Annotated in this window: 46 protein-coding genes and 5 pseudogenes (1 of these 51 only partly in view); 24 read left to right on the top strand and 27 right to left on the bottom strand. The window is 72.7% G+C overall.

Going from position 1 to position 56,430, the window contains the following annotated elements:
• Window positions 1-57: 57 nt before the first annotated feature.
• From ABZV31_RS07170 to ABZV31_RS07160, 3 genes are read right to left on the bottom strand one after another with little or no spacing between them, the layout of a single operon-like run.
• On the bottom strand, window positions 58-984 hold the full coding sequence (locus tag ABZV31_RS07170; RefSeq protein ID WP_355889308.1) for a carbohydrate ABC transporter permease: 927 nt from the start codon (window positions 982-984) through the stop codon (window positions 58-60).
• On the bottom strand, window positions 981-1,895 hold the full coding sequence (locus ABZV31_RS07165; RefSeq protein ID WP_355889305.1) for a sugar ABC transporter permease: 915 nt from the start codon (window positions 1,893-1,895) through the stop codon (window positions 981-983). Before ABZV31_RS07165 ends, ABZV31_RS07170 begins: the two co-directional genes overlap by 4 nt.
• A 19-nt stretch (window positions 1,896-1,914) precedes the next feature.
• The gene (locus ABZV31_RS07160) at window positions 1,915-3,183 is read right to left on the bottom strand and encodes an ABC transporter substrate-binding protein (protein ID WP_355889302.1); all 1,269 of its coding nucleotides are present in this window, start codon (window positions 3,181-3,183) and stop codon (window positions 1,915-1,917) included.
• Between the two features lie 267 nt (window positions 3,184-3,450).
• Between ABZV31_RS07160 and ABZV31_RS07155 the strand changes: the two genes are divergently transcribed.
• Complete coding sequence (locus tag ABZV31_RS07155) at window positions 3,451-5,484, top strand: NPCBM/NEW2 domain-containing protein (protein WP_355889299.1); 2,034 nt, start codon at window positions 3,451-3,453, stop codon at window positions 5,482-5,484.
• A gap of 40 nt (window positions 5,485-5,524) precedes the next feature.
• On the opposite strand, the gene ABZV31_RS07150 is transcribed toward ABZV31_RS07155, so the two are convergent.
• Window positions 5,525-6,478 carry an ROK family protein gene (locus ABZV31_RS07150; protein WP_355889296.1) on the bottom strand — a complete coding sequence of 318 codons (954 nt, stop codon included), beginning with the start codon at window positions 6,476-6,478 and terminating at the stop codon, window positions 5,525-5,527.
• Between the two features lie 159 nt (window positions 6,479-6,637).
• Between ABZV31_RS07150 and ABZV31_RS07145 the strand changes: the two genes are divergently transcribed.
• Together ABZV31_RS07145 and ABZV31_RS07140 are read left to right on the top strand one after the other, a co-directional pair.
• Entirely contained in the window at window positions 6,638-7,732 is a 1,095-nt protein-coding gene (locus tag ABZV31_RS07145; protein WP_355889294.1) for a LacI family DNA-binding transcriptional regulator, read from the top strand.
• A gap of 242 nt (window positions 7,733-7,974) precedes the next feature.
• Window positions 7,975-8,517, top strand: coding sequence for a hypothetical protein (locus tag ABZV31_RS07140; RefSeq protein WP_355889292.1), 543 nt, complete (start codon window positions 7,975-7,977; stop codon window positions 8,515-8,517).
• Between the two features lie 89 nt (window positions 8,518-8,606).
• Here ABZV31_RS07140 and ABZV31_RS07135 read toward each other — a convergent pair whose 3' ends face one another.
• A complete protein-coding gene (locus tag ABZV31_RS07135; protein WP_355889289.1) occupies window positions 8,607-9,911 on the bottom strand; it encodes an aldolase/citrate lyase family protein in 1,305 nt (434 codons plus the stop codon).
• A gap of 204 nt (window positions 9,912-10,115) precedes the next feature.
• Between ABZV31_RS07135 and ABZV31_RS07130 the strand changes: the two genes are divergently transcribed.
• Window positions 10,116-11,009: an endonuclease/exonuclease/phosphatase family protein gene (locus tag ABZV31_RS07130; protein WP_355889287.1), complete on the top strand. Its 894-nt coding sequence runs from the start codon at window positions 10,116-10,118 to the stop codon at window positions 11,007-11,009.
• A gap of 63 nt (window positions 11,010-11,072) precedes the next feature.
• On the opposite strand, the gene ABZV31_RS07125 is transcribed toward ABZV31_RS07130, so the two are convergent.
• The 4 genes from ABZV31_RS07125 to ABZV31_RS07110 form a co-directional block, all read right to left on the bottom strand.
• The gene (locus tag ABZV31_RS07125; protein ID WP_355889285.1) at window positions 11,073-12,035 is read right to left on the bottom strand and encodes an electron transfer flavoprotein subunit alpha/FixB family protein; all 963 of its coding nucleotides are present in this window, start codon (window positions 12,033-12,035) and stop codon (window positions 11,073-11,075) included.
• A 76-nt stretch (window positions 12,036-12,111) separates the two neighbouring features.
• Window positions 12,112-12,900 (bottom strand): electron transfer flavoprotein subunit beta/FixA family protein, encoded by a 789-nt coding sequence (locus tag ABZV31_RS07120; RefSeq protein ID WP_355889282.1) that lies wholly within the window; start codon window positions 12,898-12,900, stop codon window positions 12,112-12,114.
• 253 nt (window positions 12,901-13,153) lie between these two features.
• Complete coding sequence (locus ABZV31_RS07115; protein WP_355889279.1) at window positions 13,154-13,663, bottom strand: flavin reductase family protein; 510 nt, start codon at window positions 13,661-13,663, stop codon at window positions 13,154-13,156.
• A gap of 217 nt (window positions 13,664-13,880) precedes the next feature.
• On the bottom strand, window positions 13,881-14,294 hold the full coding sequence (locus ABZV31_RS07110) for a thioredoxin family protein (protein WP_355889276.1): 414 nt from the start codon (window positions 14,292-14,294) through the stop codon (window positions 13,881-13,883).
• Between the two features lie 76 nt (window positions 14,295-14,370).
• On the opposite strand from ABZV31_RS07110, the gene ABZV31_RS07105 reads away from it, so the two are divergent.
• A complete protein-coding gene (locus ABZV31_RS07105) occupies window positions 14,371-14,787 on the top strand; it encodes a DUF4395 domain-containing protein (RefSeq protein WP_355889273.1) in 417 nt (138 codons plus the stop codon).
• A gap of 190 nt (window positions 14,788-14,977) precedes the next feature.
• The gene (locus ABZV31_RS07100; RefSeq protein ID WP_355889270.1) at window positions 14,978-15,706 is read left to right on the top strand and encodes a lysophospholipid acyltransferase family protein; all 729 of its coding nucleotides are present in this window, start codon (window positions 14,978-14,980) and stop codon (window positions 15,704-15,706) included.
• Between the two features lie 216 nt (window positions 15,707-15,922).
• On the opposite strand, the gene ABZV31_RS07095 is transcribed toward ABZV31_RS07100, so the two are convergent.
• From ABZV31_RS07095 to ABZV31_RS07075, 5 genes are all read right to left on the bottom strand, one after another.
• Window positions 15,923-16,618: a phenylalanine--tRNA ligase beta subunit-related protein gene (locus tag ABZV31_RS07095; protein ID WP_355889267.1), complete on the bottom strand. Its 696-nt coding sequence runs from the start codon at window positions 16,616-16,618 to the stop codon at window positions 15,923-15,925.
• A gap of 10 nt (window positions 16,619-16,628) precedes the next feature.
• Entirely contained in the window at window positions 16,629-17,222 is a 594-nt protein-coding gene (locus ABZV31_RS07090; protein ID WP_355889264.1) for a transglutaminase family protein, read from the bottom strand.
• A 75-nt stretch (window positions 17,223-17,297) separates the two neighbouring features.
• Window positions 17,298-18,368 (bottom strand): low specificity L-threonine aldolase, encoded by a 1,071-nt coding sequence (locus ABZV31_RS07085; RefSeq protein WP_355889261.1) that lies wholly within the window; start codon window positions 18,366-18,368, stop codon window positions 17,298-17,300.
• Window positions 18,365-19,117, bottom strand: coding sequence for an SDR family NAD(P)-dependent oxidoreductase (locus tag ABZV31_RS07080; protein WP_355890053.1), 753 nt, complete (start codon window positions 19,115-19,117; stop codon window positions 18,365-18,367). The genes ABZV31_RS07085 and ABZV31_RS07080 overlap by 4 nt, the downstream gene beginning before the upstream one ends.
• A gap of 35 nt (window positions 19,118-19,152) precedes the next feature.
• Window positions 19,153-20,550 carry a DUF6421 family protein gene (locus tag ABZV31_RS07075; protein ID WP_355889258.1) on the bottom strand — a complete coding sequence of 466 codons (1,398 nt, stop codon included), beginning with the start codon at window positions 20,548-20,550 and terminating at the stop codon, window positions 19,153-19,155.
• Between the two features lie 439 nt (window positions 20,551-20,989).
• On the opposite strand from ABZV31_RS07075, the gene ABZV31_RS07070 reads away from it, so the two are divergent.
• Window positions 20,990-21,673: a glycerophosphodiester phosphodiesterase family protein gene (locus ABZV31_RS07070; protein ID WP_355889255.1), complete on the top strand. Its 684-nt coding sequence runs from the start codon at window positions 20,990-20,992 to the stop codon at window positions 21,671-21,673.
• Window positions 21,674-21,679: 6 nt separating this feature from the next.
• Here ABZV31_RS07070 and ABZV31_RS07065 read toward each other — a convergent pair whose 3' ends face one another.
• Window positions 21,680-22,234: a GNAT family N-acetyltransferase gene (locus tag ABZV31_RS07065; protein WP_355889252.1), complete on the bottom strand. Its 555-nt coding sequence runs from the start codon at window positions 22,232-22,234 to the stop codon at window positions 21,680-21,682.
• A gap of 73 nt (window positions 22,235-22,307) precedes the next feature.
• Here ABZV31_RS07065 and ABZV31_RS07060 point away from each other — a divergent pair, with 73 nt between their 5' ends.
• Window positions 22,308-22,736: a VOC family protein gene (locus tag ABZV31_RS07060; protein WP_355889249.1), complete on the top strand. Its 429-nt coding sequence runs from the start codon at window positions 22,308-22,310 to the stop codon at window positions 22,734-22,736.
• A gap of 92 nt (window positions 22,737-22,828) precedes the next feature.
• Complete coding sequence (locus ABZV31_RS07055) at window positions 22,829-23,593, top strand: VOC family protein (protein ID WP_355889247.1); 765 nt, start codon at window positions 22,829-22,831, stop codon at window positions 23,591-23,593.
• 124 nt (window positions 23,594-23,717) lie between these two features.
• Here the strand turns inward: ABZV31_RS07055 and ABZV31_RS07050 are convergent, their stop codons facing one another.
• Window positions 23,718-24,302: a MarR family transcriptional regulator gene (locus ABZV31_RS07050; protein ID WP_355889244.1), complete on the bottom strand. Its 585-nt coding sequence runs from the start codon at window positions 24,300-24,302 to the stop codon at window positions 23,718-23,720.
• Window positions 24,303-24,628: 326 nt separating this feature from the next.
• Window positions 24,629-26,308, bottom strand: coding sequence for an FUSC family protein (locus tag ABZV31_RS07045; protein WP_355889241.1), 1,680 nt, complete (start codon window positions 26,306-26,308; stop codon window positions 24,629-24,631).
• Between the two features lie 185 nt (window positions 26,309-26,493).
• Here ABZV31_RS07045 and ABZV31_RS07040 point away from each other — a divergent pair, with 185 nt between their 5' ends.
• The 6 genes and pseudogenes from ABZV31_RS07040 (at window position 26,494) to ABZV31_RS07015 (ending at window position 32,197) form a co-directional block, all read left to right on the top strand.
• A complete protein-coding gene (locus ABZV31_RS07040) occupies window positions 26,494-27,045 on the top strand; it encodes a DUF5134 domain-containing protein (protein WP_355889238.1) in 552 nt (183 codons plus the stop codon).
• A gap of 91 nt (window positions 27,046-27,136) precedes the next feature.
• Window positions 27,137-28,072 (top strand): M56 family metallopeptidase, encoded by a 936-nt coding sequence (locus ABZV31_RS07035; protein ID WP_355889235.1) that lies wholly within the window; start codon window positions 27,137-27,139, stop codon window positions 28,070-28,072.
• A gap of 166 nt (window positions 28,073-28,238) precedes the next feature.
• Window positions 28,239-28,911, top strand: a pseudogene (locus ABZV31_RS07030) (phosphatase PAP2 family protein).
• A 36-nt stretch (window positions 28,912-28,947) separates the two neighbouring features.
• A pseudogene (locus ABZV31_RS07025) lies at window positions 28,948-29,628 on the top strand (HAD-IA family hydrolase); the annotation flags it as partial.
• A 349-nt stretch (window positions 29,629-29,977) separates the two neighbouring features.
• Window positions 29,978-30,652, top strand: a complete 675-nt coding sequence (locus ABZV31_RS07020; protein ID WP_355889232.1) for a helix-turn-helix domain-containing protein — start codon at window positions 29,978-29,980, stop codon at window positions 30,650-30,652.
• A gap of 198 nt (window positions 30,653-30,850) precedes the next feature.
• Window positions 30,851-32,197 (top strand): FAD-dependent oxidoreductase, encoded by a 1,347-nt coding sequence (locus ABZV31_RS07015; RefSeq protein ID WP_355889229.1) that lies wholly within the window; start codon window positions 30,851-30,853, stop codon window positions 32,195-32,197.
• 147 nt (window positions 32,198-32,344) lie between these two features.
• On the opposite strand, the gene ABZV31_RS07010 is transcribed toward ABZV31_RS07015, so the two are convergent.
• The 3 genes and pseudogenes from ABZV31_RS07010 to ABZV31_RS07000 all read right to left on the bottom strand — a co-directional run.
• Complete coding sequence (locus ABZV31_RS07010; RefSeq protein ID WP_355889226.1) at window positions 32,345-36,652, bottom strand: cation-translocating P-type ATPase; 4,308 nt, start codon at window positions 36,650-36,652, stop codon at window positions 32,345-32,347.
• Between the two features lie 8 nt (window positions 36,653-36,660).
• Window positions 36,661-37,221 (bottom strand): hypothetical protein, encoded by a 561-nt coding sequence (locus ABZV31_RS07005; RefSeq protein ID WP_355889224.1) that lies wholly within the window; start codon window positions 37,219-37,221, stop codon window positions 36,661-36,663.
• 147 nt (window positions 37,222-37,368) lie between these two features.
• Window positions 37,369-38,071: pseudogene (locus ABZV31_RS07000) on the bottom strand (hypothetical protein); the annotation flags it as partial.
• Between ABZV31_RS07000 and ABZV31_RS06995 the strand changes: the two are divergent.
• Window positions 38,067-38,261, top strand: a pseudogene (locus ABZV31_RS06995) (pectate lyase); the annotation flags it as partial. The pseudogenes ABZV31_RS07000 and ABZV31_RS06995 sit on opposite strands and share 5 nt — an antisense overlap.
• Window positions 38,262-38,414: 153 nt before the next feature.
• On the opposite strand, the gene ABZV31_RS06990 reads toward ABZV31_RS06995, so the two are convergent.
• Entirely contained in the window at window positions 38,415-39,164 is a 750-nt protein-coding gene (locus ABZV31_RS06990) for a PaaX family transcriptional regulator C-terminal domain-containing protein (RefSeq protein WP_355889221.1), read from the bottom strand.
• Window positions 39,165-39,236: 72 nt separating this feature from the next.
• Here ABZV31_RS06990 and ABZV31_RS06985 point away from each other — a divergent pair, with 72 nt between their 5' ends.
• Window positions 39,237-40,925, top strand: a complete 1,689-nt coding sequence (locus tag ABZV31_RS06985; protein WP_355889219.1) for an acyl-CoA dehydrogenase family protein — start codon at window positions 39,237-39,239, stop codon at window positions 40,923-40,925.
• Between the two features lie 203 nt (window positions 40,926-41,128).
• Here ABZV31_RS06985 and ABZV31_RS06980 read toward each other — a convergent pair whose 3' ends face one another.
• Complete coding sequence (locus ABZV31_RS06980; protein ID WP_355889217.1) at window positions 41,129-41,782, bottom strand: hypothetical protein; 654 nt, start codon at window positions 41,780-41,782, stop codon at window positions 41,129-41,131.
• Window positions 41,783-42,008: 226 nt separating this feature from the next.
• Here ABZV31_RS06980 and ABZV31_RS06975 point away from each other — a divergent pair, with 226 nt between their 5' ends.
• The 4 genes from ABZV31_RS06975 to ABZV31_RS06960 all read left to right on the top strand — a co-directional run bounded on the left by ABZV31_RS06975 (window position 42,009) and on the right by ABZV31_RS06960 (window position 46,213).
• Window positions 42,009-43,166: an exo-alpha-sialidase gene (locus ABZV31_RS06975; protein WP_355889214.1), complete on the top strand. Its 1,158-nt coding sequence runs from the start codon at window positions 42,009-42,011 to the stop codon at window positions 43,164-43,166.
• Between the two features lie 118 nt (window positions 43,167-43,284).
• A complete protein-coding gene (locus tag ABZV31_RS06970; protein WP_355889211.1) occupies window positions 43,285-43,962 on the top strand; it encodes a uracil-DNA glycosylase in 678 nt (225 codons plus the stop codon).
• A 143-nt stretch (window positions 43,963-44,105) separates the two neighbouring features.
• Window positions 44,106-45,104, top strand: coding sequence for a BadF/BadG/BcrA/BcrD ATPase family protein (locus ABZV31_RS06965; protein WP_355890050.1), 999 nt, complete (start codon window positions 44,106-44,108; stop codon window positions 45,102-45,104).
• A gap of 185 nt (window positions 45,105-45,289) precedes the next feature.
• Window positions 45,290-46,213: a hypothetical protein gene (locus ABZV31_RS06960; protein WP_355889208.1), complete on the top strand. Its 924-nt coding sequence runs from the start codon at window positions 45,290-45,292 to the stop codon at window positions 46,211-46,213.
• Window positions 46,214-46,306: 93 nt separating this feature from the next.
• Here ABZV31_RS06960 and ABZV31_RS06955 read toward each other — a convergent pair whose 3' ends face one another.
• Complete coding sequence (locus ABZV31_RS06955) at window positions 46,307-47,344, bottom strand: lactonase family protein (protein ID WP_355889205.1); 1,038 nt, start codon at window positions 47,342-47,344, stop codon at window positions 46,307-46,309.
• Window positions 47,345-47,441: 97 nt separating this feature from the next.
• Window positions 47,442-48,938 (bottom strand): FUSC family protein, encoded by a 1,497-nt coding sequence (locus ABZV31_RS06950; protein WP_355889202.1) that lies wholly within the window; start codon window positions 48,936-48,938, stop codon window positions 47,442-47,444.
• Window positions 48,939-49,211: 273 nt separating this feature from the next.
• Between ABZV31_RS06950 and ABZV31_RS06945 the strand changes: the two genes are divergently transcribed.
• Entirely contained in the window at window positions 49,212-49,688 is a 477-nt protein-coding gene (locus tag ABZV31_RS06945; protein ID WP_355889199.1) for an Lrp/AsnC family transcriptional regulator, read from the top strand.
• A gap of 71 nt (window positions 49,689-49,759) precedes the next feature.
• Here ABZV31_RS06945 and ABZV31_RS06940 read toward each other — a convergent pair whose 3' ends face one another.
• Together ABZV31_RS06940 and ABZV31_RS06935 are read right to left on the bottom strand one after the other, a co-directional pair.
• On the bottom strand, window positions 49,760-51,412 hold the full coding sequence (locus tag ABZV31_RS06940) for an AMP-binding protein (RefSeq protein ID WP_355889197.1): 1,653 nt from the start codon (window positions 51,410-51,412) through the stop codon (window positions 49,760-49,762).
• A gap of 7 nt (window positions 51,413-51,419) precedes the next feature.
• A complete protein-coding gene (locus ABZV31_RS06935) occupies window positions 51,420-52,052 on the bottom strand; it encodes a TetR/AcrR family transcriptional regulator (RefSeq protein ID WP_355889194.1) in 633 nt (210 codons plus the stop codon).
• Between the two features lie 77 nt (window positions 52,053-52,129).
• Between ABZV31_RS06935 and ABZV31_RS06930 the strand changes: the two genes are divergently transcribed.
• Both ABZV31_RS06930 and ABZV31_RS06925 read left to right on the top strand, forming a co-directional pair.
• Complete coding sequence (locus ABZV31_RS06930) at window positions 52,130-55,279, top strand: carboxyl transferase domain-containing protein (protein WP_355889191.1); 3,150 nt, start codon at window positions 52,130-52,132, stop codon at window positions 55,277-55,279.
• A gap of 146 nt (window positions 55,280-55,425) precedes the next feature.
• Window positions 55,426-55,614: pseudogene (locus ABZV31_RS06925) on the top strand (alpha/beta hydrolase); the annotation flags it as partial.
• A gap of 361 nt (window positions 55,615-55,975) precedes the next feature.
• On the opposite strand, the gene ABZV31_RS06920 reads toward ABZV31_RS06925, so the two are convergent.
• Window positions 55,976-56,430 carry the 3' portion of a LysR family substrate-binding domain-containing protein gene (locus tag ABZV31_RS06920; protein ID WP_355889188.1) on the bottom strand. The gene runs 325 nt beyond the window's last position, so the window shows 455 of its 780 coding nt (coding positions 326-780); its start codon lies off the right edge, out of view; the stop codon is at window positions 55,976-55,978.

Here is a 56,430-nt window from a genome sequence, read left to right as displayed (position 1 = left end):
CCCCACCCCTTCCCGCATGAGTCGGAGAACGCTACAGCACGCCGGAGATGTCCGTCATCACCCCTTCGTCGAACCCAGTGTCAGCCCCGCGATGAAGTGCCGTTGCAGCAGCAGGAACACCAGGATCGTCGGGAGGGCCACCAGGACCGAGCCTGCCGCGAGCAGGTTGTAGTCGGTGAAGAACTGGCCCCTGAGGTTGTTCAGCGAGGAGGTGATGGGGAGTTTGTCGGGGTTGGAGATGAAGATCAGGGCCCAGAGGAAGTCGTTGTAGACCCAGGTGAACTCGAGGGTGGCCAGGGCCGCCAGGGCCGGGCGGCACAGCGGGAGGGTGATGCGCCAGAACTGGGTCCACACCCCGGCGCCGTCGACGATCGCCGCCTCCAGGATCTCCTGGGGCAGCGTGCGCATGAAGTTGGCCAGCACGAAGACGCAGAAGCCCAGCTGGAAGCCGATGTTGACGATGATGACGGCCCAGTAGGAGTCGTACATGGTCAGCGAGTCGGACATCCACCACGGCAGCGGAATCCTGTTGAAGAGCACGTACAGCGGGGTGACGATCACCTGTTGCGGCAGCAGGTTGCCCGCGGTGAAGAACATCAGCAGCACGATCCCGCCGCGCAGCTTAAGTCGCGACACCGCGAACGCCACGAACGACGCCAGGAACAGCGTGACGATCACCGCGGGCACCGCGATGATCAAGGTGTTGGTGAAGTACTTGCCCATGCCGGACTCGGTGTAGGCCCGGCGGTAGTACTCGAAGGACAGGTGCCTGGGCCAGGAGAAGTAGCCGTTCTGCGCCGTCTCCTGGTACGGCCTCAGCGACGCGTAGACGGCCAGCAGCAGGGGGGCCAGGAACGCCAGCGAGACCGCCGTGAGGAAGATGTGCACGCCCCAGCGGCCGCGGCGCGGACGCGGTTTGGCCGTCACGACGGGCGCCGGGGAGGGGCGGCGCACGGGCGCGGTGGTGCGGATGTCTGCCGTCATCGGTCGCGCGCACCTCGCAGCTCTTGGACCAGGAACGTCACGATGAATCCCAGGGAGACGGTGAGCAGGACGACGGCGATGGCGGAGCCGAAGCCGATGCGGCTGGCCTCGCCGATGATGTTGTCCGTGATCAGGACCGACAGCAGTTCCAGGCCGTTGCGGCCCTTGTTGACCGCGTAGACGATGTCGAAGGCCCGTAGCGCCTCGATGACGGTGATCACGCCGACGATGACGTTCACCGGGCGCAGGGTCGGGAGGACCACGCGGAAGAACGTCTGGCGTTCGTTGGCGCCGTCGATCGCCGCCGCCTCCTTCAGCGCCGGGTCGACGGACTTCAGGCCGGCCAGGTAGAGGATCATGACGTAGCCGACGTGCCGCCAGCTCGCCGCGATCATCATCATCCAGATGTTGAGGTGGGAGTCGCCGAGCCAGTCGATGGGGTCGTCGTGGTTGCCGAGGATCGTGTTGAGCGCACCCTGGTCGGTGCCCAGCACCAGCTGGGCGATGAAGCCGACGATGGCGAGCGAGAGCACGACCGGCATGTAGAGGACGGACTGGTAGAAGCCGCTGAAGCGGACGCCCCGGTCGATGAGGACGGCCAGGAACAGGCCGAACGGCGTCGCGATCAGGCCCAGGAAGAGCAGCCACATGATGTTGTGGCGGACCGCGGGCCAGAACGGCGGGTAGTTGTCGACGAGGTTCTTGTAGTTCTCCCCGCCGACCCAGTGGATGTCGCCGATGCCGTCCCAGGCTGTGAAGGACAGCCCGACGGAGGCCAGCGTCGGTCCCCAGACGATGGCGATGTCGAGCAGGATCGGTATGCCGAGCAGCACGCCGAGGACGACGACGTCGCGGCGGGTGAACCGCCGCAGCCGTCGCCGTCCGGCGCGCCGCGGGAAGGTGAGCGCCACGGAACGTATCCCCCAGTGATCAGCCGACCGGCTGCGAGAAGATGGTTTTCCTCTGCCGTTCGATGCTGTTGCACAGCCCGTCGACGTCCTTCGGGTTGCCGATGAAGTCCTGGATCGCCTGGATCATCACGGTGGAGGCGAAGTCGGGACGGGTGTCGCGGTCCATGAACTGCGAGATCTGCTTGGCACCCGAGACGAGCTGGGCCGACTTCTTCTGCAGGGCGCTGTACTTGGAGGTGTCGGCGCCGGAGTTCACGGCCACGTTGTTCGGGTCGTACTGGAGGTAGACGTCCTCGGCCTTGGGCGTGCCGAGCCACTTGAGCAGGTCCTTGGCGCCGGAGACGTTTTTCGACTTCCGGGCGATCAGGAACCCGTCGATCGGCGCCTCGACGGCGTCCTGTCCGTACTGCGGGTCGATCTCGGGGAAGGCGAAGAAATCGATGTCGTCGCGTTCGTTCTCCGGGAACTGGGTGCCGGGGTGCGGCATGCCGAAGACGGCCATCCCGGTCTTGCGCTGCTGCAGGCTCTGCCCGGCCTCCTCCCAGGTCCGGCCGAGGGCACCCTTCTGGTAGTACGGCATGAGTTCGCGCCAGGTGTCGAAGACGTTCTTCACCTTGGTGTCGGTCCACGACTCCTTGCCCGCCATCAGGGACTTGTGGAAGTCGTAGCCGTTCAGACGCATGTTGATGTAGTCGAAGGTGCCCATCGCGGGCCAGCCGTCCTTGTCGCAGAAGGCGACCGGCGTGCCGTCCTTGGACATCTGCTTGGCGAGCGCGACGAACTGGTCCCAGGTCTTGGGCTGTTGGTAGCCCTTCTGCTGGAACAGGCTCTTCCGGTGGAAGACGGCCCACGGATAGTAGTAGTAGGGCACGAAGTACTGCTTGCCCGCGTGCGTCGACTGCGCCTTGAGGGCGTCGGAGAATCCCGAGAAGGAATTCCAGACGTCGCTGATCTCGGTCAGCAGCCCCTTCTCCGCGAAGTACTGCATGCGGTATCCCGCGAACCACATGAAGACGTCATCGGGCGTGCCCTGCAGATAGCGGTTGATGTTCTCCTGGAAGTCGTTGTGGTCCTTGGTGTTGACCTTCACCTTCTTGCCGGACTGCTTCTCGTACGCCGCGAAGGCGGCCGCGAACGCCTTCTTCGGAACGGCGTCCGAGGCGTTCGACCCCACGGTGACTTCCTTCTTGCCGCCACCGGGCCCCGAGCCGCAGGCGGACAGCACGGCGGGAAGCGTGACCATACCGGCTCCAACGGCCGCACCACGCAAGAGAGTACGCCGGGACATCCGATGTCCTGCTGCGCCTTCTGGCAGGACGAGCCGGTTCAACGATGACTGTGCCATGTCCCCCTCCTCGGGGTGCCACCCAACACAACCGAACGCGAGGCTTGGATCTCACCGCCAAGGTGGGCTGCCGTCAAGGGGTGTGACGGGATACCGAACAACCGTTACCACATCTCTTCCAACAGAGTCCGACACGTCCTACCGTAAACGCGCACCGATGACGCGCACATGAAGTCATCCCATCTTTCGCGAGTTCGGAGGAACGTCACCATGCGTCACCCTCACCCCCGCACGACCCGCCGAAGAGTCGTCGGAGCGCTCACCGCGGGCCTGCTGTGCACGGCGGGGCTCGCCGCGCCCGCCGTCGCGGCCTCCGCCGCGGACTCCGCCCCGGGCTCCGTCACACCCGCCCTGACCGACGGGCTCGCCCTCACCCCGCCGATGGGGTTCAACAACTGGAACTCCACGCACTGCCGGGCCGAGTTCAACGAGTCCATGGTCAAGGGAATCGCCGACCTCTTCGCCGACAAGGGCCTCAAGGACGCCGGGTACCAGTACGTCAACCTCGACGACTGCTGGGCCCTGCCGTCCCGGGACGCGAACGGCAAACTCGTCCCCGACCCCGTCCGCTTCCCCAACGGCATCAAGGCGGTCGCGGACTACGTCCACTCCAAGGGACTCAAGCTCGGCATCTACACCAGCGCGGGCACCAAGACGTGCAACAGCGCGGGTTTCCCGGGCGCGCTCGGTCACGAGTACAGCGACGCCCAGCAGTTCGCCGACTGGGGCGTGGACTACCTCAAGTACGACAACTGCAACAACCAGGGCGTGGACGCGAAACTGCGCTACACGACCATGCGTGACGCCCTGAAGGCGACCGGCCGGCCCATCGTCTACAGCATCTGCGAATGGGGCCAGAACAAGCCCTGGGAATGGGCGTCCGACGTCGGGCATCTGTGGCGTACGACCGGCGACATCAGCGACAACTGGGGGTCGATGCTGTCGATCCTGAAGAAGAACCTGCCGCTCGCCCCGTACGCCGGCCCCGGCCACTGGAACGACCCCGACATGCTGGAGGTCGGCAACGGCGGCATGACGGACACCGAGTACCGCACCCACTTCTCCCTGTGGTCGGTCATGGCCGCGCCGCTCCTCATCGGCTCCGACCTGCGCAGGGCCTCCGATGCGACCTTCGACATCCTCGGCAACAAGGAGGTCATCGCCGTCGACCAGGACCCGCTGGGCAAGCAGGGCACCGTCGTCTCCTCCGAGGGCGGGCGCTGGGTCGTCACCAAGGAGATGGAGGACGGCAGCCGCGCGGTGGCCCTGTTCAACGAGACCGGCAGCCCGCAGCGCATCGCCACCACCGCCCAGGCCGTCGGCCTGCCCGAGGCCCCCGCCTACACCCTGCGCGACCTGTGGCAGCACCGGAGCTACAACACCGCGGGCACGGTGTCCGCGACCGTCCCGGCCCACGGCACGGTCCTCGTACGGGTCTTCGCCGACCGCCACTGGGCGAAGAACCCGCCCGCCGTCGAACTCGGCCTGGAGGGCAGCCCGTTGGTCGAGGCGGGCAGGCCGGCCACGCTGACGACGACGGTCACCGACCTCGGCCGCACGCCGGCCACGCGCGTCTCCGTGTCGCTGACCGGCCCGGAGGGTTGGACGGTGCGGGCCCAGCCCCCGACGCGTGCCCTCGTCGTACCGACGGGCAGGGCGCTGCGCACCAAGTGGACGGTCACCGCTTCCCCGGGGACGCCCACGGGGTCGTACGACCTGACGCTCAAGACCAGTTACCGCTCCCCGTCCGGCGTCCGCGTCGACGGCACGCTGCCGCTGACGGCGTCCGTGGTGGTGCCGCCGCCCGCCGGGACGTCGCACCTCGGTGACCTTCCGTGGCTGTCGGCCACCAACGGCTACGGCCCCGTCGAACGCAACACCAGCAACGGGGAGAGCGCCGCGGGCGACGGTCATCCGATCGCCCTCGGCGGGGTGGTGTACGCCAAGGGACTCGGTGTCCACGCGGAGAGCTCCGTCGATTACTACACCGGGAAGGCGTGCGAGGCGGTCACCGCGGACGTCGGCGTCGACGACGAGAAGGGCACCAAGGGCACCGTCGCCTTCGAGATCTGGGCGGACGGCACCAAGGTCGCCTCGACCGGCGTCCTCACCAACGCCGAACCCGCCCATCCGATCACCGCGGACGTCACCGGCGCGCTGGTCATCCGGCTCGTCGTCACCGACGGCGGCGACGGCATCGACTCCGACCACGCGGACTGGGCGGACGCTCGGCTGAGTTGTTGAGCGAGTGTTTCGCGCGGGGCCGGGCCCCGGCAGGCCTCCCTCAGACTCCGGCCGCGGCCGCGCTCGCCCGTCCGGCGAGTGCGGCCGCGGCCGCCCCCACCAGCCCGGCGTCCGTGCCCATCTGTGCGGGCGTGACCGTCAGACGCTGCACGAAGGACAGGGTGGCGTAGTCGCTCAGGGCTTTCCGCAGCGGCCTGAAGAGGACGTCCCCGGCCTTGCCCACTCCCCCGCCGATGACGGCGATGTCGATCTCGACGAGCGTGGCGGTGGCGGCGATGCCGGCGGCCAGCGCCCGCGCGGCGCGTTCGAAGGAGGCCACGGCGACCGGGTCCCCCGCGCGGGCTGCGGCGGCCACCGCGGCGGCCGAGGTGTCCTTGTCGGGGCCGGGCTGCCAGCCGTTCTCGATCGCCCGGCGGGCGATGTTGGGGCCGCTCGCGATGCCTTCCACGCAGCCGCGCGAGCCGCACGGACACGGGTCGCCGTCGATGTCGACACTGATGTGGCCGATGTGGCCCGCATTGCCGGTCGGGCCGGGGTGCAGCTGCCCGTTCAGGACCAGGCCGCCGCCCACGCCCGTGGAGACCACCATGCACAGCGCGTTGTCGTGGCCGCGGGCGGCACCCTGCCAGTGCTCGGCCGCCGTGATGGCCACGCCGTCGCCGATCAGCTCGACGGGCAGGCCCCCGGCTGCCGCCCGGGCCCGCTCGACCAGCGGGTACGCGCGCCAGCACGGCACGTTCACGGGGCTCACCGTCCCGGCGGAGGCGTCCACCGGGCCCGCGCTGCCGATGCCCAGGGCCGTGGCACGTCCCCACAGCGGTGACGCGGCCAGGTCACCGAGCACCTGCTCGACGGCCCGCATCACGGTGTCGCCGTCCTCCTGTGCGGGCGTCGCGCGCTGCGCGCGCACCAGGATGCTGCCGTGGCCGTCCACCAGGGCTCCGGCGATCTTGGTGCCGCCGATGTCGAGCGCGGCCACGAGGTCGGTGTGCATCAGAGTCAGATCTCCCCGTCAACCATGAGGAAAGCAAGAGGTAGGCGCAAGCCGGTCTCGCGGTGGGGGCGCAGGCCGGGATGTGCGGTGGACAGTCTCTCTCGGGTATGACAACGTTGTCCAGGCTCTATGCTCGACGCCACATCCTCATACAGATCCATGGACCGACGCATCCCCGTGGACGACAGGACAGGACACCGCATCGTGCCAGAGACCGCTCGCCGAGCAGACCGCCTCTCCGGAACCCGCTACGGCAACCGTCCGACCATGAAGGACGTGGCGGCGCGCGCCGGTGTCGGTCTGAAGACCGTCTCCCGCGTGGTCAATGGCGAGCCCGGGGTCACCCCGGAGACGGAGCGGCGTGTCCAGGAGGCCATCGAGGCCCTGGGCTTCCGCCGCAACGACAGCGCTCGGGTACTGCGCAAGGGCCGCACCGCGAGCATCGGCCTGGTCCTGGAGGATCTCGCGGACCCGTTCTACGGCCCTCTCAGCCGGGCGGTCGAGGAGGTGGCCCGCGCGCACGGCGCCCTGCTCATCAACGGCTCCAGCGCGGAGGACCCGGACCGCGAGCAGGAGCTGGCGCTGGCGCTGTGCGCGCGGCGGGTGGACGGCCTGGTCGTCATTCCGGCCGGTGACGACCACCGGTATCTGGAGCCGGAGATGAAGGCGGGTGTGGCCACCGTGTTCGTGGACCGCCCGGCCGGGAAGATCGACGCCGACGTGGTGCTGTCGGACAACTACGGCGGCGCCCGCGACGGCGTCGCCCACCTGATCGCCCACGGCCACCGCCGCATCGGCTTCATCGGCGACATGCCCCGCATCCACACGGCCGCCGAGCGCCTGCGCGGCTACCGGGCCGCGATGGAGGACGCGGGGATACCGGTCGAGGACTCCTGGATGTCGCTCGGCGTCACCGACCCGGGGCGGGTGCGCCGGGCCGCCGAGGCGATGCTCTCCGGCCCGTGCCCCGTCACCGCGATCTTCGCGGGCAACAACCGGGTGACGGTCACCGTGATCCGTGTCCTCGCCGAGCACAACCGCCGGGTCGCCCTCGTCGGCTTCGACGACATCGAGCTCGCCGACCTGCTGCAGCCGGGCGTCACCGTCGTCGCCCAGGACGCGGCGGCCCTCGGCCGCACCGCCGCGGAGCGCCTGTTCCGCCAGCTGGACGGCACCCTCGTCACGCCGGAGCGCATCGAGCTGCCGACCCGGCTGATCACCCGCGGCTCGGGCGAGCTGCCGCCGGCGGACTGAGCGGCCCGTGGCGGACCGTACGAGCGGGCGGACCGGGCCGCGCCGGGACGACCGCACCCTGGAGGCGCTCGCTGGCCGAAGCACCGCGTGAGCATCCGCTGCTGTATCCCGGCGCCTGGCCCGAGGATTGCGGGCTCCTGCGCGGCGACCGGCTGCTGCCCCTCGACGGTTTCCCGTACGCCGACCGGACCCCTGTCCTCGCCGTCGGCTCCAACGCCTGCCCCGGCCGGCTGCGGCACAAGATGGCCGCGTCCGGGATCGCCTCGCCCGTCCCGATGGTCAAGGCGCGGGTCACCGGCGTCGACGTGGGCGTCTCGGCGCACGTGAGCCGCATGGGGTACGTCTCCGCGTCGCCGTTCCACGCCCCTGCAACAGTGCGGGAGTTGTTCGTCATCTGGCTCGACGAGCGGCAGCTCGCCGTCATCGACGACAGCGAGGGCGTACCCGTGCCCATGGGCAACTACGACCGGGCCTGGCTGCCCGCGCCCAACGTACGGATCGAGCTGGAGAACGGCGCGCGGCTCCCCGGCGCGTACGTCTACGTCCACCGGCACGGGGTCCTGCACAACGGTGCCGACGCACCGCGCAGACACCCGGGCGAGCGCGCGCTGCTCACGGAACTGCTGGTGGAGTCGGCCCGGTTGCGGGAGCTGTTCGGTGACACGCCGGAGCAGTTCTGCGCGCGGGCACGCGCGAATCCGCGGCTGTGTGCGCGGGGCACGCAGCTGTTCGTGGAGGAGGAGCGGGTGACGACGTCCGGTCTGGAGGGATACGTACGGCGGTGATCGCCTTCCCCCACCGGACGTTGCTCCACTGGACGGCGGGATCCGGCCGTGGCGCCTGTGACAGCGCCGCTACGGGCGTGTCGGGCAACTCACTTGGCGGAGGCCGTGAGGTCGCCGCGCCGCGGCGCGGCGAAGCCCTCCAGGTCGGCCCGGGTGAGGCCGGTGAGCCGGGCAACCTCGGCCATGTCGAGGGCGCCGCAGTCCAGGCCCCGCAGGAGGTAGCCGCTGAGGGCCTTGGCAGTGGCGGGCTCGTCCATCACGTCCCCGCCCGCCCGGCTCACGTAGCGGGCGAGGCGGGCGGCCGCCTGCTCGAAGCCCTCGCGGTAGAAGGCGAACACCGCCGCGTACCGGGTCGGGATGTGGCCGGGGTGCATGTCCCAGCCCTGGTAGTAGGCGCGGGCCAGGGCACGGCGGGTCAGGCCGTAGTGCAGCCGCCAGGCGTCGTGGACCTTCTCGGTCGGGCCGACCGGCAGGACATTGGTGGAGCCGTCCGAGACGCGCACGCCGGTGCCCGCCGCGGCGACCTGCATGACCGCCTTGGCGTGATCGGCGGCCGGGTGGTCGCTCGCCTGGTGGGCCGCGGACACACCGAGGCAGGCGCTGTAGTCGAAGGTGCCGTAGTGCAGTCCGGTGGCGCGGCCCTCGGCGGCCTGGATCATGCGGGCGACGGTGGCGGTGCCGTCGGCGGCGAGGATGGCCTGGCTGGTCTCGATCTGGATCTCGAAGCCGAGGCGCCCGGGTTCGAGTCCGTGGGCCTTCTCAAAAGCCTCCAGGAGCCGCACCATCGCCGTGACCTGCTCCGGGTACGTCACCTTCGGCAGCGTCAGGACCAGCCCGTCGGGCAGGCCGCCGGCCTCCATCAGGCCGGTGAGGAAGATGTCGAGGGTGCGGATGCCGCGGTCGCGGACCGGCGCCTCCATGCACTTCATGCGGATGCCCATGTACGGGGCGGCCGTGCCGTTCGCGTACGCCTCGGCGATCAGCCGGGCCGCGCGGGCGGCGGCCTGGTCCTCCTCGGCGTCGGGGCGGGGGCCGTAGCCGTCCTCGAAGTCGACGCGCAGGTCCTCGATGGGCTCGCGCTCGAGCTTGGCGCGGACGCGGTCGTGGACAGGGACGGCGAGCTCGTCGCTCAGGCCGAGGACGGCGGCGAAGGAGGCGGCGTCCGGGGCGTGCTCGTCGAGGGCGGCGAGGGCCTGGTCGCCCCAGGAGCGGATGGTGTCGGCGGAGAAGGCGTCGCCGGGGACGTAGACGGTGTGGACGGGCTGGCGGGTGCCGGGGTCGCCGGGGTAGCGGCGTTCCAGCTCGGCGTCGACCGGCGCGAGGGAGGCGCTGATCTCCTCGCTGACGGCGCCCGCGAGGCTCGTCGCCACCTTCTCCTGCTGGCCCTGACCCATCCCACACTCTCCCATTTTCCGCTCTACGGAATCAACAATCCGTAGAATGAAGTTATCCGTGGATCTTCTCGCAGGTCAACACCTGTCCGCAGCCTGAGCCGCCCAACACCGCTTGCCATGCCCTCCCGACACCCCGGCCTCTCACGCCTTCTTCCGCACGACGGTGTTCACCCTTCATCCTGACTCGCGAAGGGAGGCGATCGCGTGCCGGACATCAGGAGGGTGACCCGCCGGATGGGCCTGCGGACCGCGGCGGCCGCCGCGGTGACCGTGCCCCTGCTCGGCACCGCGTCCGCCTCCGCCGCCCGGCCGGGAGACGGCCGTCTGGAGGTCATGACGTTCAACCTCCGCCGCGCGAGCGCCGCCGGGTCCCACAACTGGGCCGCGCGCCGCCCGGTGATGCGCGAGCTGTTACGCCGGGCGGCGCCCGACGTCATCGGCAGCCAGGAGGGCCTCTACCGGCAGCTGCACGACATCGAGGTCGACCTGGGGCCGCACTACGACTGGATCGGCACGGGCCGCGCGGGCGGCAGCCACGACGAGTTCGTGGCCGTCCTCTACGACACCCGCCGCCTCGCCCCGGCCGAGTACGACCACTTCTGGCTCTCCGACACCCCCGAGGTGATCGGCTCCAACACCTGGGGTGGCGCGTGCATCCGCATGGTCACCTGGGTGCGTTTCCGCGATCTGCGCGGCGGGGGGCGGGAGTTCTACCTCCTCAACACCCACCTCGACAACGCGAGCCGGTCCGCCCGGATGCGCTCCGTGCCGCTGATCGCCTTGCGGATCGCCGCCCTGGACCCGTCCCTGCCCCTCGTCGTGACCGGCGACTTCAACGCCCCCGCCCACGCCGGTCCAGTCTACGACGACATGCTCGGCGCCGGGCTCTCCGACACCTGGGACGCGGCGGCCGAGCGCGGGCCGCTGTACGGCACGTTCCACGGCTATCAGCCGCCCGTCCCCGACGGCGACCGCATCGACTGGATCCTGGCCACACCGGGGGTGACGGTGCACCGCGCGACGGTGAACACCTTCTCGCGCGACGGCCGGTTCCCCAGCGACCACCTGCCGGTGCAGGTGTCGCTGACCCCCGGATGAGCCGCGGCCCCCGTGACCGCGGCGGCCGCGGCGGTCACGGGGGCCTCGTGTAGGACGGGGTCGTCAGCCCTTGCGGGCCTTGATCTCCTCGGTCAGCTGCGGGACGACGTCGAACAGGTCGCCGACCACGCCGTAGTCGACCAAGTCGAAGATCGGGGCCTCGGGATCCTTGTTGACGGCCACGATGGTCTTCGAGGTCTGCATGCCGGCGCGGTGCTGGATCGCGCCGGAGATGCCGTTGGCGATGTACAGCTGCGGCGAGACGGACTTACCGGTCTGGCCGACCTGGTTGGTGTGCGGGTACCAGCCCGCGTCGACGGCGGCACGCGAGGCACCGACGGCCGCGCCGAGGGAGTCGGCGAGCGCCTCGATGATCGCGAAGTTCTCCGCACCGTTGACGCCACGGCCGCCGGAGACCACGATCGCGGCCTCGGTCAGCTCCGGACGCCCGGTCGACTGACGCGGCGTACGGCCGGTGATCTTCGTGCCGGTCGCCTTCTCGGAGAAGGTGACCGACAGGGCCTCGACCGCACCGGCGGCCGGGGCGGCCTCCACGGCGGCCGAGTTCGGCTTGACCGTGATGACCGGGGTGCCCTTGGAGACCCGGGACTTGGTGGTGAAGGACGCGGCGAACACCGACTGGGTGGCCACCGGGCCCTCGTCGCCGGCCTCGAGGTCGACGGCGTCGGTGATGATGCCGGAGCCGATGCGCAGCGCCAGACGGGCGGCGATCTCCTTGCCCTCGGCGGAGGACGGCACGAGGACGGCGGCCGGGGAGACCTGCTCGTAGGCGGCCTGCAGGGCGTCGACCTTCGGCACGACCAGGTACTCGGCGTACTCGGAGGCGTCGTGGGTGAGGACCTTCACCGCGCCGTGCTCGGCGAGGGTCGCGGCCGTGTCGGCGGCGCCGTTGCCGAGGGCGACGGCGACCGGCTCGCCGAGGCGGCGGGCCAGGGTCAGCAGCTCCAGGGTGGGCTTGCGGACGGAACCGTCCACGTGGTCGACGTAGACGAGAACTTCAGCCATGGGAATGGTTCTCCTAGCGGATTGCGAAGTCTGAGGGGCGGTCAGGGGTGGTGAGCCTCGAAGGGGCTGCTGACCCTTAGATGAACTTCTGGCTCGCGAGGAACTCAGCGAGCTGCTTGCCGCCCTCGCCCTCGTCCTTGACGATCGTGCCGGCCGTGCGGGCCGGACGCTCGGCCGCCGAGTCGACCTTGGTGTGGGCACCCTCGAGACCGACCTCGTCGGCCTCGATCTCCAGGTCCTCCAGGTCCCAGGACTCCACCGGCTTCTTCTTGGCCGCCATGATGCCCTTGAAGGACGGGTAGCGCGCCTCACCCGACTGGTCGGTCACCGACACGACCGCCGGCAGCTGCGCCTCAAGCTGCTCGGAGGCAGCGTCGCCGTCACGACGGCCCTTGACCACGCCGTCCTCGACCGAGACCTCGGACAGCAGGGTCACCTGCGGCACGCCCAGGCGCTCGGCCAGCAGCGCCGGTACGACACCCATGGTGCCGTCGGTGGAGGCCATGCCGGAGATCACCAGGTCGTAGCCGGCCTTCTCGATCGCCTTGGCCAGCACCAGGGAGGTGCCGATGGCGTCGGTGCCGTGCAGGTCGTCGTCCTCGACGTGGATGGCCTTGTCGGCGCCCATGGACAGCGCCTTGCGCAGCGCGTCCTTGGCGTCCTCCGGGCCGACCGTGAGGACGGTGACCTCGGCGTCGCCGTCATGGTTCTCCGCGATCTGCAGGGCCTGCTCGACCGCGTACTCGTCCAGCTCGGAGAGCAGACCGTCCACGTCGTCACGGTCGACGGTCAGGTCATCGGAGAAGTGCCGGTCGCCAGTGGCGTCGGGCACGTACTTCACAGTGACAACGATCCTCAAGCTCACGCCGGCTCTCCTACTGCATCGTCATTTCTGAGCTGCCTTCTTGCAGGCAGCATAGGCGCCTGAAGCGGCCGATCCCGGTCGGGGCGACCCCGCGCTCCGTCCGGAATATTACTCGCCAGTACACCCAGTTCGTTTCCGCTAAGCAAGCGCTTTGAACTGTGACCTTCGCAACGCAGCGTAACCGGAACTCGACGGCTTCGCAGGAGAGACGGCGAGGTAAGCAGCCACGTGGCCAAGGAGCAGACGGATGCCGTCAGTAGCGCAGGGCGGTGTAGCGGCCCTGGTGGTAGAGCAGGGGGCGTCCGGTGCCGGTGGGGTCGCCGAGGACGACCTCGGCGAGCACAATGCGGTGGTCCGCCGCGGGCACCCGCCCGATGATCCGGCAGACCAGCCAGGCGAGGACGTCGTCGAGGACGGGGACGCCTTCGGGACCCTCGCGCCAGGCGGTGGACGCGCCGAAACGGTCGGCGCCGCTGCGGGCGAAGGTGGCGGCCAGCTCCTGCTGGTGCTCGCCGAGTACGTGGACGCCGATGTGGTCGGTGCCGGAGATCACCGGCCAGCTGGAGGCGCCGGTGCTGATGCCGAAGGAGAGCAGCGGAGGCTCGGCGGAGACGGAGGTGAGGGAGGTGGCGGTGAAGCCGACCGGCCCGGCGTCGCCGCGGGCGGTGATCACCGCGACGCCCGCCGCATGCCGCCGGAAGGCGGAGCGCAGCAGGTCGGGAGAGGCGAGCTGGGCAGTGCCGAGGCCGGAGGGGGCCGTCATGGAATTGTCCTTCTGCTGGTGGGGACGAGCGGATCCGGGGTTGCTCAACAGCCCGGACAACGTGCGCTCGCGGTGGGGGCGAGCGCCCCCGTTCGATGGAGTTCCCGCCCGAGAAGAAGGAGTTCCGAAGGCATACGATCAGGCTGACGATAGGTGGTGCGCACAGTCAAGTACGTCCCGGCATCTGGGAGATGGCTCACCGTCACCGGCACGACCGTCAAACCGCCTCTGCCAGGGCCGCGATGACGTCCGCCTTGCGCGGCTGACCGGTGGCGCGCCGCACGACCCGGCCGTCCGCGTCGAGGACCAGCACGGTGGGCGTCTTGAGGATGTCGAGCTCGCGCACGAGGTCCAGACGGGCCTCGGCGTCGATCTCGACGTGGGCGACCCCGGGAACCATTTCGGCCACCTCGCCGAGGACCCGGCGCGTCGCCCGGCAGGGGGCGCAGAAGGCGCTGGAGAACTGCACCAGCGTGGCGCGTTCACCGAGGCCCTCGCCCAACTCGGCCACACCGAGCCGCCTGCCCTCGTCGCGCCCGCGCACCCGCACTCTCCCGTTCCGCCGCCGATGCAGCACTCCGTAGGCGCTCGCCGCCGCGAGCACCACCACGCACACCACCAGTCCGGTCATCGCCTGCTTCAGCGTTCACGAGACTGCAAAGATTCCCGGCTTCCCGAATGAGTTTCCTCTGCGGAATGCTTGATTCATGGACATCGATGTGAGGGGGCCGCGCTTCGGGGCGGCCGTGACGACCGTCGTGCTGGCCGTGGTGCTGATCACCGGGAGCGCGTGGCTACTGGCCTGGCAGACCCTGGTGTTCGCGCTGGGCGCGGCGGGCGGCGTCGGCCGGTCGCCGTACGGCTGGCTGTTCCGGAAGGCCGTGCGGCCCCGGATCGGGCCGCCGACCGAGTTCGAGGCGCCCCAGCCGCCGCGGTTCGCGCAGGCGGTGGGGCTCGTGTTCGCCGGCCTCGGGCTCGTCGGATACGCACTGGGGCCGGCCTGGCTGGGGCTCGCGGCGACCGGCGCCGCGCTCGCCGCCGCCTTCCTCAATGCTGCGTTCGGGTACTGCCTGGGCTGCGAGATGTACCTGCTGGTCCGCCGGGTGGCGGTCCGCGCCGAGTAACGGGCGGCGGCAAAGCCCCGGGGGGCTCATTGGGCCGACGTGACGAGAATCTCGCCGTTGGCAGGCACCAGGACTGGCTCCCCGGCCGTTCTTCGGGCACGATCTGCGACAGGCCGCAAACCTACGGCTGCGTAACTTTCCCCGCCGGGAGTTCCCTTCCCAGGCAGAGAAGGAAGGGTCCATCCCGCCCATGGCAGAGCTTGTCTACCGCCCCGTCATCGGTCTCGCCCGCACGATGTTCAAGGTGTGGGACCTCAAGATCGACTGCCGGGGTTCGGAGAACATCCCGCGCTCGGGCGGCGCCGTGCTGGTGAGCAACCACATCAGCTACCTGGACTTCATCTTCAACGGGCTGGCGGCGCTCCCGCAGAAACGTCTCGTGCGCTTCATGGCGAAGGAGTCCGTCTTCCGGCACAGGATCTCCGGTCCGCTGATGCGCGGCATGAAGCACATCCCGGTGGACCGCACGCAGGGCGAGGCGGCCTACGCGCACGCACTGGACTCCCTGAGGTCCGGTGAGGTGATCGGGGTCTTCCCGGAGGCCACCATCTCGCAGTCGTTCACCCTGAAGAGCTTCAAGTCGGGCGCCGCGCGCCTGGCGCAGGACGCGGGCGTCCCGTTGATCCCGATGGCGGTGTGGGGCACGCAGCGCCTGTGGACCAAGGGCCACCCGCGCAACTTCAAGCGCAGCCACATCCCCATCACGATCCGGGTGGGCGAGGCGGTCGAGGCCCCCCGCGACCAGTACGCGGGCGCGATCACCCGCCGGCTGCGCGAACGCGTCCAGGACCTCCTCGAGGCCGCCCAGCGCGCCTACCCCGTACGCCCCAAGGGTCCGGACGACACCTGGTGGATGCCCGCCCACCTGGGCGGCACCGCCCTGACACCGGAGCAGCTGCGCACGGCCGAGGTGCACTGACCCCGCCCGGCCCTCGCCCCGCCGCGGCCGACAGGGTTCCCGGCCGTGAACAGCCCGCCGCGCCGACAGGTTCCCGGCCGTGAACAGCGAGCCTGCCGCCATCGGGCCGGCTCGGGTCGGCCGACCGCGCTACGGGGCCGGAACGATACGGCGCCGGTTCACACTGCAACCGCTCCGGCCTGCGGTGGGTTGGTCGCCGGCCGCGCGGCCGGCTCCTCACGGCGCCGGGGGACGGACCGTGATCCGCGCACCGGGACTGAACTTCTCCAACAGTTCGGCGAGTTCGGCGGCCGCCGCCTCCACGTCGGCGACCGGCATCGGCGCCAGGCTCTCCAGCAGGAAGATGCCCGAGGTGGTCTGCTCGGTGAGGCGGGTGCGCGGGCCCTGGCGCCAGTTCCAGCGCCGGCAGGTCACGCCGGCCTCGTCGCTCCACACCACCTCGCCGGCTTCGGGGTGTTCGACGACTTCCTCACCGCCGGCGACGGTCACGAAGTCCTCTGCGCCGGTGGCGCGCACCAGGCGCATGCCGCCCTGGATGCGGTGTAGGTCCTCTCCGCCGACGGGGATCAGGTGGGCGACGCTGATGGCGTTGTAGAGGTCGACGAGCACGTTGATGCGCGGCAGGCCGGCGTCCGACAGAGCCCGCCTGGCCAGCGCCTCGGCCGAGTTGCGGGTGCGTGACGGCTTGGAGCCGAACGCCGTGTAGACCTCGCGCCAGGCGGCCATGTGCGGGTCCTCGTGCGGGGCGCGCCCGTCCAGGCGTGCGGCGAGGCGGCGGGCCGCGTCGTCCAGCAGGGCGGAACTGGCCTCGGTGCTGGGCCCGTTGACCAGTCCGTGTGCCTCGACAGCGACGTGCGTGAAGCCGGGCGCGAGGGCGCGCACCTCGTCGGACACGGTGAGCGTGAGAGTCATCTGCCTGGCCTCAGAGTGCGGTGGGGAGGGTCTTCCACAACTGCGGCCGGTCGGACGCGGCCTTCAGGGCGCTCAGCACGACCGGGTGGGGTTCAGCGTACAGGACCGGATAGTCCACCTCATTGGACTTGGGGTCGGGCACCCAGGCCAGCCGCTCGCCACCGAGGGAGAACTGCGCGTCGACCCCGGGCTTGTTGCCACGCGAGTCCTGCCGGTGCCAGGCCCCGTTGAACCGCACGGCGACCAGTCCGTGCACCGCCCAGCCCGCGCCGTCGTCGTGCGCCAGGCGCTGGTAGCACAGCGCCGTCGCAATGTCCTCGGCCCGCAGCAGGGCGGCCAGCGCGTGCGCCTTGGCGTAGCAGATACCGGTGCGCTGTTCCAGGACGTCCGAGGCGCGCCAGGTGACGCGCAGGTCGCCGGAGTCCTGCGAGTGCGGGATGGTGTCGCGGACGAATTCGTAGGCGACGCGCGCATAGGCATACGATTCCGCCACCCCCTCGGCGAGGCGGGCGGCGGTCTCGCGTACGAGCGGGTGGTCATGGTCGATCACCTCGTCCGCGGCCAAATAGGCGGACAGGTCAGGGGTGTTCTGGATCAGCTCCATGCCCGCAGAGCATAGGAATGCGATCACCCGAGAGTCAATGACTTTTCGAGTGACCGCATAGCTATGCATCGACCGCTAGCGCGCCATCTCCTCCTTGAGTGCCGCCACGAACGCGTCTACGTCCTCCTCCGTCGTGTCGAAGGAGCACATCCAGCGGACGACACCCTCGGCCTCGTCCCAGAAGTAGAAGCGGAACCGCTTCTGCAGACGCTCGCTCACGTCGTGCGGGAGCCGGGCGAAGACCCCGTTGGCCTGGACCGGGTAGAGGATCTCGACGCCGTGCACCGCGCGGACGCCCTCCGCCAGGCGCTGGGCCATCTCGTTGGCGTGGCGGGCGTTGCGCAGCCACAGGTCCTTGGCGAGCAGGGCCTCCAACTGCACCGACACGAAGCGCATCTTGGAGGCGAGCTGCATGGACAGCTTGCGCAGGTGCTTCATGTGGCTGACGGCGTCCTGGTTGATGACGACGACCGCCTCGCCGAACAGCGCGCCGTTCTTCGTCGCGCCGAGGGAGAGGATGTCGACGCCGACCGCGTTGGTGAACGTCCGCATCGGGACGTTCAGGGAGGCGGCCGCGTTGGCTATCCGGGAGCCGTCCACGTGCACCTTCATCCCGCGCGCGTGGGCGTGCTCGCAGATCGCACGGATCTCGTCGGGCGTGTAGAGGGTGCCGAGCTCCGTGCTCTGGGTGATCGAGACGACCTGCGGCATCGCGCGGTGTTCGTCCTCCCAGCCGTACGCCTGCCGGTCGATCAGCTCCGGGGTGAGCTTGCCGTCGGGCGTGGGCACGGTGAGCAGCTTCAGGCCGCCCATGCGCTCGGGGGCGCCGCCCTCGTCGACGTTGATGTGCGCGCTCTCGGCGCAGATCACCGCGCCCCAGCGGTCGGTGACCGCCTGGAGCGCGACGACGTTCGCGCCGGTGCCGTTGAAGACCGGGAACGCCTCGGCCGTGGAGCCGAAGTGGCTGCGGATGATCCGCTGGAGGTTCTCGGTGTAGACGTCCTCGCCGTACGCGACCTGGTGCCCGCCGTTGGCCACGGCCAGGGCGGCGAGCACCTCCGGGTGTGCCCCGGCGTAGTTGTCGCTGGCGAAACCGCGCACCTGCGGGTCGTGACGGCGACGCGCATCGGTCCTGGGAGGGTTCACGGCTTCTCGGTCAGCCACAGACGTTTTCCGTTCACTTCCGCGGCGGGCTTGGTCCAGACGCCGGCGATGGCCTCGGCCAGGTCCTTGACGTCCGTGAAGCCCGCGAACTTCGCGTTGGGGCGCTCGGCGCGCATCGCGTCGTGCACCAACGCCTTCACCACCAGGATCACAGCCGCGGACGTCGGGCCCTCGGCACCCCCGGCCTTGCGGAAGTAGTCGGCCATGGCCAGCGTCCACGCCTCGGCGGCGGCCTTGGCCGCGGCGTAGGCGGCGTTGCCCGCGGTGGGCTTGCTCGCGCCCGCGGCGCTGATCAGGACGTACCGGCCGCGTTCACTGCGCTGCAGCGCCTCGTGGAAGGCGAGGGAGGTGTGCTGCACGGTGCGGATGAGCAGCAGCTCGAGGAGGTCCCAGTCGTCGAGATTGGTCTTGGTGAAGGTCTCGCCGCCGCGCCAGCCGCCGACGAGGTGCACGAGCCCGTCGACGCGGCCGAAGTCCTTCTCGATGTGGGCAGCCCAGTCGCGGGTGGACTGCAGGTCGAGCAGGTCCACCGTGTCCCCGGTGACGGTGGCGCCGCCGGACGCGTAGCGGGCCGCGTCCACGGCCTCCGAGAGCCGCTCGGCGTCGTTGTCCGAGCCGACGACGGTCGCCCCCGCCTCGGCGAGCCGCAGCAGCGTCGCCCGGCCGGCGGGTCCGCCCGCGCCGGCCACCGCGATCACCGCACCGCTCAGTGCCCCGTTCCCGTTCCCCATCTTCGCCTCCTGAGCAATGTTGTCACTGCGGTCGCTCACGCGGCGATCCGCTCGGCGCTGTCCGCCGTGATGCCCTTGGTGGAGGCGATCACGTTCTTCAGCTTCTTGGACAGTGCCTCGTAGAACATGCTCAGCGGAAACTCGTCCGGAAGCACGTCGTCGACGAGCTTGCGCGGCGGCTGGGTCAGGTCGAGGGCGTCGGGGCCCTTGGCCCACTTCGAGCCCGGGTGCGGGGCGAGGTAGGTGGAGACCAGCTCGTAGCCGGCGAACCAGTGCACCAGCTTCGGGCGGTCGATGCCGTCGCGGTACAGCTTCTCGATCTCGGCGCACAGCTGGTTGGTGACCTGAGGGGCGCGCTGCCAGTCGATGGACAGCTTGTTGTCCGTCCAGCGGACGACGTCGTGCCGGTGCAGGTAGGCGAAGAGCAACTGGCCGCCCAGGCCGTCGTAGTTGCGTACGCGTTCACCGGTGACCGGGAAGCGGAACATGCGGTCGAACAGCACCGCGTACTGCACGTCACGGGCCTGCGGGATGCCGTCGGCCGCCAGCTTCACGGCCTCCTTGAAGGCGGTGAGGTCGCAGCGCAGCTCCTCCAGGCCGTACATCCAGAACGGCTGGCGCTGCTTGATCATGAACGGGTCGAACGGCAGGTCGCCGTGGCTGTGGGTGCGGTCGTGGACCATGTCCCACAGCACGAAGGCCTCCTCGCAGCGCTTCTGGTCGTGGACCATCGCGGCGATGTCCTCGGGCAGCTCAAGGCCGAGGATGTCGATGGCGGCGGCGGTCACCCGGCGGAAGCGGGCGGCCTCGCGGTCGCAGAAGATGCCGCCCCAGCTGAAGCGCTCGGGCGCCTCGCGCACGGCGATCGTCTCGGGGAACAGGACGGCGGAGTTGGTGTCGTAGCCGGCCGTGAAGTCCTCGAACTTGATGCCGCAGAACAGCGGGTTGTCGTAGCGGGTGCGCTCCAGTTCGGCCAGCCAGTCCGGCCAGACCATGCGCAGCACGACCGCCTCGAGGTTGCGGTCCGGGTTGCCGTTCTGCGTGTACATCGGGAAGACGACCAGGTGCTGCAGGCCGTCCTTGCGGTTGGCGGCCGGCTGGAAGGCCAGCAGGGAGTCGAGGAAGTCCGGCACCTGGAAGCCGCCGTCGGCCCAGCGGCGCAGGTCCTTCACGAGGGCCTCGTGGTAGGCGGCGTCGTGCGGGAGCAGCGGGGAGAGCTCCTCGACGGCGTCGATCACGCGGCGTACGGCGAGTTCGGCGTCCGCGGGGTCCGGGGCACCCTCGGCCTCGAAGTCGATCGAGCCGTCCTTCGACTGCCATGGCCGGATCTGCTCCACGGCATCCTTGAGCACGGGCCACGCCGGGTGCTCCACCACCCTGGTCGCGGGAGGAACCTGCTCCTCCGGACCCACCTGCACAAGAATTTCCGTCATGTCCCATCCTCCACAGGAGAACCTCGCGTAAGAAGACCGTATACATACGAGGTTTCTCTCATCAAGGGGGCCTGCGGGAAATTTTCCTGCATGCGCCCATCGTCACCGCTCATTTTCCTGCCGGACACCCGGGCGGTGGCTACTTCCGCTACGCCGGTCGGGTGACGGGCGGCTCAGCGCACAGCGTCCGATTCCAGCCGCGGACGACGGCAGAACGGCGGTCCGGACCCTTGGTCAACCCCCGTAGGACTCGCCCACCCCGGAGTGACCGCACCGTGGCCCACGGCCCAGGTCCGCCCCAGCCGTCACCCCACTGCCCCGTGTACGCACGGGTTCATCCCCGGCCGGGGCCATTAGGCTGCGGCACTGCCGCGTGAACGACGATGTCCGTCCGGTCCGCGAGCACGCCGAGCCGACGTCGACGGAAGCGAGTTGAACCTTGAACTTCCTTACCATCGGTCACCGCGGAATCATGGGTGTCGAACCCGAGAACACCCTCCGTTCCTTCGTCGCCGCCCAGCAGGCCGGCCTCGACGCCATCGAACTCGATCTGCACCTGAGCAAGGACGGCGCCCTCGTCGTCATGCACGACGCCGACGTGGACCGCACGACCGACGGCAGCGGCCCGATCGCCGAGAAGACCCTGGCCGAGTTGCGCTCCCTGGACGCCGGGCGCGGGGAGCGGATCCCGGTCTTCGAGGAGGTCCTCGACGCCGTGCAGGCGCCGCTGCAGGCCGAGATCAAGGACGTGGCGGCGGCACGGGCGCTGGCCGAGGTCATGGACAGGCGTGACCTGGTCTCCCGGGTCGAGGTGTCCTCGTTCCACGACGAGGCGATCGCCGAGATCGCCCGCCTGGTGCCCGGCGTCCGTACCGCGCTGGTCGCCAGCCGCTACGGCACCGACGTCGTCGAGCGCGCCACCGCGGTCGGCGCGGGCACCGTCTGCCTCAACATCCGGCGGCTCACCCTCGAGGTCGTCGAGAACGCGCGCAAGGCGGATCTGAGGATCATCGGCTGGGTGGTGAACACGCTGGACCACCTGCGGCTCGTCCGCGCCCTGGAGCTGGACGGGGCGACCACCGACTACCCGGAGATCAAGCGCACCGGCCGCTTCACGGCCTAGCCGGTATCACCGGGCCGATGGCTGCACGAGCTCCTTGACCAGCAGCTCGAACTGCAGGTCGTCGCGCTGCGGAATGCCGAAGCGCTCGTCGCCGTACGGGAACGGGGTCATCCGTCCCGTACGGCGGTAGCCGCGGCGCTCGTACCAGGCGATCAGGTCGTCGCGTACGGAGATCACGGTCATGCGCATCTCCGTCACGCCCCAGGTCTCGCGGGCCTGCCGCTCCGCCTCCGCGATGACCAGCTTGCCAAGGCCCCCGCCCTGCAACGTGGGGCTGACGGCGAACATGCCGAAGTAGGCGTGGTCGCCGCGGTGTTCGAGCTGGCAGCAGGCGACCACGCGGCCGTCCCGCTCGACCGTCAGCAGCCGGCTGTCGGGCGACTTGATCACGGCGAGCACGCCCTCCGGATCGGTCCGCTGCCCCTGAAGGATGTCCGCCTCGGTGGTCCACCCGGCCCGGCTGGCGTCCCCGCGGTAGGCCGACTCGATCAGCGCGACCAGGGTGTCGACGTCTGCGTCGGTGGCGTCACGGAAGGTCAGGCCGGTGGCGGCGGTGTCCATGGGGGCATGCCTTTCGGTTCTCGGGCGCGGCTGAGCAGGGATGAGCGTAACGCTGGCACTAGGCTCCGGGTGCATGGTGCACGTACTCGGCAGCCGGATCCTGCTCCGCCCCACGGACCCCGAACGCTCCCGCGTCTTCTACGGCGAGCAGCTGGGCCTCGCCGTCCACCGCGAGTTCGGCACGGGAGAGGAGCGGGGCACCGTCTACTTCCTCGGCGGCGGCTTCCTGGAGGTCTCGGGGCGCTCCGATGCCCCGCCGTCCCCGGCCGTTCGGCTGTGGCTACAGGTGGAGGACGTGGCCGCGGCCCAGCAGGAGCTGCGGGCCAAGGGCGTCGAGATCGTCCGTCCGCCGGTGCGGGAACCGTGGGGGCTGATCGAGATGTGGGTCGCGGATCCGGACGGCATGCTCATCGTGCTCGTGGAGGTACCGGCCGACCATCCGCTGCGGTACCGCCCGGGGATCCAGTCCGGCTCCGGCACGGCCGCTGGGCCACCCTCGTGACCCATTCCCGGTACGTACGGCTCCAGCTGGCCACTGTCCGTGGTGGGGGCTAGCGTGCTGATGGGCGGGGTCGGCGTTTCCGGAGGAGTGCCATGAAGTTCGACAAGCCGGTGATCGGCGGGCCCTGCTGGGCGGAGCTCGGAACCAGCGATCTGGAGGCGGCCAAGCGGTTCTACACCGAGGTCTTCGGCTGGCGTGCTCGGACCGATCCCCGGCCGGAGGCGGGCGGCTACACCATCGCGCACGTCGGGGACGCGGCGGTCGCCGCGATCACCCCGCTGTACCAGGAGTCCCAGCCGGTCGCGTGGAACGTGTCGTTCGCCGTCGCGGACGCGGACGCGGCCGCGAACAAGGTGGTGGAGGCCGGCGGAACGGTGATCCACGGCCCGATGGACGTGTTAGACGAGGGCCGCTTCGCGGTGGCGCTGGACCCGTCCGGCGCGGCCTTCCAGCTGTGGCAGGCGCGGTCCTTCGCCGGCGCCGGCCTGTTCAACGCTCCGGGCTCGCTGGGCTGGGTGGAACTCGGGACCCGCGACATCAAACGGGCGCGGGACTTCTACACGACCGTGTTCGGCTGGAGCGTCAACGCCTCGGAGTGGTACACGCAGTGGGGCATGCACGGCCAGGACTTCGGCGGCGTGATGGCGATGGGCGACCGGTTCCCGGCCGACGTGCCGCCGCACTGGCTGCCGTACTTCGCGGTGGAGGACGTGGACACGACGACGGACGTCGCGGTGCGGGCGGGCGGCAAGGCCCTGTTGGAGCCCACCTCCGTCCCAGACGGCCCGCGCATCGCGGTACTGCGGGACCCGCAGGGCGCGGCCCTCGGCATCTACCAGGCCGGAGAGGAAGGCTGAGGCGCAGCGCCGTCAGGCGGCACGGCCGCAGCACGATCCGCCGCATCCCGGCTGGGCTGCCCGTACGGATGCGTGCGTCAATGGTCCGTCGCCCGTGGGATCGGCGAGATCCGAACGGCGGAGCTCAGATCCGTACCGCGCCCGGGCGGCCCTCCAGTCGGCCCAGCAACTCGCCCAGGAGTGCCGCCAGTTCGGCCTGCTGCCCGGTGTCCAGACCGGACAGGACGACTTTTTCGTAGGCGAGTTGTTCGGGCAGGATGCCGTCGACGAGGTCGCGTCCGGCGTTTGTGAGGCGAACGTGGGCGACGCGGCGGTCGCGGGTGTCGCCGCGCCGGTCCACCAGGCCGCGCTCGGTCAGCTGCTTGAGGCGCTTGGTGACGGCGGCCCCCGAGGAGAAGGTCTCGCGGGCCAGTTCGCTCGGGGTGAGCTCGTGTCCGGTGCGGCGCAGCGCGCCGAGCAGGTCGAACTCGGGACGGCTCAGCCCCGCCCGGCGCAGCGGGGCGTCCTCGGCCTGCTGGAGGAGGGCGGCGCAGCGGTTGATGCGGCCGATGATCTCCATGGGCCCGGTGTCCAGGCCGGGGTGGACGGCCCGCCACTGGCGGACGACGGCGGCGACGGTGTCGTCACGGGCGGCCGCGCCGGGGACAGGGGGCCGGCCGTCACGGGCCGGGACGCCTCGGGCGCCGCCGTTCGCGGCCGCATCGGACACCGCCGCGTCCGGCCCGGGTTCCCCGGCCGACGCCGTTCCCGCCGTGGCAGGCTCTCCCGGGTTCCGTTCGGTGGCTGTGGGCGCAGGGGGCCGGTCGTCACGGGCGGCCGCGCCGGGGACAGGGGGCCGGCCGTCACGGGCCGGGACGCCTCGGGCGCCGCCGTTCGCGGCCGCATCGGACACCGCCGCGTCCGGCCCGGGTTCCCCGGCCGACGCCGTTCCCGCCGTGGCAGGCTCTCCCGGGTTCCGTTCGGTGGCTGTGGGCTGCCCGTGCTCCGGCTCCTCGGCCACCCCGCCCCCCGTTGCCGGACGTCCGTTGGTCGCCGTCATGGCCGTATGTCCTCCGTCGTCATGCCCGTGGTCGCCAGGGTGTGCAGGCCCTGGCGTCGTACCGTCGCGGCGAGCGTACGGTGTCCGGACTGCTCGGTGAGCACGACCCGCTCCTGCGGCAGGGCCCGTTGCCACCACTCGCCGGACGCGGCGTCGACGGTGGCGCGCAGCTCGACGAGCGCGGCGGTCAGGCTGAGGCGGGCGGACTCCAGTGCGGCGGGCGCGGGGTGCGGCTCGGCGAGCAGGCGGGCGGCGTGTTCGCGGGCCCGGTCGACCGTGGTCAGGGCGTGCTCGATGCGGTCGCCGGCCCGTCGGTTGGTGACGGCGACGGCGGCCACGAAGCCGACCAGGGCGCCGACGAGGGTGTCCAAGGCCCGCTCGGTGATCAGCTCGCCCGGCTCGTGGTACCCGGCGAACTCGGTGATGAGCAGCGCCATCGGGGTCACGCAGACGCTGCCGAGCCAGTAGTTGCGGCCGATCAGCGCCTCGGCGCCGAAGTTGAAGGCCAGGCAGCACAGGACGAGCGCCGCCGCGCCGGCGTGCGCGAGCGGGACGACGGCCGCGAAGACGAGGACGCCGACGAAGTTGCCGACGACGCGCTGGACGCCCCGCCTCCAGGTGAGGGTGACGTTGGCCTGGTAGAGGGAGGCGGCGGTGACCAGGGCCCAGTACGGCCGGCCGACGCCGAGCGCGAGGGAGGCCCAGCCGGCGAGCGCGCAGCCCAGCGCGGTGCGTACCGCGATCGGGGTAAGCGGGCCGAGCCGGCTCCACCAGGGCCGGTGCGGGATGGTGATCTCGGCGTCGACGCCGAGGAGTTCGTCGGCGGCCGCCTCCGACTCGCCGGTCCGCGGGATCGGTTCGGTGCCGCACAGCTCGCGTGCCCACAGTCGAAGCCGCTCCGGGTCCGTGTCCGCGGGGGAGGCGAGAGCGACCTCGGCGCGCACGACGAGCCGTTCCAGGGCGCGCCGGGGCGCGGAGCGGGCGCCGGTGGACAGCAGCGCCTGCCAGGCGGCCTGCACGGAGGCGGCCGCAGCCGCACGGGCCCGGGCGTGGCCGTCGCCGGTGCCGCGGGTGGCGGCGTACGCGGCGGCGGCGTTCAGCGCGTGGGCGGTGGCGCGGCGCTCCGGGCCGTGCGGGCGGAGCAGTCCGGGTGCCATGCCGACCAGCCAGGCCCAGGCGCCCGCCCCGGCGGCCAGCGCCATGTGACCGGGGACCTGGCCGAGGGTCTGCGGGGCGAACAGGGAGGCGGAGCTGATGAAGGTGAGGACGACGTTCCCGGGCGGGCCGATGCGGGTCGCGTCGCACAGCACTTTCTGCCCGGCGGCCATCAGGGCGCCGACGGCGACCAGGACGACCGCGTCGCTGGTGAGCGAGGCCACGACCAGGGCGACGGCGAGACCCGCGAGCATCCCGAGCACCACCCAGAGCAGGGCGCGGGCACGGGCGGCGTAGGGACGGTTGTGGGCGTAGAGGGCGCAGAGCGAGCCGGCCATCGTGTACATGGCCAGGTCGAGCCGGCCGAGCGCGAGCAGCGTGAGGTTGGACGGGGCGATCGAGGCGACGACGCTCAGGGCGGGCTTGAACCAGATGTCCGAGGGGCGGCCGAGACGCAGCACGCCGGCGAGCGGGAGGCGGCGGGCGAGCCGGGTTCCGGGGGTGGGGGTCGCACTGCTCATTCCCATAAGCTTAGCAGGTGTTTTACTTGTAAAACATATTGCGGCCGTACGGCGTGACCTGCTGTGCTCCGCCGAGTGCTCCCCGCGTACACCCTTGCGCTCGCGTGCGCACCGCCAGCCCCGGGCATCCCTTGACCGACCGGCCGTCGAGCGGCGGTTTGGGACCGTCGAGCAGGGAGGTGGGCGTGCACGGACCGGCTTCGCCCGGCTGGCTGCTGGTCGCGCTGTGCGCGGCGACCGGGGCCTACTGCCTGCTGCGGATGCGCAGCACCGTCGAGGAACAGCGCCGCGCCGCGGGCGGCGAGGCAGTGATGGGCTTCGGGATGGGCGCCATGGCCGTGCCGACGGCGGTGTTCACCCCGCCAGCGTGGGCCTGGCCGGCCTACGCGGTGGTCTTCGGCACGGCCGCGCTGCACTCCCTGTGGTTGGCGCGGAGACGCCCGCACCATCTCCACCACCTTGTGGGGGCGTCGGCCATGGTCTACATGGCCGCCGTGATGGCCGCCTCGCCCGGCCCCCGTCATCACGTGCACGGCGGATCCGGGGTGCCCCTCCTCACCGGCGCGCTGCTGCTGTACTTCGTCGGGTACGTGCTGCTGTCCGGCGTCCGGCTCGTCCCCGCCGTGGCCGCGACCGCGGGCGGCGGTGCCGTGGGATGGGGCGACCGGCCGGAACTGGCGCGGGCGTGCCGGTTGTCGATGGGGATCGCCACGGTGGCCATGCTGCTGACCCTGTGAGGCCACGGCGGCCTGTACGGAACCGTGGTCTGTGTCACTTTGCCGCGCCAAGCCGTACCCGTGAGCAGCCGGCCGCTCATAGGGTGCTCGCATGATGGTCCCCGCGGTCCTGTTGCTGCTCGGCGCCCTGACCGCCGTCGCCGCTCCTCGGCTGCTCGCCCGGGCCGACTGGCCGGACCGTGAACCGGTGGTCGCCCTGTGGGTGTGGCAGTGCGTGGTGGCCGCCGTTCTCCTGTGCTGCGCACTGTCCATGACGCTCAGCGCGGCGGCCGCCTGGCAGGCGGTGCGCGGCCATGTGTTCGCCACGGCTCCGCGCTCGGTGGTGGAGGCCTATGCACTCGGCGCGACCGGCCCCTGGGCGGCGACCACCGCGGTGGCGCTCGCGTGCGGCGGGATGTGGAGCGCGGCGATGCTGGTCCGCGAGGTGGTACGGGCTCGGGTGCGGCGTCGCCGCCGACGGGCCGAACTCCTCGTACGTGCCCCGCTGTTGCCCGGTGAGGAGCCCGGGAGCGACCGGCTCGTCGTGCTGGAGGGCGAGCGGCCGGACGCCTGGTGGCTGCCGGGGGCGGCGCCTCAACTCGTCATCACCACGGCCGCGTTGCGCCGCCTGAAGGGGCGGCAGCTCGACGCCGTCCTCGCGCACGAGCAGGGGCACGCGCAGGCGCGGCACGACTGGCTGCTGCACTGCTCAGCCGCGCTGGCGGGCGGCTTTCCGCAGGTGCCGGTGTTCGCCGCGTTCCGCGACGAGATGCACCGCCTGGTCGAACTCGCCGCCGACGACATGGCCTCACGCCGCTTCGGCCGGCTGACGACCGCGCTCGCACTGGTGGAACTCAACGAGGACCGGGGCGTGTTCGGCCCCTGCCCCACCCCGCAGGCTCATGTGCCGCAGCGGGTGCACCGGCTGCTCACTCCCCCGGACCGGCTACCGGCGGCCCGCCGGCTGCGGCTGACGGCGGCGGCGGCGCTCGTGCCGGTGATTCCGGTGCTGGTGGCGTTGGTACCGGGGCTGCGGGCACTCGGCTAGCCCATCAGGCGGACGGCGAGGGCAGCCGAGCCGAGCGGGCGGTCGACGGGCGCAGGCCGACCAGGCGAACGGCGAACGCAGGCGACCGGGCGGACGGCGACTGGCCACGCTGCGCCGATCGCCCCGGAGTTGGCCTCCCACCCCACGGGTCAAGGAGGATCGCACCATGCGCCGCCCGCCCGACGCCTCGCCGTCCCGCCCGCCGGACCACCGCGCCCCCGCCCGCGCCGCGCTGGCGCTGGGACTGTGCTCGGTGCTGCTGCTGGTCCTGGTGGCGACCCGGTGGCATCCCCTGACCACCGTCGACGGGGACATCGCACGCACCACCCACCACTGGGCGGTCGACGAACGCGGCCTCACGCACACGTTCCGCATCCTCACGGACTGGGTGTGGGACCCGCTCACCATGCGCCTGCTGTGCGCGGCGGTCGCGGTGTGGCTCCTGTGGCGCCGCTCGGCCTGGTGGACGGCCCTGTGGCTGGCGGTCACCGGTGCGCTGGGCACCCTGATTGCAACAGGCGGTGAAGGCCGCCGTCGACCGCCCCCGCCCAGTCTGGCCCGACCCCGTCGACTCCGCCCACTACGCGGCCTTCCCCTCGGGTCACGCCATGACCGCGACGGTGGTGTGCGGCCTCCTGCTCTGGCTCCTGAACCACCATGGCGCGGGCCGCATCCTGTGGCGCGCCTCGCTGACCCTGGCCGCGCTCTCCGTCGTCGGCGTCGGCCTGACCCGCGTCTGGCTGGGCGTCCACTGGCCCTCGGACGTCCTCGGCGGCTGGCTGCTGGGCGCGACGGTGGTCGCACTGGCGGCGACCGTGTACGAACGGCGGCGCACATGACCATGCCCGTCCGGGGCCGGACGTGCTCCCCGTACCATCACCGCATTTGCCGTTCTCTTCGACTTCTCCCAAACCCTCTTCCGCATCGAGTCCACCGATGCCTGGCTGCGGGCCGTGCTGGACGAGGCCGGTCTGACGCTTCCGGAGCGGGAGTTGCTCGAGGCGGCGAGGGCGCTGGAGGAGGCGGGGGCGCTGCCGGGCGGGGCGTTCCCGGTGCGGCTGCCCGAGGACATGGCCGCGGTGTGGGAGGTCCGGGACCGCAGTGCCGAGCTGCACCGGGCCGCGTACACCGGCCTCTCCCGCCAGGTGCCGCTGCCCGACCCGGCGTTGCACGACGCGCTGTACGACCGGCACATGACGCCGGCCGCGTGGGCGCCGTACCCGGACGCGGCCGAGGTGCTGCGCACGCTGCGCGAGTGCGGGGTCGGGGTCGGCGTGGTGAGCAACATCGGTTGGGATCTGCGCCCGGTGTTCCGCGCGCACGGCCTCGACGCGTACGTCCTGTCGTACGAACACGGCATCCAGAAGCCGGACCCGCGCCTGTTCGAGACCGCCTGCGCGGCGCTCGGCGCCGAGCCGAAGGACGTGTTGATGGTCGGTGACGACCGGCGCGCGGACGCAGGCGCGGCGGCCCTGGGGTGCGGGGTGCACTTCGTGGACCACCTGCCGGTGACCGAGCGGCCGGACGGGCTGCGGCCGGTGCTGGACCTGGTGGGCCGAGGCGGCCCGGGCCCGGCGCCGCGCGGTCGCTCCAGCCGATCTCGCCGCGAGCATGCTCGACCAGCTGACCGACGACCGTTTCGTCCGCCGGGCGATGGGGGTGGTTCGACTCGGGTACGGCCGAGCGTTCCGCGGATGGTCTGGCGGGAGATCCGGAAGAACGACCGCGCGAGCCGGCCAGGACAGTAGCCCCGGGACACGGACGGGGTGCAAAAAGGCCCGCCTCGGACGATCCCCCGCGTCGCCCGAGGCGGACGGCAGCCCGGACCTGCCCCCCCCAACAGGGAGCCGGTCCGCACGCGTTCAGTATAGTTGGCTGGCAGCCAGTCAACGCAGGAGTTACAGCATGTCCCCGCGCAGCGCCTCGGTCAATGAAGAGTTGCGGCGGCGTTCCCGGGAGCGGCTCCTGCAGGCGGCGGTCGAGCTGGTCAACGAGCGCGGGTACGAGGCGACGACGCTCGGCGACATCACGGACCGAGCGGGGTCGGCGCGCGGCCTGGTGTCGTACTACTTCCCCGGCAAGCGTCAGCTCGTGCAGTCCGCCGTGCACCGGCTGATGCACCGCACGCTGGAGGAGGCGCTGGAGCGCGAGCCGCACACCGAGGACGGCCGGGAGCGGATGGCGCGGGCCATCGACGCGATCCTGGGCCTGGCCCGCGACCGGCCGGTGCTCATGCGCCAGCACATGGCGGGGATCCTGCAGGCCGAGGGCTTCGTGCAGTGCCCGGAGCAGCAGCGCCTGTCGCAGCTGCTGCGCGACACAGTCGCCCGGCACGGCTCGCAGGACGTCGACACCGACTACCCGATACTGCGCGCCCTGCTCATGGGGGCGGTCTACGCGGCCCTGGTGCCGGGGGTGCCGATGCCGATCCCGGCGCTGCGGGCGGAGTTGTTCAAGCGCTACCGGCTCGACTGGGAGATGGGCCTCCCGCCGGACACCCAGACGCCCGGCGGGACCTGCGACACGGATCTGTCCCGCTTCTTCGCGACCGATCAGCGGCCGCAGGACCCGTCGACGTAACGGGCCGGGTCCGGACGTCGAGCGCGGCGCCGGCCCAGAATCCGCGCCACACAACCGCACCATCACACTCCCCGCGCCGGGACCCGCCCGTGCAACACGCCGTCGGCGCGGTGCCGCCGCTCTCCCCCGGCGGGCCGCTTGGTGCCATGCTGGAGACACCAGCGATCTCCTCCGACCGCCGGGGTAAGGAGTTCCGCCGTGCTGCGTGTCGCCGTCATCGGCTCGGGCCCGAGCGGGTGCTACACCGCTCAGGGCCTCGTCCAGCAGGACTCCACGGTGTTCGTCGACGTCCTCGACCGGCTGCCGTGCCCCTACGGCCTGGTGCGCTACGGCGTCGCGCCGGACCACGAGAAGATCAAGTCACTCCAGAACAACCTGCGGACAGTCCTGGAGCACGAGCGGGTCCGCTTCCTCGGCGGCGTCCAGGTCGGCGGCCCCGGCGGGCTGCCCACCGCCCGGCTGCGGGAGCTCTACCACGCGGTGGTCTACTGCGTGGGCGCGGCCACCGACCGCCACCTCGGGATCCCCGGCGAGGAGCTGCCGGGCAGCTGGTCGGCGACCGAGTTCGTGTCCTGGTACAGCGCCCACCCCGACGCCGCCGACGACGGTTTTGTACGCGGCGCGCGGTCGGCGGTGGTCATCGGCGTGGGGAACGTGGCGGTGGACGTCACGCGCATGCTGGCCCGGGGTGCGGCGGAGCTCAGCCCCACCGACATGCCGCAGGCGGCGCTCAGCGCGCTGGCCGCGAGCCGGGTGACCGACATCCACATGGTGGGCCGACGCGGCCCCTCCCAGGCCCGCTTCACCACCAAGGAGCTGCGCGAGCTGGGCGCCCTGCCGGACACCGACGTCGTCGTCGACCCGGAGGAACTGGCGCTGGACCCTGCCTGCGCCGACCCCTCGGCGCTGTCCGCGCCCCAGCGCCGCAACGTGGAGGTGCTGCGCGGCTGGGCGGCCGCGCCCCCGACGGGCGGCCGGCGCCGGATCGGGCTGCGCTTCTTCCTGCGGCCGGTCGAACTGCTCGCCGAGGGCGGGCGCGTGGGCGCGGTGCGGTTCGAGCGGACGGTGCCGGACGGGCAGGGCGGCGTGACCGGGACGGGACGGTACGAGGACATCGAGGCACAGTTGGTGCTGCGGTCGGTGGGCTACCGCGGAGTGCCCCTGGAGGGGCTGCCGTTCGACGCGGGCCTCGGCACCGTGCCGCACCGGGAGGGGCGGGTCCTGCGCGACGGGGCGATCGCGCCGGGCGAGTACGTGGCCGGCTGGATCAAGCGGGGCCCGACGGGCGTCATCGGCACCAACCGCCCCTGCGCCAAGCAGACGGTGACGTCACTGCTCGAGGACGCTCCCGTGCTCGCACGCAAGCAGGTGCCCGAGGACCCGGTCACGGTACTGCGCTCCGCGGGCGTCGCGCCGGTCGAGTGGGCGGGGTGGCAGGCCATCGAGCGGGCCGAGGCGGAGCTCGGCGCCTCGCTCGGACGCACTGTGGTCAAGCTGCCGGACTGGGAGTCGCTGCTGGCGGCGGCACGCGCGACGACCTCGTAGCAGAGCATCTCGCAGAGCAGCGTCTCGTGGCCGAGCGGGCTCGTGGCGGAGCGGCCTCGTTGCAGTTCGGAGGGTGGGGTGGCGGTCGGCCTGCGCTCGGCGTGCCGTGGCGTGGCGGCGCTCCGCCCGTGCAGTTGTCGATCCTTGTCACGACCGCTCGGTCGGGAGCAGGCGGGTGAGGGTTTCCTCCAGGCGGGGCAGGGCCCGTTGGCCCGTCAACGCGAGGACGATCGCTGCAGCGACGCCGGCCCAGGCGACCGGGCCCAGCGGGGTGCAGCCGAGGAGGCGGCTGATGCTCGGAGTCTGGATGAGGGCGACGAGGGCGACGGCCGAGCCGACGGACGTGACCCGGACCAGAGTGCTGTCGCGGCGGTCGAGCAGGGTCTGGGCGAGCTGGGTGCCGACCACGCCGCACAGGGCCATGGTGCTGGAACGGCGGGCGGTGCCCGGTGTGAAGCGGCCGATCAGCCAGGCCGCGAGGGCTCCCAGGCACGTGGTCAGGGCACGGTGGCGGATCTGCCGGATCAGGGACTCGCCCAGGACACCGCCGGCCGCGTCCTCCGGCGACCCGGCCTTCGCCTGCTCGGCGTCCTCGTTCGGCGTGACGGCCACCGCCATGGCCGGGAACAGGTCCGTGAACAGGTTCACCATGAGCATCTGGCGGGTGGACAGCGGGGCGGTTCCCGACACCAGTGTGCCGAGGATGCCGAAGCCGACCTCGCCCGCGTTGCCGCCGATCAGGATGGCGATGGCGTCGGCGACGCTGTGCCACAGGGCGCGGCCCTCGCCGACCGCGTCGATCAGCACGGTCAGATCGTCGTCGGTCAGGACGATGTCGGCGGCATTGCGCGCGGCCGCCGAGCCCCGGGCGTTGATGCCCACGCCGATGTCGGCGGCGCGGATGGCCGCGGCGTCGTTGGCGCCGTCGCCGACCATCCCGACCACCCGGCCCGCGTCCCGCAGCGCCTCGACGACCTGGAGCTTCTGCTCGGGCGCGACCCGGGCCACGACGCCCGTGTCGCGCAGCATCCGGGCCCTGGCCGACCGGTCCGCGGCCGCCAGTTCGTCCCCGGTGACCACCACTGTGCCCTCCGGCCAGCCCAGCTCGGCGGCGATGGACCGGGCGGTCTGCGGATGGTCGCCGGTGAGCATGACCGGTCGTACGCCTGCCTTGTGCAGACCGCGCACGAGGGCCGTGGACGTCTCGCGCGGTACGTCCGACAGCGCCAGTAGACCGGTGAACTCCAGCTTCTGCAGCGGCTGTTCGAGGATGTCCGCCTCCTTGTCGTCCTCGGCGAGCCGTCGTTCGGCCACCGCCAGGACCCGCAGGCCGTCCCCGGCCAGCGCGTGCGCCGCGTCGGCGGCGTGGGGGGGAAGGCCGGAGCAGGCGGGCAGGACGGTCTCCGGGGCGCCCTTGACCACGAGTACACGCGGGCCGTCCCCGACGCGGCCGACGGCGGCGGCGTATCCGCGGGCGGCCTCGAACGGCAGGCCTTCGAGCTGCGTCCAGTCGGGGTCGGGGCCTGCCGCGTCGAGGACGGCCTCGTCGGTGGCGTGCACCGGCCGGTCGGAGCCGCCGTTCAGCCGGGGGCAGGCCCGCGCCGCGGCCCGCAGTGTGTCCGCGGAGGCCGCGTCGCCCACCGCTCGGACCGTCCCGTCGGCGTCGGACACGCGCACCAGGCGCAGCCGGTTCTCGGTGAGGGTGCCGGTCTTGTCGAAGCAGATGGTGTCCATGCGGCCCAGCGCCTCGAGCGTGCGCGGGGTTCGGACGAGGACACCGCCGCGGCTCAGCCGCCGGGCGGCCGCGAGTTGCGCCACCGTGGCCACCAGCGGCAGGCCCTCGGGGACGGCGGCCACGGAGACGGCCACGCCGCCGCTGACCGCTTCGTGGATGGGGGTGCCGCGCAGCAGCGCCAGACCGGTCACCGCGGCCCCGCCCGCCAGCGTCAACGGCAGTGCCTTGCGGGTGAGTTCCTGCAGCCTGGCCTGCACCCCGGCGGCGGGCGGTGTACGGGCGGCGAGGTGGACGGCGCGGGCGGCCTCGGTGCGGTCGCCGGTGTCCACCACGACGGCCCGCGCCTGCCCGGCCACCACGGTCGTCCCTTCGAAGACCATGCAGTGCCGGTCGGCGACCGCGGCGTGCGGGGTGGGGTCGGTCTGCTTCTGCACCGGCAGGGACTCCCCGGTCAGCGCGGACTCGTCGACCTCCAGGCCGTCCTCCCACAGCAGGCGGGCGTCCGCGGGCACCACGTCATCCGCCTCGAGCTCGATCACGTCTCCCATCCGGAGCTTGCTGGCGTCCACGGTGCGAGTGCCGCCGGCCGGTGCCTCCTCTTCCCGGAGCGCGACGCGCGCCTTCTGCTTCTGATCCGCGAGCAGCCCCGACAGCGCCCGCTCGGCGCGCAGCCGCTGGATGCCACCGACCAGCGCGTTCAGGTCGAGGGCGCCGAGGACGAGCAGGGCGTCCACGACGGAGCCGAGGATCGCCGACGCCGCCGAGCCGACGGCCAGGACCGGGGTGAGGGGGTCGTGCAGTTCGCCGCGCACGGCCCAGCCGAGCTGCAGGGTCCACCGCGCCGGGGCGAGGACGGGGATCCGGAAGGCGCTGTCGACCGCCTTGCGCGCCCGGGCGGTCGCCTGCTCGAACGGGGTCGGTTCGGCGGCCGGTTCGTGCTCCAGCCGCTCCTGGGCCTCCTCCGGGTCCAGTTCGTGCCAGTGCACGCGCGGGCGTGGGTGCGGGGCGCGCGCCGCCGCCACGCCGAGCGCGGCCCGTGCCCCGGAGAGCAGGGCGGTCGCCGCGCTGGCGTCGACGGGTGCGTGCCGCAGCCCCGGCAGCGCGGTGCGGCGCCCGCGGCCGCCCCCGGACTCGCCGATGGCCACGAGGAGCCCGGAGAGCGCGGCACCGGATCTGGCCAGGGTCTGTGCCCGGTGGCCGACCGCGCGGGCGGCCGGGATCGCGGTCAGCAGCCGCCACACGTCGGGCAGGCCGTGCAGGGCCAGGATGTCCGCGCCCCACACGACGGCGCCGTCCCGGTCCGTGAGGGCGACGGTCACGTCGCTGCCGAGCAGCCCGGCCAGGACGTCGTGCTCGTCGGCGGACCGCATACGGGCGACCGTGATGACGGCGCCCGCCTCGCCGCGCAGCCCGTACACCACGTCGTCCAGCGGCCGCCGCGCGTCCACGACCTGGTCGGCGAGACCGGTGAAGTCCTCCATCGCGGGGTCGTCCACCACGACGACCCGCAGTCCCGCGCGGCGGGCTGCGTCCAGTACGGCCTCGGCCCACGGGTCGGCCTCCCCGTCCTCGGTGCGCAGTGCGCTCGGGTGCAGGACGACCGTGCCGACCATCTCCAGCTGCCGCAGCCGCTCCGGTTCACGGACCAGCACGCCGGTCCGGGTCAGGGAGGTACTGAGCACGGCGTGGAAGGCGGCGGGCCCGTAACGCGCGGCCTTGGGCGAGCCGGCCAGCACCGCCTCCGCCGCCTCGGCCCCGTCGCGCTTGACCAGCAGCGTCGCCGCCGCGCCCAGCACACTGCCCCCGGAGGCGTGGGTGGCGTACTCCTGGGCGGGAGAGACGCGCAGGGGCGGGCGCGGGGAATCGTCCGACGCGAGGCTGACGCGGTCGGGTGTGCACAGCTGGTCGTGGACCATGTCGAAGGCGGCCGCGCGCGCCACCGTCTCGGCCAGCTGGCAGGCGCGCAGCGTTCCGTCGAGCACGAGCGAGGTGGGGGTCTGGCCCGCGCCGTGGGCGGCCGCGTTCGCACAGGCCAGCACGAGATCCATACGGGACCTGCCCACCCGGGCGCGCAGCCAGGCGCGGAAGCGCGGGTTCTCCCGCAGCATCGTCACCACGGCGGTCACCAGCCGGGGCGACGGCGGCAGGCGCAAGGCGTACGCGGTGAGTCCGACGCCGATGCCCATGGCGTCGGCCGCGAGCGTCGCCGCGGCGGCGCGCACCCCGGCCGGGTCGGCCGGATGCGTCGTGTCCTCCGGTGCGCCGTCCGCGAGGGCCAGCCCGTGCCGGGCCGCCAGATCGGCCGCATGCTCCACGACCCGGTCGGTGGCCTCCTCCTCGGTCGCATTCACCACCAGGCGCGCGAGCCCCTCGTCCCAGTACGCGAAGACCACGTCCGGCCGCTCCGCCAGCGCCTCGGCCACCCGGCGGGCCAGGTGCTCGATCCCGCCCGCGCGCCGTACCTGCTCCGGCTCCGCGGGCCGCAGCGCGAGGTGCGCTCGTGCGCCGGCCCGCCAGTGGCTTCCCGCGCCGGGCAGCGCATTGCGGGCGACCCGCGCCACCCGCACCGCGGCGTCCGCGCTCCGTACGCCGGCCCGTGCCGTCCCCGCCACCGCGCCGGCGGCCACCCCGACCGCCGGCGCGGCCGCCCGCGCGAGCAGCCGGGGCGCCGCAGCCAGCCGGGCGGCGGCCGACGGCCCCGTCAGCAAACCAAGCACCATGGCGCGCCTCAGCGGGAGGTGCGGCTGGGCCGCGCCGTGGGGCCATGGGGTCCGGTGGACCCCGCCTTGTTCTTCGATGCCTTGCCCCGGCCTTCGGCGGACTTCTTGTCCGTCTCCGTCGGTGGCTCTTCTGCCGATCCGGTGGCCTGCGGGGACGCCTGGCCTGCCGAGCCGGTGTCTTCCGCGGACCTCAGCGCCGCGGTGCCGTCTTCCGGTGGCCTTTGGGGCGCGGTGCCGGTGTCCGGCGCAGGCCCCTCGCCCGCGGTGCGGGTGACCTGTGTCGGCGCCTGCTCGCTGCCGTCCCCGGGCCGTGCGGGCCGCGGCTGGGTGAGCCAGGCCACGGCCGCGCCGGTCAGCGCGACGGGCCACTCCACCACACCCGCGACACCGAGCACCCCCGCCCCGGTGTACACGGCCAGCCGCCGCCCCCGGGGCGACACGGCACCGACCGTTTCCAACGCGCCCTGCGCGGCCCTGCTCGCCACCCCGGCGCCGGGCACCCTCCGCAGCATCGAGGCCGCGCCGTGCAGGGGCGCCGCAAGGGCCGACGACGACTTCTGCTCAACCATGACTCTCTCCTCGCCTGGGGTGAGATCGCATTCCGTGCCCGTCGGGTGCCCGCGACTGCGCTGGTCATCCCATCTCTCTCAGGGAACGTCACGGGCCGTGCCCGCGCCACTGGGCACCTGCCGTCGCGGCGCGGCGCGGTCGGCGCCTCAGGACCGGCGGAAGGCGGGAACGGCCGCGGCGAGGATCCGGTACCCCTCCGGATTGAGGTGCAGCCAGTCCCCGGCGTGGAGCGTCGGCAGCAGCCGGCCCCGGCGGGGTCGCGCACCGCACGGTCGAAGTCGATCACCAAGTGCCCGCCGGTGCGGTTGCAGGCGTTGACCGCCTGCCAGGACTTCTTCCGCTCGCCCGCCGGGTCGTCGTAGAGGGTGCTGCCGCCGAAGGGCAGCAGCGTGGCGCAGGTCCTCGTCCACGGTGTGGTCGCCCCGGACGAGGTACGACGTCGTGCGCGAGCCCGGGTGCGAGGTGAGGGCGAGCGACGGCTGGCCCTCGGCCAGCTACGTCGTCACGGTGAGGTCGGACGCGGCGCGCAGGTCGAAGTCCAGCGGGTCGGAGACGACGTGGGCGCCGACGGGAACCGTCGCCGCTGTCCGTCCGGAGAAGGTCACCTGCCGGGTGCTGCCGGGCTCGACGGCGCTGTCTCCGGCCCGCCCGTCCCGGGGGAGCGCCACGGTCACGGCGGTGAGGGGCAGTGGGGTGTCGCCGAAGGCGGTTGGAGAAGCGCAGCCGGAGGCGGTGGCCGCCGGAGGAGACGCGCAGGGTCTGCCGCAGGGTGGTGTCGACCAGGACGGCGTGGTCGCCGGTGAAGGGTGCGGGCGGGAGGTTGGCGGGCTCGGTGAGCTGCGGCATGGCTCTGACCCCGGCGAGCGCCGACACCTGGCCCACCGCGAACGGCAGCCAGGCGGTCTCCTCCACCATCTTGGTCTCCGGCACCAAGGACTACGGGATGAAGCGCCTCTACGGCAGCGAGGACCTGAGCACCCGCGGCCAGGACGAGGACCAGGGACCAATCCTGGAACTGGCCCCCGGTGCCGTCCTGAAACAACACGGGCGCGTAGCCGACCACGAATGGCACGGGCCCCGACAGCACCTACTGCAAGTACTCGGCGTCCGACATCACCTACAGCTGACGCCCACCCCCAGCAGCGGCCGTACGAAGCGGACCTGACGGCGCTTCGTACGGCCGCCGCCATCCCTACTGCTTCGCGCGCCCCAGCATCTCCTCGGTCAACTCCCGCTGGTAGTCCGTGTAGGCGGTGCGCAGAGCCGGGCCGGGCCAGTCGGCGGGGAGGAGTGCGGCGGGCAGGACCGGGTCGGCCAGCAAGTGCCGCACGACGGCCGCGAGGGCGGTGAAGCGGTCCGCCGGCCGGTCCGACCGCTCCACGTGGGCGAGCAGCGCCCGGGCCGTTCGCGCCCACGCGTCGAGCGGCCACAGGGCGGCGCAGAGGTCGCGGGCGGGCTGCTCCGGGTGAGCGGTGAAGCGCTGGACCACCTGATCGAGGCCGTCGGGCCAGGTCCGACGCAGGTTGGCGGGACGCAGCCAGACGCCCTCACGGAGTTCGGCGAGCCGGAGGGCGGCCAACTGGTTGCGCAGCTCGGCGCGTTCGGCAGCGCCGCGGCCGGTCGCCGTCACGACGGCCATCTCCCAGGCGCCGTCCCAGGCCCGGGTCTCGGGGTGCACGGCGGCGTCCTGGCGCCGCTGACGCTCCAGCAGCCGGTCACTGAGGCGGTAGACGCTCTCCGAGCGCCGCAGGTCTCCGGCGGCCACCATCCGGCTCAGCGCCGCCCGCAGGGTGGATCCGGCGACGCCGAAGGGTTCGACAGCGCGCACGAGGTCCTTCACCGGCAGCTCGGGCGGGTGCGTGCCCAGCAGCAGGCTCAGGACGACCGACCGCGCGGACAGCGGACGCAGGTCCACCCCGACGGGCTCCCGGGACACGTTCATGGTCACGTACTGTACGGACTTCACCTTGTTGCATCATTGCTGCGACCGCAGGGAAAGTGCAACACTGGCCGCATGGTCTCGACACTCCCACAGGTGCAGCAGGATCAGGAGCGGCACGAGCAGACGCCGCGATACGCCACGCACGACGTCACCAACCAGGCCCCTCCCCTGGCCCCGTACGACGCCTCCGAGGACGCGGCCCTGCTGGAGGGCCTGCGCCGCGAGGGCGCCGGGTGGGCCGAGGAGGACGTCCGGCGGCTCGGGGTGCGGGCCGGCAGTGCGGAAGCGCAGGAGTGGGGCGAACTGGCCAACCGGCACGAGCCGGAGCTGCGCACCCACGACCGGTACGGCAACCGGATCGACGAGGTGGACTTCCACCCCAGCTGGCACCACCTGATGCGGGTGGCGGTCGCCGAGGGCCTGGCCGGTGCCCCGTGGGCGGACGACCGGCCCGGCGCCCATGTCGCCCGGACCGCAGGCGGAATGGTGTGGGGACACACCGAGGCGGGGCACGGCTGTCCGACGTCGATGACGTACGCCGCCGTCCCCGCCCTGCGCACCCAGCCCGAGCTCGCCGCCGTCTACGAACCGCTGCTGACCAGCCGGGTGTACGACCCCGGCCTGCAGGTGCCGGCCGAGAAGCGGGGCCTGCTGGCGGGCATGGGCATGACCGAGAAGCAGGGCGGTTCCGACGTACGGAGCAACACGACGACGGCGACGCCCACCGCCGAGCCGGGCGTGTACACGCTGCGCGGGCACAAGTGGTTCACGTCGGCGCCGATGTGCGACGTCTTCCTGGTCCTGGCGCAGGCTCCGGGCGGACTGTCCTGCTTCCTGGTGCCGCGCGTGCTGCCCGACGGCAGCCGCAACACCTTCCGCATCCAGCGGCTCAAGGACAAGCTGGGCAACCGGTCCAACGCCTCCTCCGAGCCCGAGTTCGACGGGACGGTGGCCTGGCTGGTCGGCCCCGAGGGGCGGGGCGTCAAGACGATCATCGAGATGGTCAACTGCACCCGCCTGGACTGCGTGATGATGTCGGCGACGCTGATGCGCAAGACACTCGTGGAGGCGGGCCACCACGTACGGCACCGCAGCGCCTTCGGCGCGCTGCTGGTCGACCAGCCGCTCATGCGCAACGTGCTGGCCGATCTGGCGCTGGAGTCGGAGGCCGCCACGACGCTCACCCTGCGGCTGGCCGGTGCGGCCGACCGGGCGGTGCGCGGGGACGCCGGCGAGGCGGCGTTCCGGCGGATCGCGACCGCCGTCGGCAAGTACTGGGTCACCAAGCGGGGCCCGGCCTTCACCGCGGAGGCCCTGGAGTGCCTGGGCGGCAACGGCTACGTGGAGGAGTCCGGCATGCCCCGGCACTACCGCGAGGCTCCCCTGCTGTCGATCTGGGAGGGATCGGGGAACGTCAACGCCCTCGACGTCCTGCGGGCGTTGAGCCGTGAGCCCGGCACCGCGGAGGCGCTGTTCGCCGAACTCGCCCTGGCGCAGGGCGCCGACGCCCGGCTGGACGCGGCCGTGACCCGTCTCAAGGGCCGGCTGACCGAAGGCTCCCCGGCGGGCGCGCGCCGCCTGGTGGAGCTGATGGCGCTGACCCTCCAGGCCTCCCTCCTGGTCCGGCACGCCCCGCCCGCGGTCGCCGACGCCTTCTGCGCGACCCGCCTCGGCGGCGACTGGGGGCATGCCTTCGGCACGCTGCCCGATGCCGCGGACCTCGACGCGATCCTGGGGCGGGCGCTGCCGGGTCTGGGGTGACCGGCGCCGCGCCCAGGGCCGAGGGCGGGCCCGGGGGACGCCGTGCACGCGTCACGCGCGGACGTCCGCAAGGCTCTCGGGGCTGTTCCGGCCGCCGGGCTCCGGGCCGACACCCGGGCGCCCGCCGGCCGGCTCGCCGCAGTCCATGCGGGCCCCGGCGCCCGTCGTCACCAGGTCTTACGTCATTACCAGGTCTTACGTCGTCACCAGGTCTTACGGCCCCAGAGCGGACCGAACCGCGCCCACTCGGCGTCCCACTGCTCCATGCGCCGGCGTTCCAGACGGCCGCGCAGGACGCGGCCGCCGACGAAGGGGACGGCCGCGGCACTCACCCCCACCAGGCCGCCGATCATCGCGGCCCGCGTCCGGGCCTGGGATGCCGTGGCCGGCCTGGTCACCAGGCGGCCCTGCGGGTCGGTCCACACGGTGACCGGGGTGCCGATCGCGCTGCCGAGCCGCACCCGGGCCTGGCCGGTGTGCGAGGAGCCGTCCGTCGCGGTCCAGCGCACCTTCGCCCACACCCGGAGGGCGTCGGACCCCCGGCCGTTCCCGTCGCCCCCGTCGTCTGCGTCATTCGCCTCGGTCGCGTTGTTCCCTGACGACTCGGTCGCGTTGTTCCCTGACGACGAGCCGGGCGCCTGCTCGGCCACCAGCGCCACCGTCGGCCGCCACTCGACGCGCTCACGGGCCAGCCCGTGCTCCACGGACCGGGTCGCCGTCCACCCGGCTAACACCCCCGCGACGACGGTGAGCACCCAAGCACCCAGCACGACCCAGGCCTCCACCGCATCGGCGCGGCGTTTGAGCGGATTGCGGCGCCACCGCCACAGCCACACCTTCGGACCACGGAACGCCATCGAAGGCATCCTCCTCACGAGCGCACGGACATGCCGGACCGCCCTCCCATACGGGAGACGACCCCTCGATGCTCACGACGAGTCCCCCGACTCGACGGTCCCATGAGTCCCGGCGCCCGCGCACGGTTCTTCGCGCATGCTCGGAAACAGGCCCGCGCAGGCTTGTGCGGCAGGCCGACATCACTGCTCTGACCTGCGCCGTTCGGCGTCCCGGAGGTGACTGTCAGTGCCGGGGTGCAGACTGGCCGATGTCCGGGACGAAGACGTCTGGGACGAAGACGTCGCGGAGGTGATCGGCATGACCGAGGTACTGCTCGCCGTGGGCACACGCAAGGGCCTGTTCATCGGGCGGCGGCGAGGTGGCGCCTGGGAGTTCGACGACAGTCCCCACTTCAACGCCCAGGCCATGTATTCGGTCGCCATCGACACCCGCGGCGCCGCCCCGCGGCTGCTGGCAGGCGGCGACAGTTCGCACTGGGGGCCGTCCGTGTTCCACTCCGACGACCTGGGCCGCACCTGGACGGAGCCGGCCCAACCGGCCGTCAAGTTCCCCAAGGACACGGGCGCTTCGCTGGAACGGGTGTGGCAGTTGCACCCGGCGGCCGCGGAGCCGGACGTGGTGTACGCGGGCACGGAACCGGCCGCACTGTACCGCTCCGAGGACCGCGGCGAGAGCTTCGACCTGATCCGCCCGCTGTGGGAGCATTCCACCCGGTCGAAGTGGGTGCCGGGCGGCGGCGGTGAGGGCCTGCACACCGTGGTGACCGACCAGCGCGACCCCAAGGCCGTCACGGTCGCCGTCTCCACGGCCGGGGTGTTCCGCACGTCCGACGGCGGCGCGAGCTGGACGCCCTCCAACTCCGGTGTGTCCGCCGTGTTCCTGCCGGATCCGAACCCCGAGTTCGGCCAGTGCGTCCACAAGATCGCCCAGGATGCGGCGAACCCCGACCGGCTGTCCCTGCAGAACCACTGGGGGGTGTACCGCAGCGACGACGCGGGAGGGCACTGGACGGACATCGGCGCCGGCCTGCCGTCGACGTTCGGCTTCGCGGCGGCCGCCCATCCGCACCGCGGCGACACGGCGTACGTGTTCCCGATCAACGCCGACGCGGACCGGGTGCCCGCCGACCACCGGTGCCGCGTGTTCCGCACGGCGGACGCGGGCAAGAGCTGGGAGCCGCTGTCGGCGGGCCTGCCGCAGGACGACCACTACGGCACCGTGCTGCGCGACGCGCTGTGCACTGACGACGCGGACCCGGCGGGCGTGTACTTCGGCAACCGCAACGGCGAGGTGTACGCGTCGGCCGACGACGGCGACAGCTGGCAGCAGTTGGCGTCCCATCTGCCGGACGTGCTGTGCGTGCGAGCGGCGGTGATCGGTTGAGGACACGAACGCACGGGAAAGGAGGTTCCGTTCACCGGAGTCGACGGTTCGGTCATCCTCGCTCGGCCTTCGGTCACCGCTTGATCGTCGCCCGGCGCACCGCAGTAGGGTGACGCCCGTGGCACCACGACCCTTGCATGAAATCGTCGAACCGGGCTGGGCGAAGGCCCTGGAACCCGTGGCCGGACGGATCGCCGAGATGGGCGACTTCCTGCGCGCGGAGATCGCCGCGGGACGCACCTATCTCCCGGCCGGGCCGAACGTCCTGCGGGCCTTCCAGCAACCCTTCGACGACGTACGCGTCCTGATCGTCGGCCAGGACCCGTATCCGACTCCGGGACATGCGGTGGGGCTTTCCTTCTCCGTCGCGCCCGACGTGCGTCCGCTGCCCGGCAGCCTGATCAATATCTTCCGGGAGCTGAACAGCGACCTGGGGCTGCCCCAGCCGTCCAACGGCGACCTGACGCCGTGGACCCAGCAGGGGGTGCTGCTGCTCAACAGGGCACTCACCACGGCCCCGCGCCGACCGGGCGCCCACCGCGGCAAGGGCTGGGAGGAGGTCACGGAGCAGGCCATACGGGCCCTGGCGGCGCGCGGCAAGCCGCTGGTGTCGATCCTGTGGGGCCGCGACGCCCGCAACCTCCGCCCGCTCCTCGGCGACCTGCCTTCGGTGGAGTCCGCCCACCCCTCCCCCATGTCGGCCGACCGCGGCTTCTTCGGCTCCCGCCCGTTCAGCCGCGCCAACGACCTGCTGATCCGGCAGGGGGGACAGCCGGTGGACTGGCGCCTGCCATGACGAAGGACGGTGCGGGCAGAGCGGCGCAGAGGGAGCGGGGCACGCCGGACGGGCCGGCAGCACCGCAGCAGTCGCCGGGCGCACGAGGCGAACCGGAAGGGCCGCGGCCGCCCGGCGCCCCGCCCGCCCGCGGTGTCGCCGTCCTGTCCGGCGCCGCTCCGCGTGCGTCCGCCGCGTCCGCTTTCCTCGCCGTGGACTCGGGTGGCTCCGGGCTCCGTGCCGTCGTCGGTGTGCCCGGGAGAGGGCCGCTGGCACAGCGGGAGTCGAGGGAGCCGGTCCGCACCGGTGCCCGGGGGATCGACCCCGGGCATCTCATGCAGCACCTCGTGCCCCTGGCGCGGGCGTTGGCCGCGGAGGCCGGAGTGGGGCGGCTGGACACGGCTGTGGTCGGAGCCGCCGGGTTCGCCACCCTGGGGGACGCCCTGCGCGCCGAACTGCCCGGCGCCCTGGCGCGGGAACTCGGCGTGCGGACGGTCGCGCTCGTCGCCGACGCCGTCACCGCCTACACCGGTGCCCTGGGGCCGCGGCCCGGTGCCGTGATCGCCGCCGGGACCGGTCTGATCGCGATCGGCACCGATCTGGCCGGATGGCGTCGCGCGGACGGCTGGGGTCATCTGCTGGGCGACTGCGGGAGCGGGGCGTGGATCGGCCGGGCGGGGCTGGAGGCCGCGCTGCGCGCCCACGACGGACGGGACGGCGGCTCGGCGCGGCTACTGGCGTGCGCCGAGGAGGAGTTCGGGCCGATGCCGGGGCTGCCCGGCAAGCTCTACCCGCGCTCCGACCGCGCCGCCGTACTGGCTTCCTTCGCACCCCAGGTGGCCGCCTGCGCCCCGGACGACCCCGTCGCCGCCGCCATCCTGCACAAGGCCGCCCGGCACATGGCCGAGTCGGCCGCCGCCGTCTGCCCACCCGCGGGCGAACCCCGCATCGCCCTCACCGGCGGTCTGTTCAAGATGGGCGACCCCCTCCTCGTACCGCTGGAGCAGGAACTGGCCGAACGGCTGCCGTACGCGCGGAGGGTCCCCGCGGAGGGCGACCCGCTGCACGGTTCGGTCCGCATCGCCACCGACCTGGCGACAGGGACCCTCACCCTGCCGGGTGACGAGAAGATGCTGGACGTCGTGACCCCACAAGGGGATTGATCCCCCACGTCCCTACTTGCCGGACAAGTACGCCCATACGGCGAGCGAGTTGTCACATCCCGCCCGATTCCGCGCACCGATCGGTTCCGATCCGTCCGTAACTCATCAGACAAAACCGGACGGATACCGCTCACCTGCACCCTCCCCGAACAGGGGAACCCAGAAAGCCAGTAACATGCGGCGCCATGAGCTCCCCCACTGGGCCCGCGTCCGGCCTGCCAGTACGAATGCCGCGCCCCCGCCAGCCCGGACGGCACCGCCGACCCGAACCGCTGGCGGCTCCCGAGGGCGCGCCCGCGCTCGTCCTCGCGGTGCCGGGCACGCCCGGCGCCGCCACGCGCAGCCTCGCCGAGGAGGTCGTGAGCATCGCCCGCTCCGAGCTCCCCGGCCTCGATGCGCGGATCGGGTACCTCGACGGGGACGACACGGAGTTCCCCACGGTGCAGTCCGTGCTGACGCAGGCCGCCGAGGAGCGCACCGCCCGCTACGAGCAGGCGCTCGCCGCCGGTGTGGAGGCCAAGGAGCCCGAGGGCCCCGTCGCCGTCGTGGTGCCCCTGCTGGCCGGTCCGGACAGCGCGCTGCTGCGCCAGGTCCGTCAGGCCGTCATGGACAGCCGGGTCGCGGCCGAGCTGACCGACGTGCTCGGTCCGCACCCGCTGCTCGCCGAGGCGCTGCACGTGCGCCTCTCGGAGGCGGGACTGGCCCGCGCCGACCGCGCCCGCCTGTTCACCGTGGCGACCGCCGCGGACGGCATCATCCTCGCGTCCGTGGGCGGTGAGGAGGCCGTGCAGGCCGCCGGGATCACCGGCATGCTGCTCGCCGCCCGCCTGGCCGTGCCGGTGATGGCGGCCGCTCTCGACCAGGAGGGCTCCATCGCTTCCGTCGCCGAGCAGCTGCGCTCCTCCGGCTCCCAACAGCTGGCTCTCGCGCCATACCTGATCGGCCCGGAGATCAACGCGGAGCTGATCGACGCGGCGGCCGAGGAGGCGGGCTGCCCCGCCGCCGAGGCGCTCGGCCCGTACCCGGCGATCGGCAAGCTCGCCCTGGCCAAGTACACGACGGCGCTGGGCATCGCCCCGCAACAGCCGCAGGGCGCACCGGTCCGCTGACCCCTGCGTCACGTTCGTACGACCAAGGGCCCGCTCCCGCAGGAGTGGGCCCCTTCGCATGCCGGCGGAGCTTCCCGCAGGCCACGGGGACGCTCAGTCGAAGACCACGCAGGACGCCGCCGGCACGTCGATCGCTCCGGCGCGCTCCGGCAGCCGCGTCTCCGGGTCCACGGCGAACCAGGTCACGTTCCCCGAGCGCTCGTTCGCGACGTACAGACAGCCGTCCGAGACGGCGAGCGCCCGCGGCCAATGGCCCCCGCACGGCACCGTCCCCACCAGCCGCAGCCGCTCCCCCTGCGCCTCGACGGCGAACACGGACAGGACGTCCTCGCCGCGCGTCGCGGTCCACAGGAACCGGCCGTCGGGCGCCACGACGATGCCCGACGGGTAGGCGTCCGCGGTCGGCGCGTCCGGTAGGACCGGCGTCTCGGCCAGCGGCTTCAGCGAGCCGGCCGCGGCGTCCCAGTGGCAGACGGTGACGGTGGGGGTGAGCTCGTTCACGACGTAGGCATGGGCGCCGTCCGGATGGAAGGCCAGGTGGCGGGGTCCGGAGCCGGGGCGCAGCGCGATCTCCCGGCGCAGCACGGGCCTGCCGTCCGCCAGCGTGCACACCCGCACCGAGTCCGTGCCCAGGTCGACGCTGACCGCCCAGCGGCCGCTCGGGTCCGGCTGCACCTGGTGGGCGTGCGCAGCCCGCTGCCGGCGATCGTGCGGGCCGGAGCCGGTGTGCTGCAGCACGCCGGAGGGGAGGTGGGCGAGGCGGCCGTCGGGGCGGACGGGCACGGCGGTGACGCTGCCGGAGCCGTAGTTGGCGGTGAGGACGTGCCCGTCGAACAGGCTCAGGTGCGTAGGGCCGCTGCCGACCCGCACGGGTGGGCCGGTGAGCTCGATCGCCCCTCCCTTCACCCGGTACGCGGCCACCGCGCCGTCGGCCGTCTCGCTGACCGCGTAGAGCGTGCCGCCGTCGGGCGACAGCGCCAGGTACGACGGGTCGAGGACGCCGTCGACGCTGCTCAGCGCGGTCAGCGCGCCGCCCTGCTCGGCCACGGCCGCGGTGACGACTCCGGGGCCTCCCGCCGCCGTGAACGACCCGATGAACGCCCGCCGTCGCCGCCTGCCGCCGTCTGCCACCGCTGTCCCCTTTCGGTCGTGCCGTCCGGCTGACGGTAGCAGTCGATCACCGGCGGTCTAGACCAAGGCGTGGCGTATTCACGCAGCCGTGGCGGAATCAGGCGCCGACCAGCGGCGAACCCGACGGCGTGCGCAGGGGCTCGGCCAGCTCCGCCAAGGCCCGCTCCAGGCCGTGGAGGTGGGCAAGCGCGGGTTCCGCCGCGGACGGGCGGGCGACGACGGCACGGACGTGCCCGGCACCGCCCGCGGTGAGTGCCTCCACCGCGGCCTCCACCCGCCAGCACGCGGCGGCCAGGCGCGCGTCGTGGGAGGCCTCGGGGTCGGCGGCGACGGCGACCAGACCGCGGATCTCGCGGGCGCAGTCGTCGAGCAGGGCGAGTACCTGGCGGGCGCGCCGCTTGCGGCCGAGCATCGGGTTCAGCGGGTGCACGAGCGGGGCGACGGAGAGCCGTACCCGGCCGAGCAACTGCTCGAGCTCGGCCACGCGGGGCGCCGGGTCCGCGTCCTCGGCGCCCGCGAGCCGGGCGGCGGCCTCGGCGGTGCACGCGTGGACGCAGCGCAGGGCGCGCTGGATCCAGCCGTCGGTGACCGCGTGGGTGGTGACGGGCAGCACGAAGAGCACGGCCAGCGCCGCGCCGAGCGCGCCGACGCCGGTCTCCGCGAGCCGCAGGGCCAGCAGGCCCGGGCTCAGGATGCCGATGAGGCCGTAGAGCGACTCGGCGAGGAGCGTGACCCAGAGCATCATCCAGGTGTACGACACGGCGGCCGTGTAGAAGATCCCGAAGACGCAGACCGCGGCGAGGCCGGCGGTGGGGAGCGCGGCCCCGTGCAGCGGGACGGCGACGAGCACGCCGAGGCCGATGCCGATCACCGTGCCGAGGACCCGGCGGAAGCCGCGCACCAGGGTCTCCCCGCGCGAGGCGGTGTTCACGAAGATCCACCAGGTGGCGCCGACGGCCCAGTACCAGCGCTGTCCCGAGACCAGTTGACCCACGACGAGCGCGAAGGCGGCGCCGGCGGTCGCCTGGACGGCCTGCCGGGTGGTCGCACGGGCCAGTCCGGTGCCGCCGGGCGGGGCGGGCGCGGCGGCCGGGGGCAGGCGGCGCTCGTAGCACCACAGCCCGAAGCGCACCGCCGCGGCGGTGAACATGGACAGGACGACGGCGGCGGACAGCTCGGGCAGCTGTGCGGTCGTGGCGTGCAGGAACTGCGCCACGAAGAAGGTCATGAACGCGAAGACACCGAGGCTGTGGCCGCGCGGCCCCCAGCGGCGCGCGTACATGCCCGCGCCGACCACGGCGAGGAAGGTGAGGTCCCGTGCGACGGGGTGGTCGTGCAGCGCGGCCGCGGCGACAAGGACGGGCAGACCGACCACCGGCAGCAGCGCGGTCGTGATCGCCTGCCCGCGGACCGTGGCGTCGGCGACGGTGAACAGGGCGAGCAGAGCGGCGAGCCCGCCGGTGACCGCGCCCGGAAGGGAGTGTCCGGCCAGGCCGCAGACGACGACCGCAAGGCCGATGCCGAGGACGGCCCGGGCGGCGAAGCGCAGCCGCGTCCGCCCCGGGTCCGGAGCCACGAACACCCTCTTCAGCACTGAGTACCGCCCCTCCCACACCGGCATGAAAAAGGCGCCGCGGGATCCGCAGCGCCATCGACGGCGTCCATCACAGCATCGCATCCTCCCCTGGCTCAAGCGTTCCGCTTCCGACTGGGCCGTTGGTACAGCGAAGAGGCTCGAGGGGCAGTTTTCAGCGAGCCAACGGACGACGGCGGGTGGCCCACTCGGGCTGCGTTCCGCTGAGCCATTGGTACAGTCGGCGGTGATTGTTCGAAGCACGAGGGAGACACGAGGAAGACTGGCGCCGCCATGGCCGTGGACGAACTCGACACCCGCATCCTGCGGCTGCTGCTGGAGCAGCCGCGCACCAGCGTGCGCGAGTACGCCCGCATCCTCGGCATCGCACGCGGCACGCTCCAGGCCCGGCTCGACCGCCTCGAACGGGACGGCGTGATCACCGGCACGGGCCCGACGCTCTCCCCCGCCGCGCTCGGCCACCCGGTGCTGGCGTTCGTGCACATCGAGGTCACCCAGGGCCACTTGGACGACGTCGGGGACGCGCTGGCCGGCGTGCCCGAGATCGTCGAGGCGTTCTCGATCACGGGCGGCGGCGATCTGCTCACCCGGGTCGTGGCGCGCGACAACGCCCACCTGGAGGACGTGATCCAGAAGCTGATCAGCCTGCCGGGTGTGGTCCGCACCCGTACCGAGGTGGCCCTGCGCGAGCGCGTCCCGCACCGGCTGCTGCCGCTGGTGGAGGCGATCGGCCGTACGGCGCAGAAGTGAGCTTGCTCGCTGCGCGCGGTGTCCCCGGAGTACACCACCGCCGATCTGCTGCCGCGGGGGTCAGGCGGAGTTCACTGCGCAGTCCTCGCGCGACTGGCTCGTACGCTCAGCTCCGTCTTCCTGATCTTTCCGGTGGGGGTGAGCGGCAGCTCGGGGACGATCTCGACGAGCGGCACCTTGTAGGCCGCCATGGCCGTGCCCGCCCAGGCGCGCAGCTCGTCCGCGGTGAGCGCCGAGCCCGGGGCGGTCCGCACGAAGGCGTACGGCAGCTGCCCGCTGCGTTCGTCCTCGACGGCCACGACGGCCGCCGCGAGCACCTCGGGATGCCGGCCGAGCAGCGTCTCGACCTCGGTCGGGAACACGCTCATCCCTTTCACCTTGATCATGTCCTTGTTGCGGCCGAGGTAGCGCAGACAGCCGTCCTCGTCGAGGCTGCCGATGTCCCCGGTGTGCAGCCAGCCGTCGCGGATCGCCGTGGCGGTGGCCTCGGGGGCGCGCCAGTAGCGGGTGAGGACCGACGGTCCGCGCACGACGATCTCGCCGGGCTCGCCCAGCGGCAGCGGCCTGCCGGTGGTGAAGTCGACGATCATGAACTCGGTGCCGGGGACGGGCAGTCCGCAGAAGACCGGGTCACCGAGCAGGTCGCGGTCGCCGTCCTGGAAGCCGAGCGTGTTGGTGTCGCTGGTGTGGGTCTCGGTCATGCCGTACGACGCCTCGCGCAGTACGCCGCCGGTGGCCTGCCGCCAGCGGGCGCGCACCTCGGGGGTGAGCTTGCGGATGAAGGAGATCGCGAGCGGAGCGGTGAGGCTGCTCAGGTCGTGCCGCGGGAAGTCGGGGTGGTCGAGGAGTTCGAGGTAGTTCTCGACGGTCCCTGCCATGGTGGCGACCCGGTGCTGCTCGATCGCCCGCAGCACGGCAGCGGGGTCCCAGCGGGCGAGAAGCACGCTCGTGCCGCCGGAGACGAGGGGCGCGAGGATGCCGAGGTTCTCGCCCGCGATCCAGAAGACCGGCAGGTAGCACAGCGAGACGATGCCGTCCTCGGCACCCGGCATCCCGTTCTGGATGGCGGTCGCCGTGTAGACCATGTGCCGCTGGGTGTGCTCGACGCCCTTGGGCATTCCGGTGGTTCCGCCGGTGTAGTTGAGCGCGGCGAGCGCGTCGAGGTCCTCGGCCGGCTCGGCCGGCGGCGGATGCTCCAGGGCCTTCGCCCAGTCCTCCACGAGCAGCGTCTGCCGGACGGCGGTGCCGTCCCGGCCCGCGTCGAGGACCGGCAGCAGGGACGCGGACGTGATCACCAACTCGGCGCCGGTGTCCTGGAGTTCGTACCGCACCTCTTCGGCCCGGAACATCGGGTTCACCGGTACGTGCACCGCACCGAGCCGCAGGATCGCGAGGAACGCGACGACGAAGTGCGCGCCGTTGGGCAGGAAGACGGCCACCCGGTCGCCCCGGCGGATGCCCTGGTCGTCCAGCCACCCGGCCAACCGGCCGACGACGTCGTCGAGTTCGCGGTAGGTGAGCTGCTGGTCGCCGTGGACGAGCGCAGGCCGGTCGGGCCTCTCGCGGGCCCAGTGGCGTACGTATCCGGGTACCGTCCGTTCCCCGGCGCGGTGGGTCACGGTGTCGGGTTGCCGGCCCCGGCGGGCCCTGGCCCAGCGGGTGCGCAGATCGGCGAGGTAGTCCTCGATGTCGGGGATGTCGGGGATGTCGGGTGCGTGCGTCATGGTGCGGCTACTCCTGGCGTATGGGTGCGACTCCGAGCAGGTGCAGGTACAGGGCGGTGACGTCGCGGACGGCGTCGTCGTACGCGTCGGGGCGTGCGGCGGTCAGGCGCGCGAACTCGATGCACATGCCGCCCACCGCGCGCGCCAGGGCGAGCGGTTCGGTGACGGGGGTGGCGCGGCCCTCGGCGGACAGGCGGCGGATGTAACGGGCGTGGCGGTGCACGGGCCGCTCCCGGATCTCCTGCCACAGCTCTCGCACGTCCGGGTCGGTCCGGGCCTGCTGCTCCAGCAGGCCCAGCAGCGGAAGGTGCCGGGCGTAGGCGGCGATGAAGGCGCCCACGGAGGCCTCGGCGACGGCGTGGATGTCGTCGGTGTCGACGCCCGGCACGTCCTGCGCGGCGAGGAACGCATCCCTGACGCGCACCGCGAGGACGCGGAAGATCTCCTCCTTGGACGCGAAGTACACGTAGAAGCCCGCCCGGGACACCTCGGCCTCGGCGGTGATGTCGGCCACCGTGGCCGGGCCGTAGCCGAGCCGGGTGAAGACGGCCTCGGCGGCGTCGAGGAGCCGGCCGCGGGCGGGGGCTTCGGTGCGGTCGCGGGCGGTGCGGACCGCCCAGGCCTTGTGCGTGCGTGCCACGCGGTGAGCATATTGACGTTGACGTCAATGTCAATGAGCATGGCGGGGCTGATCGTTGGTGTCCTGGAGGGGCTCTCATGGGTTCTGCCGCCGTGCTCGTCGCCAACCGCGGGGAGATCGCCGTACGCGTCCTGCGCACCGCGTCGGAGGCCGGGCTGCGCACGGTCGCGGTGTACGCCGAGGGCGACGACCTGCACACCCGGCTCGCCGACGAGGCCGTGCCGCTGCCCTCCGGCTACCTGGACGCCGAGGCGCTGGTGGCCGCGGCGCGCCGCACTGGCTGCGCCCTCCTGCACCCCGGATACGGCTTCCTGAGCGAGAACGCCGGTTTCGCCCGGCGATGCGCCGAGGCCCAGGTCGCCTTCGTCGGCCCGGCGCCCGAGGTGCTGGAAGTCTTCGGGGACAAGGCGCGGGCACGCGAGCTCGCTGTCGCGGCCGGGGTGCCGGTGCTCGCCGGGACGCGTGGGGCGACGAGCGTGGCCCAGGCGCGGGAGTTCCTCGCGGGCGGGCCGGTGATGATCAAGGCGGTCGGCGGGGGCGGCGGGCGCGGCATGCGGGTGGTGCGGACGGCCGAGGAGCTTCAGGAGGCGTGGGAGCGCTGCCGGTCGGAGGCGCAACAGGGCTTCGGCAACGGCGAGTTGTATGTGGAGCGGCTCTTGGAGGGTGCGCGGCACATCGAGGTGCAGGTGGTGGGGGACGTCACGGGCACCGTCACCCACCTGTGGGACCGGGACTGCAGCGCGCAGCGCCGCCACCAGAAGCTGATCGAGATCGCGCCCGCCCCCGAACTGCCCGACGCCGTCCGGGAGAAGATCCTCGACAGCGCCCTGCGCCTGGCGCGGGCCGCCCGCTGCACGAGCCTCGTCACCTTCGAGTTCCTGGTCAGGGGCGACGAGTTCCACTTCATCGAGGCCAACCCCCGGTTGCAGGTGGAGCACACGGTCACCGAGGAGGTGACGGGCGTCGACCTGGTCGCCGCACAACTGCGGCTGGCGGCGGGCGAGACGCTGGCCGATCTGGGGCTGGCGGGACCGCCCACGGCGCCGCGCGGTTTCGCGGTCCAGGCGCGGGTCAACGCGGAGGTCACGGCCGCCGACGGGTCGGTGCGGCCGTCGGCGGGACGGATCACGCGGTTCGACGTACCCACCGGGCCCGGCATCCGGGTCGACACGGCCGTCCGGGCCGGGGCCGAAGTGGGCGTCCGCTACGACTCGCTGCTGGCGAAAGTGGTCGCGCACGTCCCCCACGGCGAGGTCGGCGCGGCCTGCGCCCGGGTGCGGCGGGCGCTGGGCGAGTTCGCGGTGGAGGGGGTGCGGACGGGGATTCCGCTGTTGCGGGAGGTCCTGGCACGGCCGGGCTTCTGGGCGCACACCGGGGTGGTGGAGGACCATGCGCGCACCTTCGCACCGGAGGAGGCCCAGGCGGCGCGGCCGCTGGACGGCGCGGTGGTCGCCCCGATGAGCGGCACCGTCGTCTCCGTCGACGTGACGGTCGGCCAACCCGTCCGCGCCGGGCAGCAGTTGCTGGTGATCGAGGCCATGAAGATGGAGCACGCGGTGCGCGCGCCCGGCTCGGGTGTCGTAAGTGTGCTGCACGCGCGCGTGGGAGCGACGATCGGCGAGGGGCAACCCCTGGTGACGCTGACCGAGGTGTCGGGTTCGGCTGCCGAGGCTCCGGCGGAGGAGGCGGTCGATCCCGACGCCGTCCGCGCGGACCTGGCCGAAGTCGTCCGCCGCCACGCCTTCGGCCTGGACGAGAACCGGCCCGAGGCGGTGGCCAGGCGGCACGCGATCGGCCGCCGTACGGCCCGGGAGAACATCGCGGACCTGTGCGACCCGGGCTCCTTCACCGAGTTCGGCGCGCTCGCGATCGCCGCCCAGCGCCGCCGGCGGTCCCTGGACGACCTGATCCGGTCGACGCCGGCCGACGGCATGGTGACCGGCACCGGGCGGGTGGACGGCCGGCCGTGCGTGGTGATGTCGTACGACTACACGGTCCTCGCGGGCACCCAGGGGCTGCAGAACCACCGCAAGACCGACCGGATGCTGGAGATCGCCGCCCAGCGGCGGCTGCCGGTGGTGCTGTTCGCGGAGGGCGGCGGAGGCCGGCCCGGGGACACGGACACCACGCAGGTGGCCGGCCTGGACGTGACCACCTTCCACCGGATGGGCCGCCTGAGCGGCCAGGTCCCCCTGGTCGGCATCGCGTCCGGGCGGTGCTTCGCGGGCAACGCGGCGCTGCTCGGCTGCTGCGACGTCATCATCGCCACGCCCGAGGCGACCATCGGCATGGGCGGGCCCGCGATGATCGAGGGCGGCGGACTGGGCGTGTACCGGCCGGAGGAGGTCGGGCCACTGTCGGTTCAGGTTCCCAACGGGGTGGTGGACGTCGCGGTCGCCGACGAGGCGGAGGCCGTACGGGTGGCGCGACTCTACCTGTCGTACTTCCAGGGCCCGCAGGAGAGTTGGGAGGCGCCGGATGCGCGGCTGCTGCGGCACGTCGTGCCGGAGAACCGGCGGCGGGCCTACGACGTGCGGGCGGCGATCCGGGGGCTGGCGGACACGGGATCGGTCCTGGAACTGCGCCCGGAGTTCGGTGTGGGCGTGCTGACCTGCCTGATCCGCATCGAGGGCCGACCGCTGGGGCTCGTCGCCAGCAATCCGGCACATCTGGGCGGGGCCATCGACCGGGACGCGGCGGACAAGACGGCCCGTTTCCTGCAGGTGTGCGACGCCTTCGGGCTGCCGGTCGTCTCGCTGTGCGACACGCCGGGTTTCATGGTGGGCCCGGACGCCGAACGGACCGCCACGGTACGGCACTTCGCGCGGCTGTTCGTGACGGGTGCGCAGCTGCGCGTCCCGCTGGTGAGCCTCGTGCTGCGCAAGGCGTACGGGCTCGGCGCGATGGCGATGATGGGCGGCTCGACCCGCGCTCCCCTGGCCACGGCCGCCTGGCCCAGCGGTGAGTTCGGCGGCATGGGCCTGGAGGGCGCGGTCCGGCTCGGCTACCGCAGGGAACTGGAGGCGATCGAGGACCCCGAGGAGCGGGCGCGTGCCTTCGAGGCGCGGGTCGCCGAGCTCTACGAACACGGAAAGGCGGTCAACACGGCCGCCGCACTGGAGATCGACGCGGTGATCGACCCGGCCGAGTCGCGCGCGTGGATCCTGGCGGCGCTGGACGGGTGCGCTCAGCTGCCGGAACGGCGGCCGTTCGTCGACACGTGGTGAGCCGACCGTCGACGCACGGTGAGCAGGCCGTCGACGCACGGTGAGGCGGCCGTCGACGCATGGTGAGGCGTCGGCGTACCCCGATGTCACACTCCCGTGCGGGCCTCCTGGGGTGCAGACACCCGTGGGAGGCCTCCATGAGCACGATGGATCCGTACCGCAGGACGGCAACCGAGCGAGAGATCGAGTTGTCCGCCGGGACGATCGCCTACCGGGACACCGGCGGTGACAGGCCCGTCCTGGTGCTGCTGCACGGTCTGATGATGGACGCCTCGCTGTGGGACGGCCCGATCGCCGACCTGTCCGCCGACCACCGGCGCGTGGCCCCGACCCTGTGGTCCGCGGGCGGCTCGGGCAGGGCGCGCAGCGCGGCTCACGCCTGCGTACGGCAACCGGAGCGGAGGAGCACGAAGGGTGGGCCCAGGGGCGGTACGGCCCCCAGTCCGCACCCGGGTCGACGGCTTCGGCCGCCTCCGCCGCCACCCGCAGGGCGCGCGGTGGTCCACCGAATCCATGACTGGGCGGTACTCCACCGAACCCATGGCCGGGCGCAGTGCACCAGCGAACCCACGACTGGGCGCGGTGCACCACCGAACCCATGGCAGGCAGCTGGTCCCCTCTCACGCGACGGGGCGGGGTCACCCGGAGTCACCGGGACCGAAGGGCGTCACCGGGCTCCCCGGCTACGAGCGCCGGCTATGACCGGCGGCGCGGCCGGCCGCGCCCGCCGCCCTTGGCACCTCCGGAGCCGCCCCGCGGGTTCCGGCCCGCCGCCTTGCCCGTCGACCTGCCCGCCGCGGGCTTGCTCCGGGCGGCCGCGTCGGGGTGCTTGCGCTTCGGCTGCGCCGGGGGCTGCTGGGCCGGGGTGCGTCCCCGGGTGCTGTTGACCGTCCGTCCGCGGACGATCCCGATGAAGTCCTCGACCAGGTCGGTGGTCGCCTCCTCCGGCCACGACAGCGCGACGCTGGACTGCGGGGCGTCCACGACGGGCCGGTAGGTGAGGTCCCCGCGGTGGTGCAGGCGGGCCAGGGACTGGGGCACGACGAGCAGGCCCACGCCCGCCGCCACGAGCTCGACGGCGTCCGCCGTGGTGGCGGGGCGCTCGAAGGCGGGCTCTGCGGGCGGCCGCTCCCAGCCGAGGACGTCGTCGA

Origin of the sequence: Streptomyces sp. NPDC005202 (genome assembly GCF_040608235.1) — a bacterium.
Taxonomy (GTDB): Bacteria; Actinomycetota; Actinomycetes; order Streptomycetales; family Streptomycetaceae; genus Streptomyces.
This window is presented reverse-complemented; position numbering and strand designations above follow the sequence as displayed.

What these genes read in the sequence shown, in the direction of transcription:
- ABZV31_RS07075 (WP_355889258.1), bottom strand. Translation starts at nt 20,550, where the DNA reads ATGACGGAAATTCTTGTGCAGGTGGGTCCGGAGGAGCAGGTTCCTCCC.
- ABZV31_RS06990 (WP_355889221.1), bottom strand. Translation starts at nt 39,164, where the DNA reads ATGAACGTGTCCCGGGAGCCCGTCGGGGTGGACCTGCGTCCGCTGTCC.
- ABZV31_RS07090 (WP_355889264.1), bottom strand. Translation starts at nt 17,222, where the DNA reads ATGGAGCTGATCCAGAACACCCCTGACCTGTCCGCCTATTTGGCCGCG.
- ABZV31_RS07160 (WP_355889302.1), bottom strand. Translation starts at nt 3,183, where the DNA reads ATGTCCCGGCGTACTCTCTTGCGTGGTGCGGCCGTTGGAGCCGGTATG.
- ABZV31_RS07020 (WP_355889232.1), top strand. Translation starts at nt 29,978, where the DNA reads ATGTCCCCGCGCAGCGCCTCGGTCAATGAAGAGTTGCGGCGGCGTTCC.
- ABZV31_RS07065 (WP_355889252.1), bottom strand. Translation starts at nt 22,234, where the DNA reads ATGGACACCGCCGCCACCGGCCTGACCTTCCGTGACGCCACCGACGCA.
- ABZV31_RS07105 (WP_355889273.1), top strand. Translation starts at nt 14,371, where the DNA reads ATGGACATCGATGTGAGGGGGCCGCGCTTCGGGGCGGCCGTGACGACC.
- ABZV31_RS07045 (WP_355889241.1), bottom strand. Translation starts at nt 26,308, where the DNA reads ATGAGCAGTGCGACCCCCACCCCCGGAACCCGGCTCGCCCGCCGCCTC.
- ABZV31_RS07060 (WP_355889249.1), top strand. Translation starts at nt 22,308, where the DNA reads ATGGTGCACGTACTCGGCAGCCGGATCCTGCTCCGCCCCACGGACCCC.
- ABZV31_RS07135 (WP_355889289.1), bottom strand. Translation starts at nt 9,911, where the DNA reads ATGGGTCAGGGCCAGCAGGAGAAGGTGGCGACGAGCCTCGCGGGCGCC.
- ABZV31_RS07115 (WP_355889279.1), bottom strand. Translation starts at nt 13,663, where the DNA reads ATGACGGCCCCCTCCGGCCTCGGCACTGCCCAGCTCGCCTCTCCCGAC.
- ABZV31_RS07100 (WP_355889270.1), top strand. Translation starts at nt 14,978, where the DNA reads ATGGCAGAGCTTGTCTACCGCCCCGTCATCGGTCTCGCCCGCACGATG.
- ABZV31_RS07170 (WP_355889308.1), bottom strand. Translation starts at nt 984, where the DNA reads ATGACGGCAGACATCCGCACCACCGCGCCCGTGCGCCGCCCCTCCCCG.
- ABZV31_RS07145 (WP_355889294.1), top strand. Translation starts at nt 6,638, where the DNA reads ATGGACCGACGCATCCCCGTGGACGACAGGACAGGACACCGCATCGTG.
- ABZV31_RS07110 (WP_355889276.1), bottom strand. Translation starts at nt 14,294, where the DNA reads ATGACCGGACTGGTGGTGTGCGTGGTGGTGCTCGCGGCGGCGAGCGCC.
- ABZV31_RS07125 (WP_355889285.1), bottom strand. Translation starts at nt 12,035, where the DNA reads ATGGCTGAAGTTCTCGTCTACGTCGACCACGTGGACGGTTCCGTCCGC.
- ABZV31_RS06960 (WP_355889208.1), top strand. Translation starts at nt 45,290, where the DNA reads ATGAGCTCCCCCACTGGGCCCGCGTCCGGCCTGCCAGTACGAATGCCG.
- ABZV31_RS07010 (WP_355889226.1), bottom strand. Translation starts at nt 36,652, where the DNA reads ATGGTGCTTGGTTTGCTGACGGGGCCGTCGGCCGCCGCCCGGCTGGCT.
- ABZV31_RS06945 (WP_355889199.1), top strand. Translation starts at nt 49,212, where the DNA reads ATGGCCGTGGACGAACTCGACACCCGCATCCTGCGGCTGCTGCTGGAG.
- ABZV31_RS07155 (WP_355889299.1), top strand. Translation starts at nt 3,451, where the DNA reads ATGCGTCACCCTCACCCCCGCACGACCCGCCGAAGAGTCGTCGGAGCG.
- ABZV31_RS06940 (WP_355889197.1), bottom strand. Translation starts at nt 51,412, where the DNA reads ATGACGCACGCACCCGACATCCCCGACATCCCCGACATCGAGGACTAC.
- ABZV31_RS07150 (WP_355889296.1), bottom strand. Translation starts at nt 6,478, where the DNA reads ATGCACACCGACCTCGTGGCCGCGCTCGACATCGGCGGCACCAAGATC.
- ABZV31_RS07140 (WP_355889292.1), top strand. Translation starts at nt 7,975, where the DNA reads ATGGCCGCGTCCGGGATCGCCTCGCCCGTCCCGATGGTCAAGGCGCGG.
- ABZV31_RS07095 (WP_355889267.1), bottom strand. Translation starts at nt 16,618, where the DNA reads ATGACTCTCACGCTCACCGTGTCCGACGAGGTGCGCGCCCTCGCGCCC.
- ABZV31_RS07080 (WP_355890053.1), bottom strand. Translation starts at nt 19,117, where the DNA reads ATGGGGAACGGGAACGGGGCACTGAGCGGTGCGGTGATCGCGGTGGCC.
- ABZV31_RS07055 (WP_355889247.1), top strand. Translation starts at nt 22,829, where the DNA reads ATGAAGTTCGACAAGCCGGTGATCGGCGGGCCCTGCTGGGCGGAGCTC.
- ABZV31_RS07005 (WP_355889224.1), bottom strand. Translation starts at nt 37,221, where the DNA reads ATGGTTGAGCAGAAGTCGTCGTCGGCCCTTGCGGCGCCCCTGCACGGC.
- ABZV31_RS07035 (WP_355889235.1), top strand. Translation starts at nt 27,137, where the DNA reads ATGATGGTCCCCGCGGTCCTGTTGCTGCTCGGCGCCCTGACCGCCGTC.
- ABZV31_RS06980 (WP_355889217.1), bottom strand. Translation starts at nt 41,782, where the DNA reads ATGGCGTTCCGTGGTCCGAAGGTGTGGCTGTGGCGGTGGCGCCGCAAT.
- ABZV31_RS06985 (WP_355889219.1), top strand. Translation starts at nt 39,237, where the DNA reads ATGGTCTCGACACTCCCACAGGTGCAGCAGGATCAGGAGCGGCACGAG.
- ABZV31_RS06930 (WP_355889191.1), top strand. Translation starts at nt 52,130, where the DNA reads ATGGGTTCTGCCGCCGTGCTCGTCGCCAACCGCGGGGAGATCGCCGTA.